General features: G+C 69.3%; 48 protein-coding genes and 1 pseudogene (2 of these 49 cut by a window edge). 20 read left to right on the top strand and 29 right to left on the bottom strand.

Annotated features, from left to right (window positions below):
- Positions 1-472, top strand: partial view of a dihydrolipoamide acetyltransferase family protein gene (locus tag AB0J95_RS10575; RefSeq protein WP_364755346.1) — the 3' end only. 722 nt of this gene lie to the left of the window's left edge; 472 of the gene's 1,194 nt are visible here — the last part of the coding sequence; its start codon lies off the left edge, out of view; it ends in the stop codon at positions 470-472.
- Here the strand turns inward: AB0J95_RS10575 and AB0J95_RS10570 are convergent.
- Genes AB0J95_RS10570 through modA form a run of 3 tightly spaced genes read right to left on the bottom strand, consistent with a single transcriptional unit; the run spans position 469 to position 3,108 of the window.
- Positions 469-1,521 carry an ABC transporter ATP-binding protein gene (locus AB0J95_RS10570; protein WP_364755344.1) on the bottom strand — a complete coding sequence of 351 codons (1,053 nt, stop codon included), beginning with the start codon at positions 1,519-1,521 and terminating at the stop codon, positions 469-471. The genes AB0J95_RS10575 and AB0J95_RS10570 overlap by 4 nt on opposite strands.
- Positions 1,518-2,318 (bottom strand): molybdate ABC transporter permease subunit, encoded by an 801-nt coding sequence (gene modB, locus AB0J95_RS10565; protein ID WP_364755341.1) that lies wholly within the window; start codon positions 2,316-2,318, stop codon positions 1,518-1,520. Before modB ends, AB0J95_RS10570 begins: the two co-directional genes overlap by 4 nt.
- Before the next feature lie 10 nt (positions 2,319-2,328).
- Positions 2,329-3,108 (bottom strand): molybdate ABC transporter substrate-binding protein, encoded by a 780-nt coding sequence (gene modA, locus AB0J95_RS10560; RefSeq protein WP_364755338.1) that lies wholly within the window; start codon positions 3,106-3,108, stop codon positions 2,329-2,331.
- Positions 3,109-3,291: 183 nt separating this feature from the next.
- Here modA and AB0J95_RS10555 point away from each other — a divergent pair, with 183 nt between their 5' ends.
- The gene (locus AB0J95_RS10555) at positions 3,292-4,839 is read left to right on the top strand and encodes an ABC-F family ATP-binding cassette domain-containing protein (protein ID WP_364755335.1); all 1,548 of its coding nucleotides are present in this window, start codon (positions 3,292-3,294) and stop codon (positions 4,837-4,839) included.
- A 223-nt stretch (positions 4,840-5,062) separates the two neighbouring features.
- Complete coding sequence (locus AB0J95_RS10550; RefSeq protein WP_364755332.1) at positions 5,063-5,533, top strand: ester cyclase; 471 nt, start codon at positions 5,063-5,065, stop codon at positions 5,531-5,533.
- Here AB0J95_RS10550 and AB0J95_RS10545 read toward each other — a convergent pair.
- Together AB0J95_RS10545 and AB0J95_RS10540 are read right to left on the bottom strand one after the other, a co-directional pair.
- Positions 5,530-8,607 carry an AAA family ATPase gene (locus AB0J95_RS10545; protein WP_364755329.1) on the bottom strand — a complete coding sequence of 1,026 codons (3,078 nt, stop codon included), beginning with the start codon at positions 8,605-8,607 and terminating at the stop codon, positions 5,530-5,532. The genes AB0J95_RS10550 and AB0J95_RS10545 overlap by 4 nt on opposite strands.
- A gap of 7 nt (positions 8,608-8,614) precedes the next feature.
- Positions 8,615-11,248, bottom strand: coding sequence for an AAA family ATPase (locus AB0J95_RS10540; RefSeq protein ID WP_364755326.1), 2,634 nt, complete (start codon positions 11,246-11,248; stop codon positions 8,615-8,617).
- A gap of 154 nt (positions 11,249-11,402) precedes the next feature.
- Between AB0J95_RS10540 and AB0J95_RS10535 the strand changes: the two genes are divergently transcribed.
- Genes AB0J95_RS10535 through AB0J95_RS10525 form a run of 3 tightly spaced genes read left to right on the top strand, consistent with a single transcriptional unit; the run spans position 11,403 to position 15,936 of the window.
- On the top strand, positions 11,403-12,569 hold the full coding sequence (locus tag AB0J95_RS10535) for an acyl-CoA dehydrogenase family protein (RefSeq protein ID WP_364755323.1): 1,167 nt from the start codon (positions 11,403-11,405) through the stop codon (positions 12,567-12,569).
- Positions 12,566-14,434 (top strand): acetate--CoA ligase family protein, encoded by a 1,869-nt coding sequence (locus AB0J95_RS10530; RefSeq protein ID WP_364755320.1) that lies wholly within the window; start codon positions 12,566-12,568, stop codon positions 14,432-14,434. The genes AB0J95_RS10535 and AB0J95_RS10530 overlap by 4 nt, the downstream gene beginning before the upstream one ends.
- The gene (locus AB0J95_RS10525; RefSeq protein ID WP_364755317.1) at positions 14,431-15,936 is read left to right on the top strand and encodes a thiamine pyrophosphate-dependent enzyme; all 1,506 of its coding nucleotides are present in this window, start codon (positions 14,431-14,433) and stop codon (positions 15,934-15,936) included. Before AB0J95_RS10530 ends, AB0J95_RS10525 begins: the two co-directional genes overlap by 4 nt.
- Here AB0J95_RS10525 and AB0J95_RS10520 read toward each other — a convergent pair.
- Together AB0J95_RS10520 and AB0J95_RS10515 are read right to left on the bottom strand one after the other, a co-directional pair.
- Positions 15,933-16,523, bottom strand: a complete 591-nt coding sequence (locus AB0J95_RS10520; protein WP_364755314.1) for a TetR/AcrR family transcriptional regulator — start codon at positions 16,521-16,523, stop codon at positions 15,933-15,935. The two genes, AB0J95_RS10525 and AB0J95_RS10520, sit on opposite strands and share 4 nt — an antisense overlap.
- A gap of 2 nt (positions 16,524-16,525) precedes the next feature.
- A complete protein-coding gene (locus AB0J95_RS10515) occupies positions 16,526-17,698 on the bottom strand; it encodes a Glu/Leu/Phe/Val dehydrogenase dimerization domain-containing protein (protein ID WP_364755311.1) in 1,173 nt (390 codons plus the stop codon).
- Between the two features lie 102 nt (positions 17,699-17,800).
- On the opposite strand from AB0J95_RS10515, the gene AB0J95_RS10510 reads away from it, so the two are divergent.
- The gene (locus AB0J95_RS10510; RefSeq protein WP_364755308.1) at positions 17,801-19,324 is read left to right on the top strand and encodes an APC family permease; all 1,524 of its coding nucleotides are present in this window, start codon (positions 17,801-17,803) and stop codon (positions 19,322-19,324) included.
- Positions 19,299-20,051: a metallophosphoesterase gene (locus AB0J95_RS10505; RefSeq protein WP_364755305.1), complete on the top strand. Its 753-nt coding sequence runs from the start codon at positions 19,299-19,301 to the stop codon at positions 20,049-20,051. Before AB0J95_RS10510 ends, AB0J95_RS10505 begins: the two co-directional genes overlap by 26 nt.
- 4 nt (positions 20,052-20,055) lie before the next feature.
- Here AB0J95_RS10505 and AB0J95_RS10500 read toward each other — a convergent pair whose 3' ends face one another.
- Positions 20,056-21,900: a histidine kinase gene (locus tag AB0J95_RS10500; RefSeq protein WP_364755302.1), complete on the bottom strand. Its 1,845-nt coding sequence runs from the start codon at positions 21,898-21,900 to the stop codon at positions 20,056-20,058.
- A 157-nt stretch (positions 21,901-22,057) separates the two neighbouring features.
- Here AB0J95_RS10500 and AB0J95_RS10495 point away from each other — a divergent pair, with 157 nt between their 5' ends.
- Complete coding sequence (locus AB0J95_RS10495; protein WP_364755300.1) at positions 22,058-22,798, top strand: hypothetical protein; 741 nt, start codon at positions 22,058-22,060, stop codon at positions 22,796-22,798.
- 99 nt (positions 22,799-22,897) lie between these two features.
- On the opposite strand, the gene AB0J95_RS10490 is transcribed toward AB0J95_RS10495, so the two are convergent.
- From AB0J95_RS10490 to AB0J95_RS10455, 8 genes are all read right to left on the bottom strand, one after another.
- Entirely contained in the window at positions 22,898-23,548 is a 651-nt protein-coding gene (locus AB0J95_RS10490) for a response regulator transcription factor (protein WP_364755297.1), read from the bottom strand.
- A gap of 189 nt (positions 23,549-23,737) precedes the next feature.
- Positions 23,738-26,365 (bottom strand): AAA family ATPase, encoded by a 2,628-nt coding sequence (locus tag AB0J95_RS10485; RefSeq protein WP_364755294.1) that lies wholly within the window; start codon positions 26,363-26,365, stop codon positions 23,738-23,740.
- Between the two features lie 2 nt (positions 26,366-26,367).
- Positions 26,368-27,303, bottom strand: a complete 936-nt coding sequence (locus AB0J95_RS10480) for a methyltransferase (RefSeq protein WP_364755291.1) — start codon at positions 27,301-27,303, stop codon at positions 26,368-26,370.
- Entirely contained in the window at positions 27,300-28,946 is a 1,647-nt protein-coding gene (locus AB0J95_RS10475; RefSeq protein WP_364755288.1) for a PEP-utilizing enzyme, read from the bottom strand. Before AB0J95_RS10475 ends, AB0J95_RS10480 begins: the two co-directional genes overlap by 4 nt.
- 44 nt (positions 28,947-28,990) lie before the next feature.
- On the bottom strand, positions 28,991-31,681 hold the full coding sequence (locus tag AB0J95_RS10470) for an AAA family ATPase (protein ID WP_364755285.1): 2,691 nt from the start codon (positions 31,679-31,681) through the stop codon (positions 28,991-28,993).
- 74 nt (positions 31,682-31,755) lie between these two features.
- On the bottom strand, positions 31,756-32,214 hold the full coding sequence (locus AB0J95_RS10465) for an ester cyclase (protein WP_364755282.1): 459 nt from the start codon (positions 32,212-32,214) through the stop codon (positions 31,756-31,758).
- A gap of 74 nt (positions 32,215-32,288) precedes the next feature.
- Entirely contained in the window at positions 32,289-32,621 is a 333-nt protein-coding gene (locus AB0J95_RS10460) for a DUF4406 domain-containing protein (RefSeq protein WP_364755279.1), read from the bottom strand.
- A 10-nt stretch (positions 32,622-32,631) separates the two neighbouring features.
- Positions 32,632-33,393: a DeoR/GlpR family DNA-binding transcription regulator gene (locus tag AB0J95_RS10455; RefSeq protein ID WP_364755276.1), complete on the bottom strand. Its 762-nt coding sequence runs from the start codon at positions 33,391-33,393 to the stop codon at positions 32,632-32,634.
- A gap of 138 nt (positions 33,394-33,531) precedes the next feature.
- On the opposite strand from AB0J95_RS10455, the gene AB0J95_RS10450 reads away from it, so the two are divergent.
- Complete coding sequence (locus AB0J95_RS10450) at positions 33,532-34,440, top strand: helix-turn-helix transcriptional regulator (protein ID WP_364755273.1); 909 nt, start codon at positions 33,532-33,534, stop codon at positions 34,438-34,440.
- Here the strand turns inward: AB0J95_RS10450 and AB0J95_RS10445 are convergent.
- Genes AB0J95_RS10445 through AB0J95_RS10435 form a run of 3 tightly spaced genes read right to left on the bottom strand, consistent with a single transcriptional unit; the run spans position 34,423 to position 39,221 of the window.
- A complete protein-coding gene (locus AB0J95_RS10445; RefSeq protein ID WP_364755270.1) occupies positions 34,423-37,887 on the bottom strand; it encodes a 5-oxoprolinase/urea amidolyase family protein in 3,465 nt (1,154 codons plus the stop codon). The genes AB0J95_RS10450 and AB0J95_RS10445 overlap by 18 nt on opposite strands.
- Positions 37,888-37,890: 3 nt before the next feature.
- Positions 37,891-38,493: an urea amidolyase associated protein UAAP2 gene (locus tag AB0J95_RS10440; protein WP_364755267.1), complete on the bottom strand. Its 603-nt coding sequence runs from the start codon at positions 38,491-38,493 to the stop codon at positions 37,891-37,893.
- A complete protein-coding gene (locus AB0J95_RS10435) occupies positions 38,490-39,221 on the bottom strand; it encodes a DUF1989 domain-containing protein (RefSeq protein WP_364755264.1) in 732 nt (243 codons plus the stop codon). The genes AB0J95_RS10440 and AB0J95_RS10435 overlap by 4 nt, the downstream gene beginning before the upstream one ends.
- A 146-nt stretch (positions 39,222-39,367) precedes the next feature.
- On the opposite strand from AB0J95_RS10435, the gene AB0J95_RS10430 reads away from it, so the two are divergent.
- From AB0J95_RS10430 to AB0J95_RS10405, 6 genes are all read left to right on the top strand, one after another.
- Positions 39,368-39,994 carry a helix-turn-helix domain-containing protein gene (locus AB0J95_RS10430; RefSeq protein WP_364755262.1) on the top strand — a complete coding sequence of 209 codons (627 nt, stop codon included), beginning with the start codon at positions 39,368-39,370 and terminating at the stop codon, positions 39,992-39,994.
- A complete protein-coding gene (locus AB0J95_RS10425) occupies positions 39,991-41,118 on the top strand; it encodes an ATP-binding protein (RefSeq protein ID WP_364755259.1) in 1,128 nt (375 codons plus the stop codon). Before AB0J95_RS10430 ends, AB0J95_RS10425 begins: the two co-directional genes overlap by 4 nt.
- The gene (locus AB0J95_RS10420) at positions 41,115-42,230 is read left to right on the top strand and encodes a hypothetical protein (protein WP_364755256.1); all 1,116 of its coding nucleotides are present in this window, start codon (positions 41,115-41,117) and stop codon (positions 42,228-42,230) included. The genes AB0J95_RS10425 and AB0J95_RS10420 overlap by 4 nt, the downstream gene beginning before the upstream one ends.
- Positions 42,227-42,868, top strand: a complete 642-nt coding sequence (locus AB0J95_RS10415; protein ID WP_364755253.1) for a response regulator transcription factor — start codon at positions 42,227-42,229, stop codon at positions 42,866-42,868. The genes AB0J95_RS10420 and AB0J95_RS10415 overlap by 4 nt, the downstream gene beginning before the upstream one ends.
- A gap of 81 nt (positions 42,869-42,949) precedes the next feature.
- Entirely contained in the window at positions 42,950-43,594 is a 645-nt protein-coding gene (locus AB0J95_RS10410) for a response regulator transcription factor (protein WP_364755251.1), read from the top strand.
- Positions 43,594-44,217, top strand: a complete 624-nt coding sequence (locus tag AB0J95_RS10405; RefSeq protein ID WP_364755248.1) for an ATP-binding protein — start codon at positions 43,594-43,596, stop codon at positions 44,215-44,217. The genes AB0J95_RS10410 and AB0J95_RS10405 overlap by 1 nt, the downstream gene beginning before the upstream one ends.
- Positions 44,218-44,374: 157 nt before the next feature.
- Here AB0J95_RS10405 and AB0J95_RS10400 read toward each other — a convergent pair whose 3' ends face one another.
- The gene (locus AB0J95_RS10400; protein ID WP_364755245.1) at positions 44,375-45,247 is read right to left on the bottom strand and encodes an RDD family protein; all 873 of its coding nucleotides are present in this window, start codon (positions 45,245-45,247) and stop codon (positions 44,375-44,377) included.
- A gap of 40 nt (positions 45,248-45,287) precedes the next feature.
- On the opposite strand from AB0J95_RS10400, the gene AB0J95_RS10395 reads away from it, so the two are divergent.
- On the top strand, positions 45,288-46,295 hold the full coding sequence (locus tag AB0J95_RS10395) for a stage II sporulation protein M (RefSeq protein ID WP_364755242.1): 1,008 nt from the start codon (positions 45,288-45,290) through the stop codon (positions 46,293-46,295).
- Here the strand turns inward: AB0J95_RS10395 and AB0J95_RS10390 are convergent.
- The 6 genes from AB0J95_RS10390 to AB0J95_RS10365 are packed head-to-tail and all read right to left on the bottom strand — an operon-like array spanning position 46,292 to position 51,758.
- Positions 46,292-47,584, bottom strand: coding sequence for a DUF58 domain-containing protein (locus AB0J95_RS10390; RefSeq protein ID WP_364755240.1), 1,293 nt, complete (start codon positions 47,582-47,584; stop codon positions 46,292-46,294). The two genes, AB0J95_RS10395 and AB0J95_RS10390, sit on opposite strands and share 4 nt — an antisense overlap.
- A 4-nt stretch (positions 47,585-47,588) precedes the next feature.
- The gene (locus AB0J95_RS10385; RefSeq protein WP_364755237.1) at positions 47,589-48,536 is read right to left on the bottom strand and encodes a MoxR family ATPase; all 948 of its coding nucleotides are present in this window, start codon (positions 48,534-48,536) and stop codon (positions 47,589-47,591) included.
- A complete protein-coding gene (locus tag AB0J95_RS10380) occupies positions 48,533-49,621 on the bottom strand; it encodes a DUF4350 domain-containing protein (protein WP_364755234.1) in 1,089 nt (362 codons plus the stop codon). Before AB0J95_RS10380 ends, AB0J95_RS10385 begins: the two co-directional genes overlap by 4 nt.
- Positions 49,618-50,220, bottom strand: coding sequence for a DUF4129 domain-containing protein (locus tag AB0J95_RS10375; protein ID WP_364755231.1), 603 nt, complete (start codon positions 50,218-50,220; stop codon positions 49,618-49,620). The genes AB0J95_RS10380 and AB0J95_RS10375 overlap by 4 nt, the downstream gene beginning before the upstream one ends.
- Positions 50,217-51,167: a hypothetical protein gene (locus AB0J95_RS10370; RefSeq protein WP_364755228.1), complete on the bottom strand. Its 951-nt coding sequence runs from the start codon at positions 51,165-51,167 to the stop codon at positions 50,217-50,219. The genes AB0J95_RS10375 and AB0J95_RS10370 overlap by 4 nt, the downstream gene beginning before the upstream one ends.
- Positions 51,168-51,191: 24 nt before the next feature.
- Positions 51,192-51,758: an HdeD family acid-resistance protein gene (locus AB0J95_RS10365; protein ID WP_364755225.1), complete on the bottom strand. Its 567-nt coding sequence runs from the start codon at positions 51,756-51,758 to the stop codon at positions 51,192-51,194.
- A 155-nt stretch (positions 51,759-51,913) separates the two neighbouring features.
- On the opposite strand from AB0J95_RS10365, the gene AB0J95_RS10360 reads away from it, so the two are divergent.
- The gene (locus AB0J95_RS10360; protein ID WP_364755222.1) at positions 51,914-52,297 is read left to right on the top strand and encodes a nuclear transport factor 2 family protein; all 384 of its coding nucleotides are present in this window, start codon (positions 51,914-51,916) and stop codon (positions 52,295-52,297) included.
- Positions 52,298-52,700: 403 nt separating this feature from the next.
- Positions 52,701-53,366: pseudogene (locus AB0J95_RS10355) on the top strand (DUF222 domain-containing protein); the annotation flags it as partial.
- 167 nt (positions 53,367-53,533) lie between these two features.
- Here AB0J95_RS10355 and AB0J95_RS10350 read toward each other — a convergent pair.
- The 3 genes from AB0J95_RS10350 to AB0J95_RS10340 are packed head-to-tail and all read right to left on the bottom strand — an operon-like array spanning position 53,534 to position 55,653.
- On the bottom strand, positions 53,534-53,938 hold the full coding sequence (locus tag AB0J95_RS10350; RefSeq protein ID WP_364755219.1) for a DUF5313 family protein: 405 nt from the start codon (positions 53,936-53,938) through the stop codon (positions 53,534-53,536).
- Positions 53,939-53,957: 19 nt separating this feature from the next.
- On the bottom strand, positions 53,958-55,103 hold the full coding sequence (locus tag AB0J95_RS10345) for an FAD-binding protein (protein ID WP_364755216.1): 1,146 nt from the start codon (positions 55,101-55,103) through the stop codon (positions 53,958-53,960).
- 7 nt (positions 55,104-55,110) lie between these two features.
- The gene (locus tag AB0J95_RS10340) at positions 55,111-55,653 is read right to left on the bottom strand and encodes a DinB family protein (protein WP_364755213.1); all 543 of its coding nucleotides are present in this window, start codon (positions 55,651-55,653) and stop codon (positions 55,111-55,113) included.
- A gap of 302 nt (positions 55,654-55,955) precedes the next feature.
- Between AB0J95_RS10340 and AB0J95_RS10335 the strand changes: the two genes are divergently transcribed.
- Positions 55,956-56,940, top strand: the 5' portion of a protein-coding gene (locus tag AB0J95_RS10335) for an MFS transporter (protein WP_364755210.1). It continues 335 nt past the right edge of the window; 985 of the gene's 1,320 nt are visible here — the first part of the coding sequence; it begins with the start codon at positions 55,956-55,958; the stop codon falls past the right edge of the window.

Here is a 56,940-nt window from a genome sequence, read left to right as displayed (position 1 = left end):
CCCGTTGCTGAACTCCACTGTGGACAACAACGAGATCGTGCTGTCCGAGGCGGTCAACCTCGGCTTCGCCGCCCAGACCCCGCGTGGCCTGGTCGTCCCGGTGATCAAGGACGCGCAGACCCTGAGCACCCGCGAGCTGTCCGCGAAGCTGGCCGAACTCACCGACTTGGCCCGCGACGGCAAGGTGGCGCCGGCGCAGCTGACCGGCGGCACGTTCACGGTGAACAACTACGGTGTGTTCGGTGTGGACGGTTCGGCCGCGATCATCAACCACCCGGAGGCCGCGATCGTCGGCCTTGGCCGGATCATCGACAAGCCGTGGGTGGTCGACGGCCAGCTGGCCGTCCGCAAGGTCACCCAGCTGACGCTCGCGTTCGACCACCGGGTCTGCGATGGCGAGGTGTCCGGCGGGTTCCTGCGGTTCATCGCCGACTGCGTCGAGCACCCGGCCGCTCTGCTCGGCGATCTCTAAACCGGGTAGGTGTGGGTCTCGGTGGCTTTCACCGAGACCCACACCTGGCGCCCCTGCACCAGTTCCAGTTCGGCCACGGCGGCCGTGGTGATGTCGGCGAGGAGATCCGGCGACCCGTCGAGCCGGACCCGCACGGTGTCGGCGTGTTGTTCGATCCCGGAAACCGTTGCCTGCCAAGTGTTTCGAGGGCTGCCGTCCGGGCGGGTGCGGTGCAGGCTCACGGCGGTGGGCCGGAAGGTGAAGAAAACCTCGCCCTCCGCGGGATGTGCGGTGGTGAGAACGCTGCCGTCGGTGAGTTTCACTGACGTGCCATCGGCTTTCCCGCGGTAGAGGTTCAACCCGACCAGCGTGGCGATGTAGTCCGTGCGCGGCTGGCGGGCCACCTCGGCCGGGGTGCCTTCCTGCACAACGAATCCGTTCTCCAGCACCAGCAACCTGTCGGCGAGGATCATCGCGTCCAGCGGGTCGTGTGTGACCAGGACGGTCGCCCCCGCGTACGCGTCGAGGTGTTGCCTGAGTTGCGAACGGATCTGTACGCGGGTCGCGGCATCCAGCGCCGCAAGGGGTTCGTCGAGCAGCAACAGGTCCGGATCGATCGCCAAAGCGCGCGCCAACGCGACCCGCTGCGCCTGTCCGCCGGACAGTTCCCGGGGCTTCTGACGCGCCTGGTCGCGCAACCCGACCTGGTCCAGCCAGCGCAACGCGGCCTCGTTCGACTCGCGCTTGCGGTGTCCCCTTGCCCGGAGGCCAAAAGCAACGTTGTCCATTGCGGACAGATGTCCGAACAGCAGGTAGTCCTGGAAGACCACGCCCACCGCGCGTCGTTCGGGCGGCAGGAACGTGCCCCGTTCGGGATCGTCGAGCGTCCGGTGACCGAGTTCGATCAGCCCGTCGGTCAACGGCTGCAACCCGGCGAGCGCCCGCAGAGCCGTGGTCTTCCCGGCACCGTTGGGCCCCAGCAGGGCCAGCGTGGTCCCGGGTTCGACGCTGAAGGACGCGTTCAGCTTGAACGCGGCGATGTGCACCGAGAGGTTCGCGTGCAGGCTCATGCGCTCGGTCCGATCCACTTTTCCCGTAGGCTCACCAGGATCGCCACGGACACCGCGAGCAGCACCAGGCTGAGCACGGTCGCGCTGTCCGGATCCTGTTCCAGGGCGAGGTAGACCGCCAGCGGCATGGTCTGGGTGGTGCCTGGGAAGTTCCCGGCGAAGGTGATCGTCGCGCCGAACTCACCCAACGCCCGCGCCCAGCAAAGCACGGCGCCAGCGGCGATTCCGGGCGCGACCGTCGGCAAGGTGACCCGCCGGAACGCGGTCCACCGGGACGCACCGAGGGTCGCCGCCGCCTCCTCGAACCGGGGATCCGCGCCGCGCAAAGCGCCCTCGACGGCGATGATCAGGAACGGCATCGCCACAAACGCCTCGGCCACAACGACTCCGGCGGTGGTGAACGGCAACGTGATCCCGAACCACGAGTCCAGGTACTGGCCGATCACCCCACGCCGGCCGAACACCAGCAGCAACGCCACCCCGCCGACCACCGGCGGCAGCACCAGGGGCACCGTCACCAGCGCACGGGCGAACCGCCGCCCGGGGATCGTGGTCCGCGCCAGCACCCACGCCAGCGGAACCCCGAGCACCAGGCAGATCGCCGTCGCCGTGGTGGCGCAGATCAGGGAAAGCCGCAGCGCCTCACCCACCTCGGCGCTCGCCAGCCGCGAGACCAAAGTGGACCAAGGCGCCCGGATGACCATCCCGGTCAGCGGCAGGACCAGGAACAACAGTCCCACCACGGCCGGCACGACCAGGACACCGGGAGCTGTCCTGGTCCGCCGCGCTACTCGCATACCCACAGTGTCACGGAGAGTCGAAGCCCGCGGCGCTCAGCACCGCCTTGCCCTTGCCGGACAACACGTAGTCGACGAACGCCTTGGCGCCCGCCGCGTTGGTGGCCTTGGGCAACGCGATGATCGGGTAGTCGTTGATGGCCTTGTCGGCCTCGGGGAAGGTGACGCCGTCGACGTCGCCCTTGGTCGAGGACACGTCCGTCTGGTAGACCAGCGCGGCGTCCACCTCACCCAGCTTGACCTTGGTCAACGTGGCCTTCACGTCCTGCTCCAGGGTGACCGGCTTGGGCGTCAGGTTGGCCGCCTGGAACGCCTTCTTCGAGGCCGCGCCGCAGGGCACCTGCTCGGCGCACAGCGCCAGCTTGACGTCCGGCTTGGCCAGGTCGGCCAGCGAGGTGATCTTCTTCGGGTTGCCCTTGGCCACCGCGATCTGCAGCTTGTTGCGCACGAACACGGTGGAGCCGCTCTGCGCGACCTGCTGCATGTTGGCCGGGGCGGCCGAGGCGAACACGTCCGCGGGGGCACCCTGGTTGATCTGCCGCGCCAGCGCGGAGCTGCCGGCGAAGTTTAACTTCACGTGCGAGCCCGGGTGGGCCGCCTCGAAGTCCTTGCCGATCTGGGTGAACGTCTCGGTCAGCGACGCCGCCGCGAACACCGTGACATCACCGACGGGGGTCGCTGCACTGGTGGACGTGCCGGTCGGGGTGCTGCCACCCGACGCGGGCTGGTCCGTGCCGCCGCAGCCGGTCAGCACCAGAGCCGCTGCCAGCGCGATCGCGAGTTTCCTCACCGCGAAACCTCCGTATCTGCGGAAACATGAGCAATCTACGTCAGCAGATGCGGGGGTCCAATATTCGGTTGTGGTTCTTGCTAGCCTTGTAACCATCATGGAGAGCTGACATCACTGCCTGCCCGCGCCCGAGGCCGTACTGCCCGGCGGGCTCCCAGCGTTATGCCGAGCGGTGATGAATCCATGTATCTGAGCGCCCGTGACGTGACCAAGCTCTACGGCGACCGGCGAGTTCTCGACAGCGTGTCGTTGACGACATCCCCTGGCCAGCGCCTCGGGCTGGTCGGTGAGAACGGGGTCGGCAAGTCGACCCTGTTGCGGCTGCTCGCCGGCACCGAGGAGCCGGACGGCGGCGAGATCACCCGCCCGCCGGACTTCGGCTACCTGGCCCAGGAACTGCCGTTCGACGCCGGTCAGACCGTCGGCGACGTGCTCGACGACGCCCTCGCCGAGATCCGCGACGCGGAACGCCGCCTGGACGAGCTGGCCGGACAACCCGATCGGATGAACGAGTACGGCGAAGTGCTGGAGTGGGCCCAGGAGCACGACCTCTGGGACGCCGACCGGCGCGCCGAGCTGGTGCTGGCCGGTCTCGGGCTCGATCCGACCGGGCGGGACCGGCGGCTGGACGAGATGTCCGGCGGGCAACGGTCCCGGCTGGGCCTGGCCGCGCTGCTGATCCGCCAGCCCCGCGCGCTGCTGCTCGACGAGCCGACCAACCACCTGGACGACGACGCCATGACGTTCCTGGAGCGTCAGCTGGCCAAGCTGCCCGGCGTGGTCGTGCTCGCGTCACACGACCGGGTGTTCCTGGACGCGGTGTGCACGGACATCGTCGACCTCGACCCGGCCAGGGGCGGGGTGACCCGGTACGGCGGCGCCTACACGGACTACCTGGGGGCCAAGAAGGCCGACCGGGCCCGGTGGGAGCAGCAGTACCAGTCCGAACAGGACGAACTGCGCGAGCTGCGGGACGCGGTGGCGACCAAGGCCCGTTCGGTCGCGCACAACCGTCCCGCCCGCGACAGCGACGGCTTCGTCTACGCCTTCCGCGGTGCCCGCGTGCAGAAGTCGATCTCCCGCCGGGTGCGCAACGCGCAACACCGGCTGGACGAGCTGACCCGTACGCAGGTCCGCAAACCGCCGGAGCCGTTGCGGTTCGCGGCCACGCTGACCGCGGATGTGCCGGACAAGCTGGCGTTGTCGGTGCGGGATGTGCGGGTCGACGGCCGGTTGTGCGTCGACCGGCTGGACGTGAACACGTCCGCGCGGCTGATGATCACCGGGTTGAACGGGGCCGGGAAGTCGACCTTGCTCAACGTCCTGGCCGGGCGGCTGGCCCCGGACCATGGCGAGGTGCGCCGGGCGAGTGGTGTCCGAGTCGGACTGTTGGAACAGGACGTCGTGTTCGCACACCCGGAATCCTCCGCACGGCAGCTCTACACCGGTCCGGACGTCGGCCTGGTCTCCCCGAGGGACATGGACCGCCCGGTGGGTCTGTTGTCCGTGGGGCAACGCCGGCGGCTGGCGCTGGCGATGGTGATCGCCGACCCGCCGGACGTGCTGCTGCTCGACGAACCCACCAACCACCTGTCGCTCAGCCTGGTCGAGGAGCTGGAAGAGGCGCTGCGCCAGGCGCCGGGCGCGATCGTGGTCGCGTCGCACGACCGGTGGCTGCGCCGCGGCTGGACCGGTTCCGAACTTGTCCTCCGTAACGGCAAGGTCGCCTGATCGGACTAGTGAGAGCGACGAACCACCGGGCCGCACGGGCGTCCTTGTCTGTGCGGACCGGCTTCCCCAAAGGGCGGGCGGATCGTCACCCAGAGGCACCAGAGGATCAACCTACGTAGTGCGGACACAGGATGTGCGTAATTACCACGAAGCGCAGGCGCTCGGCGAAGGCCACTATTGTCCGGGGCAAGGGGACCTCCTGGGGAGAGGGTCGAGGAGTTCAATGACGGGGACCGCTCACTACAAGCGCCTGGTGCTGGAGCTGTGCCGGGCGTTCAACGAGGGAAAGATCGCCAGGATCGACGACTACCTGACGCCGGACTTCGCCGACCTCGGGGTGTCGGCCGGGCCGGACTGGTTCAAGAGCTCACTGCTGTCGCTGCGCCGTTCGTTCAGTGACGCCCGGTGGGAGGTGCTCGGTCTCGTGGCGGAGGGAACCACGACGGTCGTGCGCCTGCGGTTCTCGGGTGTCCACATCGGCGAGTACCTGGGCGTGGCACCGACGCGGTGCCCGGTCAGCGTCGAGCAGGTGCACATCTACGAGGGGCGCGACGGCCGACTCGCCACGCACCTCTGCGTGCGCGATGACCTGGAGCTGCTGGCCCAGATCGGCGTGCACCCGGACACCACGTCGGTGGGTGACACCAAGCCGATGCGGAAGAAGAAGCTGCGGATGGTGGCGGCCGCGTCCTAGCCCGCGCGGATCACGCGGGCCGCGAGCGCGGCCCGCGAGGCCACGTCCAGTTTCAGCCTGATGTTGGTGATGTGGGTTTCCACCGTGCGCCGGGACAGCTGCAGGCGCTGCATGATCTCGCGGTTGGTCAGGCCCTCGGCCACCAGCCGGGCGACCTCGTCCTCACGCGCGGTGAGTTCGGGCAACGTGCCGCGCGCCTCGGCGCTCCGGGGCGCGATCACGTTGTGCCCCAGCGCTCGTAGCTTCCGGTAGACACCGTCGCGGCGCCCGGGCAGGCCGAACGCCGAGTACTGCTTGGCGGTCTCGGTCAGCTCGGCGATCGCGGTCTCGGGATGCCCGGCCGCGGCCAGTGCGCTACCGAGCACCTCGCGGCTTTCCGCCTCCTGCAACGTGTGGTCGATCCCGCCGAACGCCCGCACGGCCGTGGTCGCGTGCTCGACGGCCTGGTTCGCCTCGCCGGCAACGAGTTCGAGCCGCGCGCGGCACAACGCTATGTGCCCGGTGCGGTTCGGGAGGCTCTCGCCGCCGTTGCTTTCCTCGACAGCCTGTTCCATCATCGCGATCCACGCCCTGGCGTTGTCGATCCGGCCGCGGGACAGCTCGGCGACCACGAGTGGTTCGCCGAACACCGGACGGTGCAAGGGGTCCAGCAGCGGCAGGTCCGGTCCACCGGCGAGCCGGACGAGATCCGCGAGGCAGCCCTCGGCATCACCGTTGATCAACCGTGCCGATCCCAGCGCACATCCGGCCACTGCTGCCCACCAGTCCGGGTTCTCCGCGCTTGCCCGCGCGGCACGTTGGCCCGCTTTCAAGGCCAGGTCCCGTTCCCGCCGGGAGGTCGCGACCATGGCCTGGATCGTGTACGCGGCCGCCTTGAGCTTCTCGCTCGCGGACAGCTCGGCCGCCTCCACCGCCTCGGCCGCGGTCGCTCCCGCCTCGATCAGGTCGCCCATCAGGTGCTGCGCCATGGCTTTGCCGGTGAGCAGGTAGATCAACTGATGGCTGTGCCCGGTGCGCGCGGACAACGCCAGCCCACGGTCGAGGTGCATCAACCCTTGCCTCGGTTGCGCCAGATACAACTCCGCCCACCCCAGCGTCGCGGTGACATCCACGCGCCAAGCGAGTTCGTCATCGGTCAGCTCATCGAGCAGGGCTGCGCCTTTCCGTTGCCACTCCAGAGCCGTTGCGACATCTGCGACCCCGTACGCCGCCAGCGCCAGAACCGCATAGGCGCCTGCCTCCAGGGCACGGTCGTTGAGGTCTTTCGCGATGGCCAGGGCGTCGGCAATCCAGGTCGTGTCGATCTGGAAGTCGCAGCTGATCAGCCCCACCGAGCCGAGTTCCAGCTCCAGGAACGCACGTTCGCGGCGCTGGTTCTCCGGCATTCTCTTGAGTTCCGCGAGCAGCAGGCCGCGTGCTTCGGGGTGCCTGCCCAGCAGTTGCTCTACTCGGGCGCAGAGGACCACCGCCCCGCTGCGGTAGGCGTCGGCTGGCAGCTGGTGCAGCACGTTCTGCAGGACCTCCCGGCTTTCGTGCAGGGATCCGCTCAGCGCCAACGCGTTTCCCAGTTCCGCCAGGAGTTGGAGTCTCCTTGTTGTTGCGGTGTCGGGAATGAGGTCCGCGGCGGCTCTCAGCCACTGGGCCGCGGTTGCCGGGCCGTGGGTGATGGTCTCCGCTGCCGCTTTCGCCAGCAGCTCAACCGCTTGCTCGTCGCCTACTTGGGCCACGCGCATCACGTGCGGGGCTTGTTTGGTTGCGGGCGCTTCTCTCAGCGCTTTCGCTGCCCGGGCGTGGGCGCCGTGCAGCCAGCCTCGGCTTGCCGCGTTGTAGGCGGCTCTGCGGACCAGGGGGTGGCGGAAGCGCCATTTGCCGCCGTCTGGGCGGATGAAGTCTCGTTCCTGGAGTTCTGCCAGCGCTTTTCTGGTGTCTGCTGTGGACAGTTCGCTGACTTCGGCGGTTCGTTCCTGGTCGAAGGGGTCGTCCAGGACCGCTGCCGCGTGGGCGACTCGCCTGGCCGGGCCCCGCAACCGATCCAGCTCGGCCGTGAGCACCGCGTCGAACGAGGAGGCAGTGCCCACTTTGGACAGTGCGTCCAGGTAGAGCGGGTTGCCGCCGCTGAGCTCGTACAACCGGTTCAGCCGGTGCTGCGAGACATCCGGGCCGAGCAGCTCGGCGGTCTGGTCGCGGGACAACGGCTCCAGCTCGATGACCTCGCTGTGCGTGCCGGCGAGCGCGGCGGCGAGGTGCCTCGGCTGCTGGCGGGGGCGGTACGCGAGCACGATGAGCAGCGGCGCGTCGGGCGGCCGGCGGATCAGGTGGCCGAGCAACTCGGACGTGGCCTCGTCGGCCCAGTGCATGTCGTCGAGCGTCAGCACCAACCCATCCGGCGTGGCCAGCCACTCGAGCACCTCCCCGAGCGCCTGGTGCACCCAGAACCGCGCCCCTGTGGACAACTGCCCCTCGCCGCCCCAGTTCTGTCGCCCCTCTGCCGTAACGTGAAATTCGGGGATCCCCCCGGAGGGGACCCCGGGCGGGACGCCGAAATTCCCGGCGCCTGTGGACAACTCCGAGGCGCGGCTCGGGGTTTGTCGGTGCTCTCGACTAGCGTGAAATTCGGGGATCCCCCGGGAGGGGACCTCAGTCGCGGCGTGGGCGGAAAGCGGGGGCGCGTCGAGGGTGGGGGAGCGCAACGGATCCGAGGGGGTGGGGGAGGCGTCGCCGTGGGCGGGGGTGGTGGGGGAGGGAGGGGTATTCGCGGGGGAGGGGCGCGGGGGTGTGAGGGCGGGGAGGATGTCGGTGAGGAGGGTTTGGGTTTGGGGGGTCAGGGGTGGTTGGGACTTTGTGAGGGTGTCGTCGAGGGCGTCCACGAGGACCGAGTAGGGGATGCTGCCGGCGAGTTCGCCTGCCTGGCCCGCGAGGGCGCGGCGCGGTCCGGCGGCCGCCCGGATCTCGGCGAGCAGGCGGGTCTTGCCGATGCCGGGCTCGCCGACGATCTCGGCGATCCGCAGGCCTGGCCGGGCCAGCAGCTCCGCGATGACCGCGAGCTCGTCCGCTCGTCCGACCAGGTGCGCCATGCCCTGCCTATCCCTTTTCGTCACGCAGATGTTGCGCCGCGAGCGCCGCGCGTGACGAGATTCCCAGTTTGGCGTAGATCCTGGACAGGTGGGTGGTGACGGTGCGTTCGCTGATCACCAGGGTCGCGGCGATCGAGCGGTTGCTGTGCCCGGCGGCCACCAAAGAGGCGATCTCCAGCTCACGCGCGGTGAGGGTCTCGGTTCCCGCGGCGCGCCGGCCGAGCTGGCGCAGGTCGCGAGCGACTTGCGCGGCCAGCGAAGGCGCATCGCAGGCGGTGAACAGCGCGGCGGCGCGTTCGAGGTGCCGGATGGCGGCGGCCGACGAACCCTGCAGGGCCGCGGCTCGTCCGGCGGTGAACAACGCGCGCGCCAGTTCGAACTGGTTGAGCGAGAACTTGGCCGCGGCCTGCGAAGCGCGGGCCAGCGCCAAGGGGTACGAGCCTTGGGCCAGCAGCACATTCGCCCACGCCAGATCCGCCAGACCGGCGCGGCCCGGCAGCAACGGATCGGCGGCGTCCGACGCACGCCGGGCCCAGTCGGCGGCGCGCGGGACATTCCCGATGGCGAGGTCCGCGCACACCAGTTCCTCGAAGTGGATCGGCCTGCTGAACCGTTCGACCATCGGGATGTCCGGGCCACCGATGAGTTCGAGCACCTCGTCCATCCGGTCGACGTGGTCGGCTTCGGACTCGGCCAGCGCGAGGGTCTTGCGGGCGTTGCGCGTCCACCAGTCCGGCTCGGACCCCTCGGTCGCCACCGCCAACCGCCCGACCCGCACGGCCTCCAACACGTTCCCGGCGACCAGCGTAAGCCGGCTCCAGTAGTGCAAGGACACACCTCGCCGGGCCTCGCTGCCCAGTCGCGCGGCGACGTCGACGCCTTCCTTGGCGGCTTGCAACGCGTCGCCGAGATGGCCTTGCCACCGCAAGATGTTGCACCGTTGGGAAAGCAGCATCGTCAGGATGTAGTTCCGGCCGGTGGCACGGGCCAGCGCGATGCCCCGGTCGACGTGCCGGAGGCCGTCGTCGAGCCGGTCGAGGTACCGCTCGGCCAGGCTCAGCCAGTACGCGGGCTCGATCCACGCACTGAGCTCACCGTCGGACAAACCGTCCAAGATGGACTTCGCGCTGTCGCAGCTCTGCATGGCGGTCTGCAGGTCGCCGGCCGTGTACGCGGCCCACGAGTGCAACGCCAGCGCGGCGGCCTCCAGGGCGCGGTCGTGCTCGCGGCGGGCGTAGTCGGCGACATCGTCGATCAGGCCCGCATCCTCGCCGAACCGCGCGCGGATGACCGAGATCAACGCGAGTTCCAGCTTGAGCCGGGCGACCTCGGGCGAGTCCGTCTTGCCCGGGTGTGCGGCCAGCTCGGTGACCACGATCGACCGCGCCTCCTCGTGGAACCCGAGCAGCCGGCTGATCCGGGCCAGCTGGGCGACCACCGCCGGGCGGTTGTCCACTTCAGACCGGAGTGCTGTCGTCAGCAGATCTCGTGCCTCTGACAGATCTCCTGTCAGTGCTAGCGCCTGGCCCGCCAACGTCAGCACGCGCTGCCGCTCGGGCCCATCGTCGAGCAGCTCCGCCGCCACCTGCAACCAGGTCGCCGACGCCGCCGGATCCGTCGACATCTTCACCATCGAGCCACGGACCAACGTGTCCACATCGTCCAGTTTGGCCAGGGCGACGTGGTGCGCGCGCACGGTGACCAGCGCGTCTCGCCGTGCCAGTTCCGAGGCGGCCCGGCGGTGCGCCAGCGTCCGCCACGAAGCACCGTCCACATAGGCCACTTCGCGGACGGTCGAGTGCCGGAACCGGAACCGCCGCTCGTCGGTGTCCACCCGCACCAGGTCGAGCGCCAAAAGCTCGTCCAGCCCGGACAAAACGGCGCCGGTCGGCACATCCGCGATCGCGGCGACCAGGCCGGGCTCGAACGGATCACCGGCGACGGCGGCCGCCTGGCTGATCAGCCTCGCCTCCGGCGACAGACCGGCGAACTCCAGCCGCGGGGCATTCGCCGCATGTCCGGTCAACAACCGTAAGTAGAGCGGATTCCCCTCAGCGGCCTGATGCAGCTGCATCACCCGTGCCTGGCTCACATCCGGTCCAAGCAGCCCGGCGAAGTCGGTGACGGTCAACGGTCGCAGCTCGATCCGCTCCACCTGGGCCGCCGCCAGCGCGGCCGCGATGGTCGCGGGAAGCTGGCGACCGCGGTATGCCAGCACCAGCAGCACCGGTCCGGTCGGTGGGTGCCGCAGCAGGTGCGCGATGGCTCCCAACGTGCCCGCGTCCGCCCACTGCAGGTCGTCGATCACCACGACGGCCCCGCGCCCCGCGAGCCCCTCCAGCAACGCCCGGACCGCCCGGAAAGCGCGATAGCGCCCCACTTCCGAGGTGACCGGCCCGGGTAACCCGGCCCCGGCACCGGCCAGGACGTCCTGGAGGACCCCGAAGTCGGCGTCCGGGCGCCCGCGTCCGGTCAGCACCAGCAGCTCGGCCGCCCTGGCCCGCTCGACCAGCTCGTCGAGCAGCCGGGTCTTGCCGATGCCGGGCTCTCCGACGACCTCGACGACCCACGGCTGCCCGCCGATCCGGGCGAGCGCGGCCGTGAGCGCGGCCACCTCGCGGCCCCTCCCCGCCAAGGTCATGCCGCGAAGTATCACAGCCCGCCAAGATCCATAACAGTGTGCGCCCTGCCGACCGGTCCGGCACTGGCCAGGTGTAACGGCAGGCTTGACACCCGGCCGGCCGGCACCCAAGGTATATAACTGACGGACCAGTCAATTTTCCTCGGGAGCTCCCATGGCACGACCTGTCCGCGACGGCATGGCGGTGACGGACGAGCAGCGGCAGTTCGTCTCGCTCGCGTCGGACTTCGCGCTGCGGGAGATCCGGCCCGCCGCCCGCGCGGTGGACGACGCGCAGACCGAGTCGCCGCTCGACGTGTGGCGCGCGGCGGCGAAGGTTGGGCTGACCGCGTTCATGCTGCCCGCCGAACATGGCGGCGGCGGGGTGTCCGAGCTGGTCACGCAGGCGCGGATCCAGGAGGAGCTCTGCTACGGCGACATCGGGATTGGCAACTTCGTCACGTCGAACGGGTTCTACGCGGCGCCGATCCTGGAGCTGGGCACACCCGAGCAGCGCAGCCGGTGGCTCGACCCGCTGTGCACGGATGACCCGCCGGTCACGGCCCTGGCGGTGACCGAGCCGGATGTCGGCTCGGACGCGGCTTCCTTGAAGACCACTGCGACGATTCGCGGCGACCACTATGTCCTCGATGGACAGAAGGCGTGGATCTCGAACGCGCCCTACGCGCAGTCGTTCGTCATCTTCGCGACGGTCGCGCCCGGCACACGCAGCAAGGGGGTTACCGCCTTCGTGGTGGACCGCGACACCGAGGGGCTCACGGTCGGCAAGCCGATCAAGAAGCTCGGCCAGCGGGCGATCGTCAACGCGGAAGTGTTCCTGGACAACGTCAAGGTGCCGGTGGACAACCGCCTCGGCGAAGAGGGGCAGGGCTTCTACGGGCTGATGCGGACGTTCGACGCGTCCCGGATCCTGATCGGTTCGGCCACAACGGGTCTGGCGCGAGCGGCGCTGGATCTGGCGACGGAGTACGCGAAGCAGCGCGTCCAGTTCGGCGTGCCGATCATCGACCACCAGGCGGTCGCGTTCCGGCTGGCCGACATGGCGACCAAGGTGGACATCTCCCGGCTGATGACCATGCGCGCTGCCAGGCTGTTCGACGCGCACGAGGACGTCACCGCGGAGGCGGCGATGGCCAAGCTCACCGGGTCGGAGAACGCCGTGTGGTGCACCTGGGCGGCCATCCAGACGCTCGGCGGCTGGGGCTACTCGCAGGAGTTCCTGGCCGAGAAGTGGTGGCGGGACGCCAAGCTGGAGGAGATCGAGGAGGGCACCTCGGACATCCAGCGCCTGGTGATCTCGCGGCGGCTGGCCAAGGCATGAAGGTCTTCCGGGACCCGCGATCCGTCGCGGTCGTCGGCGCCAGCGACAACCCAGCGAAGTGGGGACACTGGCTGGCCAAGGGTGCGCTGACCGGTAGTGACAGACGAAGTCTGTATTTTGTCAACGCGAATGCCACTTCTGTTCTCGGTCAGCCCGCCTATGCCTCGTTGAGCGACCTGCCTGAGGTGCCAGAGCTCGTGGTGCTCACCGTTCCGGCGAAAGCGGCTGCCGGGGTGGCCGCGGAAGCGGCCGAACTGGGGGTGCAGGGGCTGATCGGGATCACCGCGGGAGTCCGGTTCGACCGCGGGCAGATGCGGGTGCTCGGTCCCAACTGTCTCGGGCTGTACGACTCGGAGACGGCGTTGAGCCTGGCGTGGGGAACTTTCACGCCCGGGCCGCTCGGGATCGTCTCGCAGAGCGGGCAGGTAGGCCTGGAGATCGCCGGACTTGCAGATGCACAAGGTATCGGCGTGTCGAGGTTCGTCTCGGTCGGCGACCAGCTGGACGTCACGCACGACGAGGTTCTCGACGATCTCATCACGCATGAGTCGACGCGCCTGGTTGTGTTGTACGCCGAGGGTTTCGGTGCTGGGCGTGCGCTGATCCGGACCGTCGCGAGGCTGACCGCCGCAGGCAAGCGGACGATCGTCCTTGCCGTTGGTGGCAGTGAGACCAGCCGCGAGGCGGCTCGATCGCACACCGGCGCCCTGACGTCCGCGATGGATGTCGTCGACGCGGCCTGCCGTGCCGCAGGGGCGATCCGGGTGACCACGCCCGCGGAGGCTGTCAATCTCGCGCAACTGCTACTCCATATGGAGCCGACCGGTGACCGAATCGCGATCCTGACCGACAGTGGCGGTCAGGGTGCGATCGCTGCGGACATCGCCACCGCGTACGGACTTCAGCCCGCGGCGCCGATTGATCTTGCCGGCGCGGGCGAGCAGGACCTCGGAATTTACAGTCAGGTCGTCGCGCAGCTGCAGGACTTCGACACGATCCTGATCACCGGTTACTTCGGCTGCTACGGCAACGAAACGCCTTCGTTGGCGGCGCGGGAGATCGAGGTGATCGAGGCGCTGCAAGGAAACGTCATCGTGCACACCATGGCTTCCGGTGGCGCGGCGGTCGATGCCATGCGGCGCAAGGGCATCCCGGTGTACCGGGAGATCGAGTCGGCGCTGGCCGCGGTGAGTGCCGGTCTGCGGTCGGCGCGGGCACGAAACATTCCGGTGGCCTCGGAAGTGAAAGGCCTACCTGGCTCCGGCTATCTGGCCGCGCGGTCCTTTCTGTGCATGGAGGGGATTCCGTTCCCCCGGTGTGTCGAAGGCGTTGACGTGCAAGACCTGCAGGCGCCGTACGTGCTGAAAACCGACTGGATCCCGCACAAGAGTGAGCATGGCGCCGTCGTGCTCGGGCTTTCCTCCCAGGACGAGGTGAATGACGCACACGCCGAGCTGGTGGAACGGCTGGGGCATGGGCGTTATGTGGTCGAGGAAATGGATGTCCGGCCGCAGGCGGTCGAGATGATCGTTGGTGCGCGGCGGGATCCGGCGTTCGGCCCGGTCGTCGTGGTCGGCGCCGGCGGAGTGCTCGCCGAGTTGCTCCAGGACACGACTGCCGAGCTTGCGCCGGTCTCGCACTCGCTGGCGTTGGCTATGCTGGGCCGCCTGAAATGCCTGCCGTTGCTGAAGGGCTGGCGTGGGCAGTCCGCTGTGGACATTGAAGGTCTCGCGGATCTGATCGTGAAGGTCTCCTGGGTTGTCGCGTCCCGGCCGGACATCCATGAGCTGGAGCTGAACCCCGTCCGGGTCACCGCGGACGGCCCGCTGGCGGTCGACACCCTGATCACCGGAGCGCCGGAATGAGGCTCACCGGTGGCGCGGTCCTGGTGGAATCCCTTGCGGCGCACGGAGTCGAGGTGGTGTTCGGCATTCCGGGCACGCACAACCTCGGCATCTACGCGAGCCTGGGCATCCGGCATGTCTCGCCGCGGCACGAGCAGGGCGCCGGGTTCGCCGCCGATGGGTACGCTCGCGCATCGGGCAAGCCCGGAGTGTGCCTGACGACAAGCGGTCCAGGCGTGCTCAATGCCGCGACTGCCGCCGCGCAGGCATATTCGGACTCCGTGCCGATGTTGATCGTCTCGCCCGGACCGCCGACCGACCATCCCGGGCACTGGACCGGGATGCTGCACGAGGTCCGGTCGCAACAGGGTGCCATGGCGGCCGTCACCGCTGGGAGCCATCGTGTTCGCAGCGTCGGCGAGATCTCTTCCGCGGTGGCGCAAGCGTTTGCCGCGATGGCGGCGCGCCCGCATCCCCGGCACATCGAGATCCCTTATGACCTGCTCGATTCCCCGGCCGACGTGCGGATCGTCGACCCGGTCAAGATCGCCCGGCCGGTTCCCGGCGTCACGATGGCCGCCGGCGTTCTCGCTTCGGCTTCCCGGCCCGGGATCATCGCCGGCGGCGGCGCGCGGGGCGCGGATCTGGGGCGGCTCAACATCCCCGTCGTGACCACGACCAACGGCAAGGGTGTGTTGCCGGAGGATCACCCGTACTCGTTGGGCGCGGGACTGCACCACGACGCGGTGGCCTCGTTCATCGCTGACTGCGATGTCGTGCTGGCCATCGGAACCGAGCTGGCGCCCGCTGACCTGTGGAACGGACCGCTGCGGTTCGGTGGCCCGTTGATCACCGTCAACCTCGACCCGGCTCAAGCGCTCGACGCCGACATCGCACTCGTCGGCGACGCCGCCGCGACAGTCGCTTTGCTTGCCGCTGCGGCCGGAGATCCCGCGAGGGCGGCTTTGTGGCGGTCCAGGATCGCTGAGGAGGCCGCCGCGCTCGGCGCGCCTTGGGAACCGCTGACGTCGGCGTTGGCGGCGACCTTGGGGCGAGACGGGATTCTCGCCGGCGACAGCACAATGGCTTGCTACTACGGAACAATCTCGACGTTGCCGCGGTATCGGCCCGGTACTTTCCTGTATCCCACCGGACTCGGCACCCTCGGCTACGGCCTGCCCGCGGCCATCGGTGCCAAGATCGCCCGCCCCGATGTCCGGGTCGCCGCGCTGCACGGCGATGGCGGCTTCATGTTCACCGCACCCGAACTGGCCGCCGCCGCGGCGCTCGGCCTCCCGCTCGCGGTGATCGTCGTGGACAACGGCGGCTACGGCGAGATCAAGCAGAAAATGCTGGCCCGCAACGACACCCTCAAAGCCGTCGACCTGCCCGCCCCCGACTTCGCCGCCCTGGCCGAGGCCCTGGGCTGTCACGGTGTCACCGATCCGCCCGATCTGGCCGGCACGCTCGAAAAAGCCTTCACCGCGACGCGCCCGACGGTCATGCACCTACACGGCAACTAGCCGCGCAACGAGTCGATGTAGGCGAGGCAGGTCGTCTTCATCCGGTTCACCGTCATGTTCTGCGAGGCCAGCAACACCTGGAAGGCCATCCCGTCGATCATGGCGATCAGGGTGTTGGCGTACAGCACGTCGTCGCCGGGGCGGAGCTGGCCGGTGGCCTGCCCGTCGCGGATGATGCCCGCGACGAGGCGGCGCCATTCGCCGTACATGCGCTCGTTGAGGTCCTGCAGCTGCGGCTCGCGGATGCCTTCGGCCCACAAGGCCGCCCAGACCTTCCACGCCTCAATGGTCTCCGCGTCCTGCGGCAGGTAGGACTCCACCACGTACCTCAGGCGCGTCACGGGATCGTCGGGGGAGTCGAGGATCCAGCGGCGGCGTTCGAGGGACCGGCTGAAGTTGTACTCGAACGCCGCGTGGACGAGCTCCTTCTTGCTGTCGAAGTAGTAGTGCACCGTCCCGCCGCTCACGCCGGCCACCTGCGCCACATCGGACACGCGCAGGTTCACGTAACCCTGGGCGGCGATCACCAGGCAGGTCGCGCGGAGGATCTGGTCCTTGCGTTCGGCTTCGACGCTGGGGCGGGGCATGGTCACACCGTAGCCGGGCCGAACCGCGCCGCGATGACCTCGGTGGCCTCGGCGGCGAGTTCGGCGGCGGCGGCGCGGGGGCTGACCGTGCCGGCCCGGTCGAGGACGCGGGCGACCAGCGTCCGCATGCTGGATCGCACCTTGGCGAAGGCCTCGTCGGCGGAGGCCGAGACGTCCCCGAACAGCGTCCACCACCACCAGGAGTTCGTGGCGGAGTTGGCGACCACATCAGGAATGATCAACACGCCCCGGTCGACCAACGCGGGCTCCGCAGCGGCGGTCACGGGCATGTTGGCGGCCTCGACGATCAACTGAGCCTGTACCAAGGAAGCGTCGTCGATCGCGTACGACACCGCCGCGGGGATGAGCACGGAAGCCGGTACCGACAGCCAGGAGGACAGCGGCAGCTCGACATCCGACGGACGCAGCTCGGACCGGTCGATCATCCCGAACGCATCCCGCGTCAGCAAAAGCCGTTCCACATCAAGCCCGGCGGGGTTCGCCACAACGCCTGCGGCGTCCGCGATCCCGACCACGGGAACCCCGGCCTGCGCCAGGAACCGGGCCGTGGCGCCGCCCATCGAACCGAACCCCTGGACGAAAGCTGTCGGCTCGGTCAGGCCAAGCCGTTCGATACCAACCAAAGCCGCCTCGGCGACCCCGCACCCGCCGACCAGCGAGTCCAGCCCGACACCGTCCACTGTGACCGCGAACGCGTCCGCAAGCCGTTGCCGCGCCTTGACCTCGTCGTCCAGCAACGGATACACGGCCTGGATGGACGACTCCATGCCCAGCGCGGACAACACGGAGTCGATCGTCTCCTGGCGCAGCCCGAGATCCTCGCCCATGGTCCAGAACCGCTCGATGTACGGGCGCATCGCGATCAGGTACCGCCGCAACACATCGACCGCGTCGGGGGAGCGTGGGTCGCACGAGATCCCGCCCTTGGCGCCGCCGAGCGGGATGTACCGGCTGGCGGGGTCGTAGTTGAGCGCCTCCTTGGCGGTCATCCCGGCGGCGAGCCCGGCGACCTCCGTCAGCGTGCAGCCGTCGCGCATGCGCAGACCGCCGCTGGAGACGCCGCGCACCAGCCGGTCGATGACCAGGTACCCAGGCCGCCCGGTCACCGGGTCGTGCCAGATGACCTGCAGATACGGGCTAAATTGATTGGTCACTCAATCAGTATCCGTCCATGTCAAGTGCTGAAGGTGCTTGACACATGCGGTGATGGGCGTCACCTTCTAATAACTGACTGACGGACCAGTTATGGAGGCGGGATGGACGCCCTGGGATCCGGGTGGGACACGCAACGGTCGCGGTTACGGCGGTCGCTGCGCCGCGTCGACGTCGTGTTCTTCCTGCTGTGCACGCTGGTGGGCCTGGACACGATCGGCAGCGTCGCGGCCAAGGGCCCGGAAGGCCTGACGTGGATGATCGTCCTGGCGGTCGTGTTCTTCCTGCCCTACGGCATGCTCGTGGCCGAACTCGGCACCACGTTCCCGGTCGAGGGCGGCCCGTACGTGTGGACCAAGCTGGCGTTCGGCCGCGCGGTCGCCGGGGTCAACCAGGTGCTGTACTGGCTGACCAACCCGGTCTGGGTCGGCGGCAGCCTCACGATCATCGCGGTGACCACGTTCAAGACGTTCTTCGTCGACCTCGGCCAAACCGGCACCTACATCGCCGGGCTCGTGTTCATCTGGGCCGGCGTGCTCGCGGTCGCGACCTCGTTGCGGGTGGGCAAGTGGATCCCGACCGCGGGCGCGCTCGCGCGGGTCGTGCTGCTCGGGTTCTTCGCCATCTCGGTGATCATCTACGGGTTCCAGCACGGCGTGCAGCCGTTCGGCGACATGTCACCGACCTACACCGGGTTCATCGCGCTGGTGCCGTTCGTGATCTTCAACTACGTCGGCTTCGAGCTGCCGACCGCGGCCACCGAGGAGATGGCCGACCCGCAGAAGACCGTGCCGTTCGCGATCCTGCGCTCCGGCGTCGCGTCCGTCCTGCTCTACGGCGGCCCGATCCTGGGCATCCTGCTGGTCGTGCCGGCCGGCAGGCTCAGCGGCCTGTCCGGGTTCATCGACGCCTGCAAGACCGTGCTGACCGTGTACGGCGGCGAGATCAGCGCCGACGGCACGGTGACGCTGACCGGCTCGGGGCAGCTGTTCGGCACGATCTGCGCGGCCGGGCTGATCGTCGGCCTGCTCACCAGCGGGGTCAGCTGGGCGATCGGCGCACACCGGGCCCAGGCGGTGGCCTGCGCCGACGGCGCCGGACCGCGCTGGCTCGGCGAGATCTCGGCCAAGCGCGGCACACCGGTCCGGGTGAACGTGCTGTCCGGGATCCTCGCGTCGATCACGATGATCCTCGCGCTCAACCTCACCGGCGGGTCCGCGGAGAAGTACTTCGCCGCCGGGCTCGGCCTGACCATCTCGATGACGTTCGTGACCTATGTGGTCACGTTCCCGTCGTTGCTGGTGCTGCGCAAGAAGATGCCGGACGTCGAACGGCCGTTCCGCGTACCCGGCGGCTGGGGCACGGCCACGGTGGTGACCCTGCTGCCGACGATCCTCGTCGCGTTCACGGTTGCCACGCTGATCTGGCCCGGCCTCGGCGTCGGCTGGTTCGGCACCGGCGGCGACCCGGACGACTCGCTGCCGGCCTCGTTCGCCGGTGACCGCCTCTCGTACACGCTCAGCCAGCTGGTTCCCCTGGCCGGGGCGATCCTGATAGGCATGGTGTTCATCAGCCTGGGACGAGAGAAGAGCGAGCTCCGCGATGATCGTGTTGGCGCACCTCAGTGACATCCACATCGACGACGAACGGAGCATCGAGCGCGCCTCGCGCGTGCTGCGCTACCTCGCGGACCTGGAAGGCGAGATCGACGCGATCCTGGTGACCGGCGACCTCGCCGACCACGGCCTGGCCGAGGAGTACGAACAGGTCGCCAAGCTGCTGGTGAGCACGCGCCCGGTGCTGCACTGCCCAGGCAACCACGACATCCGGCGCCCGTACCGCGAGGTCCTGCTCGGCGAGACCGGCGGCGACGAGCCGATCAACCAGGTGCACCACGTGGCCGGCGCGGTGTTCGCGATGTGCGACTCCAGCATCCCCGGCCAGAACGAGGGCTACCTCGCCGACGAGACCCTGGCCTGGCTGGAGCAGGTCCTCACCGACGCGGGTGACGCCCCGGCGTTCGTGTGCTTCCACCACCCGCCGGTGATGCTGCACATGCCGTTCATCGACCGCATCAAGCAGAACGGGGAAGAACGCCTCGCGGCACTGCTGTCGAGGTTCCCCAACGTGGTAGCAGTGCTGTGCGGACACGCGCACACCGGCGCCGCTACAACGTTCGCGGGACTGCCGTTGCGCGTCGCACCTGGCGTGGTCTCCACACTCGTGCTGCCCTGGGAGACCACCGACAAGGTCGTCTACCTCGAGCAGCCGCCCGCGCTCGCGTTCCACATCCTCGACGACAACCACGGCCTCACCACCCACTACCGCGCCATTCCCGCAGCTCACCTATCGTGACGGGCTACCAGGGCTTGAGGGGGAGGACTGCTTCGACGTTGCCGCCGTCGGGGCCGGGGCGGGCTTCGCAGCGGCCACCGACTTCGGCGGCACGTTCGGACATCGACGCCAGGCCCACTCCGGCAGACCAGCCGTCGGCGGCGGTGGCGCCGTCGTCCTGGACCTGGATGTGCAGTTCGTCGCCGACGGTGATGCGGACGCGGACGTTCTCGGCGCCGGAGTGCTTGGCCGCGTTGTTCAACGCCTCGGCGCTGATCCGGTAGGCGGCGACCTCGACCGCGGCGGGCAGCTCGGGCATGTCCGGCGGGGCGTCCACGCTGACCGTCAACGGCCGGCCACCCTCCTGATAGGACAGCCGCTCGGCCTCCCGGTGCAACGCGCCGACGAGGCCGAGCTCGTCCAACGCGGGTGGCCGAAGGCCCTCGACCAGCCGCCGGATCTCCACGATCGCGTCGCTGATGTCCCCGCGCAGACGCACCAGCAGGTCCACGGCGGTGTCCGGATCGGACTTGGCCAGGTTGCGGGCCGCGTCGGTGGCGTAGGCGACGCCGCTCAACGTGGGGCCGAGGCCGTCGTGCAGGTCCCGCCGGAGCCGCCGCCGTTCCTCCTCACGCGCGGCCACGATCCGTTCGCGCGACTGCTGCAGTTCCTCGGACAACATGGTCGCCCGCAACGCCACCCCGAGCGGGATCGCGAGCACGGTGAGCACGTGCGTGTCCTGCGTGCCGAGCCGGGTCTGACCCGGGCGAACGCCGATGACCAGCTCACCGCTGGCCGAGCCGGACGCCGCCAGCGGGATCACCTCGAGCACGCCCGCGGCCGACCCGGACGCCGCGACTTCGCGCCCCTGCAGCCGGAACGCCGCATAGGGCAGCTGCAGTGAGTCCCGGACGGCGGTCAGCAGATCGTCGAGCGACCCCATCTCGGCGTCCAGCCGAGCACTGAGGTGGCTCAACGCCCGCACCGGATCCCGTCGCATCCCGTACAGCGCACGGTCCAGAACTCGTTGCAGCCACACGCGTACCGGGTTGAACACCAACGCCACGCCGATCGCCAGCACACAAGCCGCGCCGAGGTTCGCCGACAGGCTCAGCGTCCCACCGAGCGCCAAGGCCAGCCCGGAGTACAACGCGATCACGCCGACGATCAGCAGGAAGTACAGCAACGCCCGGGACACCACGAGCCGGATGTCCAGCAACCGGTACCGCAGCAGCGCCACGGTCATCGCCGCGGGCACCAGCGCGGGCATGACCATCATCAGCTCGGGCCCGAGCCGCAGCACCAACGGCAGGTACGCGATCGCGTTGCCGATCAACGCCAGCACGAGCCACAGCAGCTGCCGCCGCAACACCTCGTCGCCCCGCCGGTACCGGACGACCAACGACGCCACCACGCCCAGCGCGGGCACCCCCCAGGCGAACCGCGCCTCGGGCCAGCCGATCACGAACGGCGGTGCCGCCACCACCAGCGCCCACCCCACGGCCTGCCACCACGGTCCCGGCAACCGCCCGGTCGGGAACAGCAACAGCGTCAACGGGAACACCAGCGACACCGACAGCAGCCACGCGTGCTGGCCGGTGGCGTTGCCAGCGGGCAGGGACACCGCGCTGATCGAGTGCAGCAGCGACGCGGCCAGGAACAACCAGCCGATCGGGTTGCGCGGCCGTGCCTTCGCCAGCAGGAACCCACAGATCCCCAGGCCGAGGCCCAGCACCGCGTGCGCGATGACGAACCGCGGGTCGCCGCCCAGCACCGTCACGAGCGCCAGCGCGGCGGTCGCCGCCACGGCGGTGAGCGCGAAGCAGCCACTGGCAACCCAGGTCACCGGCCGGTGAGCGATCTGCGGCACCCGCTCATCCTCCGTCCCGCCGGCGGTTTTGTCCTGGGATCGGCGTCCCGATCTCACCCGGACAGTTTCCCGCCCTGTCCCGGCCCGGACCCCTGCCATTTGGGTGTCCGGGAGCGCAAGGGTTGTGCATCGGTCCAGCGGGGAAGGGAATAAGGCGATGCGTTGCACTCTGGTGGCTGCCGTGCTGGGCGCCGCGCTCGTGCTGGCGGGCTGCGCGAACCAGACCGCCGGCGTCCCGCAGGCCAGCGGTGACGGCGCCAAGTCCTCGGCCTCGACGGCGGGCAAACCCGCCGGGAAGCCGGCCGCCGACCCGAAGGCGTTGATCTCGAACGCCGCCAAGTCCACACGGGACGCGAGCACGGCGAAGTTCGAGTACACGATGGATGGCGCGAAAGAGGCCGACCTCGGCATGAAGTTCGCCAGCAAGGGCGAGATGGACTTCAAGGCCAACCGGGCGAAGATCGAGTCCGTCGTCGAGACCGACGGCCAGAAGGTGACGATGTCGATCGTCACCGATGGCGACACGCTGTACATGCGCACCACCACCGACGGCGCCGAGGACGGCCCGTGGACCAAGACCGACGCGGCCGCGCTGGCCGGTCAGCTCGGCGGCGGGAAGACCTCGCCGGGCAGCGACCCGATGTCGTTCATCGACCAGATCAAGGACCTGGCCACGGTCACCCCGGACGGCACGGAGGCGGTCCGCGGGGTGCAGGCGACCCGGTACCGGCTCGTGCCGAACGCGGGCGGCGAGGAACTCGGCGACTCGAAGATCTGGATCGACGGGCAGAACCGGCTCGTCCGCTTCCAGGTCGGCGCCAAGACGTTCGGCAGCATCACGGCCGAGTTCTTCGACTACGGCGCCCCGGTGTCCATCGAGATCCCGAAAGTGGGCTGAGCACAGACCCCGATTGCCGTCCCCCCAGCCGGCGATCGGCAAGGGAATCACCCCGCCCTCGTCCTTAAGGCGGGGTGATTTCCGTTATGGCACAAAGGGTCAGCGGCCGAGACCGGCTTCCCGGGCGCGCACGATCGCGGCGGCCCGGTCGACCACCCGCAGCTTGGCGAAGATCGCGGAGATGTGGTTGCTGACCGTCTTGGGTGCGAGGTGCAGCTGACGGGCGATCACCGCGTTGCCCAGCCCGGCCGCCACCAGGTCGAGGACCTCCCGTTCGCGCGCGGTCAGATCCGGGAACGGCTCCGCGGTCCGTGGTGTGGCCAGCAGGTCCAGCACGCGGTGGGCCACGTTCTGGCCGAAGATCGCCTCCCCGGCGGCCACCCCGCGCACCGCCCGCACGATGTCCTCCTGGCCCGCGCCCTTGAGGATGTAGCCGCGGGCACCCGCGCGCATCGCCGAGACCACCGACTCGTCGTCGTGGAACATGGTCAGCACCAGCACGGCCACCTCGGGAACGTGCTGCAGCACCTCACGCGTGGCGGCGATCCCGTTGAGGTCGGGCATCTGCAGGTCGACCAGCAGCACGTCCGGCTTGTGCTCGATGGTGGCCTCCACCGCCTCGCGGCCGGTGGTCGCCTCGGCGACGACCGTGATCCCGTCGACGGAGGACAGCAGCGCCTGCAGACCGCTGCGGACCACCGGGTGGTCGTCCGCCAGCACCACTGTCAGTTCCTTCTCCGGCAGTGTCATGACTGTTCCGCCTCCCCGGATTTAACCCTGTTGGTCGCGTTGGGCCGGCACGGTCCAGTTCGGTACGTACTGGTGGCCAGGTTGCGTCCCGTTCCCCTCAGGTGCGGTTGGGAGCCGCCCGGCTCATGCACACCTGAGGTTGACACAAGGGGGGTCATGACCTCTCCGTCAGGTTGGGTGGGCCGGGGGTCATTGCCGGCCGCCGTTGTCCGCTGCCCAGCGCGCCAGCGCGACCCGTGAGGACAGGTTGAGCTTGGCGTAGCTGTTGCGCAAATGGGTCTCCACGGTTCGCGGCGACAGGAACAGCCGGGCCGCGATGTCCGCGTTGGACAGTCCGTCGCCGAGCAGCCGGACCACCTCCAGCTCCCGGGTGCTCAGCACGCCCGAGATCCGCGAGGACGGCACCCGGATGCCCATCGACCGCGCGTGTTTGCGGGCCCGCGCGGCCCAGGGTGCGGCTTCCTGCCGGTCGAACGCCTCGACCAGTTCCAGGACGCGGGTCCGGTCGCCGGTCAGTTCGGCCCACTCCAGCCGGGTCTGCGCCGCGATCAGGCCCGCGCCCATCCGCGTGAACGCATCGGCGGCCCGCTCCAGCAACTCCGCCGAGGAGTCCCGCAGCCCGGTGAGCCGGTCGGCGATGGTCGCGAAGAACGGCGCACCGCGGAACCGTTCCAGGTGGGCGATGGTCGACCCGAGCGCGTCGAAGTCCCGGCGGGCCACCAGGATCAGGCCGGCGAACAGCGGCTCGACACAGCTGAGCGGCTCGTTGTAGCTGACCCACTCGGGCGTGGCGGCGACCTGACCGGTACGTCCACTGTGGATGGAGGTGGCCATGTCGGCCAGCGCGGTCAAGGTGGACACGCTGATGTCCTGCGCGACCGAGATGCCCTCCGCCTCCGTCCGGCACTCGTCCGCCTCGCCCAGCCTGCCCTGCTCGGCGAGCACGATCGACCGGCCGAGCAGCATCCGCGTCAGCGACCGGAACAGCTGCCCGCCGCGGGCGATCCGGATGCCTTCGTCCGAGGCCCGCAGCGCGGTGCGCAGATCGCCCCGCACGTAGTTCGCGGTGACATAGCTGAACTGCACCGAGGCGGACGCCGAGGGCACGTCCAGCTGCGCGAGCTCCGTGCGCACGCGAGTGGCGTGTTCGAGCGCCGCCGGGATGTCCCCGGCCGCGATGCACAGCCACAGCAGCAACCGGCGGGCGGCCTGCATCTGCATCGGCGAGTCGCTCCGCCCGCACATCTGCGCCAGTCCCAGCACGCGGGTGGCGGCCGCCAGCGCCCGGCTGATGTCGTATTCCGAGACCGCCTGCAACGCATCGCCATACGCGCCCACGGCCTGCCCGGCCGTCGTGGGATCCGTGGCGAACGACCGCAGCTCGTCGATCATGGCCTGGGTCGAGGAGACCTGCGTCCGGCGCAACGTGAAGATCATCTTGAGCATGGCGCCGTTCGGGTCGCCCGCCGCGAACTCCACGTCCGGGGCGGGGTTTCCGTTCTCGGAGGCCAGCAAAGCGAGTCGGTAGTGCAAATTGGACAGCAACGTCCCGCTCGCCAACGCGCTCGCCTTCGTCCACACGGCTTCGGCGTTCGACAGCTGCCCGGCCGCCTGGTACGCAAGGCCCAAACCCTCCAGCAGCACCGGATCCTCGGGCGAGTTGGCCACCGCTGCGGTCATGTACGTGATGGCCTCGGCGACATCGTGCACGGCCATCGCGCGCCAGCCCGCCTCAGCGGTGACCTTCGCCGCGCGTGCCGCGTCAACGAGATCCCCGGCCTCGCGGTAGTGCGGAGCCAACGCGAGAACGTCGCCGGGTGTCTGGGCGTCGATTGTCCGCGCGATCGCCGCGTGCAGGGTTCTTCGTTCCCCCAACGTCAATTCGGCGTACGCGACCTCGGCGTAGAGCGGGTGCGCGATCCGGTACGACGTGCCCTGTTCGACGATCAGCCGCGCCGCGATGAGTTTGCGCAGGGTCGCGTCGAGCGGGCCGTCCCACAACGCTGCCAGCAAAGCGTTCGAGGCGACATCGGCGACCGACACGATCTCCAGCAGCCGCCGCTCGTCCTCGTTCAGCTGCAGCAACCGGCTGAGCACGACATCCCGCACGATCACCGGCAACGTGTCCGGCCGCAGCGAAGAGGCCCCGTCATGCACCAAAGCCGTGACGAACAACGGGATTCCCTTGGCCCGCGCGGTCACCCCCTGCAGCATCCGCTCCGGAGGGACCTCGCCGAGGAGATCCTGCACAAGGGTGGCGACATCGTTGTCCGCCAACGGCGTCAGCCGGATCTCGTTGTCCTCGCGGCGGGCCCCGGCGGACAGCTCGGCGAGGACGTCGCTGGGCCGGTACGCGGCCAGGACCAGCACCTGGCCGACGTGCCCGATGTAGTGCACCAGCTCGATCGTGCCGCGGTCGGCCCAGTGCAGGTCGTCGACGAACAACACGGCCGGGGCCAGCTCGCCGACCAGCCGCGCGACCTCCTCGAACATCCGGGTGCGTTCCAGTTCCGGGTCGGTCACCGGCAACGTCCGCGCACCGGTCATCAACGGCCCGAGGTCGGCACCCCCGGACAGGTGCGGCCGCAACGCCTCCACGATCGGCGCGTACGCCAGCCCGCTGTGCAACGGATGCGCCTGTCCACTCAGGACAGCGCAGCCCTTCGACCGTGCGTACTGCAGTGCCTCGGCGGCCAGCCGGGACTTGCCGATCCCCGCCTCCCCGCTGAGCAGCACCATCCCACCCCGCCCGCCGAGCGTCCGGTCGACCGCCTCGGTGAGCCTGGCCAGCTCCGAACCCCGCCCCCTGATGTCCATCGTTACTCAGTGTATCGGCGTTTGCGCCCGCTGATCACGGCCATGGCCAGCGATGATGTCAGCTCGGTGGTGCTGGTCTCGGTCAGGCCGGCGCCGGCCAGCCACCCTTCGTAGGCGGCCGGCGAGTGCACACAGCCGCTGCGGGTCCGCAGGTACAGCGAAAGATCGTGGATCGCCGACCCCGGCCCCCCGGCCATGGTCTCGACGATCGCGAGCACGCCGTTCTCCGCGAGCGACCCGGCCAGCCGGTCGAGCAGCGCGGCGCAGGTGGCCGGCGGGAACAGGTGACAGACCTGGCCGAGCACGATCAGGTCGTAGGCGCACGGCTCGAACGGCGTGCTGAACACGTCGCCCTCGAGGTACTCGTACCGGTCCTTGAGCCCGGCCCGTTGGACCGCCCGGCGGGTCGCGGGCAACACCTGCGGCAGGTCCATCGCGGTGACCCGGCAGCCGGGATTCCTGATGCTGTACGCGATCGTCCACGGCGCCGCGCCCGCGCCCACATCCAGCACGCGTTTGGCTTGGGGCAACACGTCCGCGGCTTGTTCGACGGCGTCACCCCACAGCCCGGCAAGGAAGTTCACCGTCGGCGGGTAGACCTCGCTCGCCGTTTCGGACATCGACGCCTCGTACACCGGAGCGCCCGTGCGGACCGCGTCAGGAAGGTGGTCCCACAACGGGATCAGCGGGTGCAGCGCGGCCAGCCCGGTGAGCACCGGCCGGTATCGCCCGTCCGCCAGCCGTTCCACGAACCCGCGATCGGCCAGGGTGGACAGCACGACGCGGACCCCGCGCTCGGACGCGCCACAGGTGCGGGCCAGCTCGGCGGGTTCCGCGGGCTCACGGTCGATCCGGTCCAGCAGACCCAGCCGGACCGCCGTGGAGAACGCGGCGACCGTCCCGGCCGCCTCGGTCAACGTCAGGAACGGAGTGCTCACGACTCCACCTCCACGATCCCGCGATCGCCGTGCACGGTCACGATCTGCCCGTCCCGCAAGCAACTCGTCGCCGATCCGGTGGCCACCACGGCGGGGATCCGGTACTCGCGGGCGATGATCGCGGGATGCGACAACGCGCCGCCCGCGTCCGTCACGATCGCGCCCACGGCCGGGAACAGCACCGACCATGACGGCCGGGTGGACCGGCAGACCAGCACATCGCCCGCCGCGAACCGGTCGAAGTCCCGCTCGGAGGTGATCATCCGCACCGGTCCGCGATACCTGCCCGGCGCCCCAGGCACTCCGGTCAGCTTCTTCGAGGTGACCGGCTGGGTGCGGTTGCTCTGGTCCATCGCGAGCACGTGGTCGGCGACCAGCAGCATCGACTCCATGGTGACCCGCAGGTCCTCGCGCAGCCAACGGGTCGACGGCGGCTGAGCCTCCCGGCCGTAGGCGCGCGGGCCCGGGTTGGCCAGCGCCCACTCGTGCCTGCCCCGGTTCGCGGTGACCACCGCGCGCCGGTCCTCGCCGTCCCGCAGCGCGGCGAGCACTTCCTCGACGCGCAGGAAGAACACGTCCTCGGTGGCGTCGATCTGGCCGCGGCCGGCGAGCCGTTCCCCGGCTTCCAGGGCGGCGTAGCGGCACAACGCGTTCGGCGCGTCCAACGTGAAGAACACGTTGTCCTCACGGATCGGGTAGGCCCGGGTCATCCGGTCCAGTGCGGCGTCGAAGCTCGCGAGATCCTTGTCCCGCAACTCCGCGCGCGCTTCGGCCGCGGCCTCTTCACGCTGTCGCTGGAGCTCGATCGAGTCCTCCTCCGGGTGATAGCCCTTGGCCTGCCGGTCCCGCAGCAGGCTCCAGAGCAGGCCCGGGACCTCGCCCAGGGTCGGATCCGCCAGTTCCATCGTCATCGAACGGCAGCCATAGACGTGCGCGAACTCGTTGAACTCGAGGGAGTTCTCCGTCGTGCCGGCCAGTGCGCGCAGTTTGCGGGCGGGTTCGGTGGACCGGAACGACAGGCCCGCGAACAGCCGTTGGATCTGCGGCTGACCCCAGCCGAGCAGGCCCCGGCAGAGCGCGGACAGCTCGCCGAGCGCGAGCAAATGCGCCACGTTGGTCCGGAAGTGCGTGTGCCAGCCGTCAGAGGTCAGCTGCCGCACGGCCTCGAGGTGCCGGGCGAGATCCTCGATGTCCAAAGTGGTCAGATCGGTGTCCCGGAGGGCGCTGATCCGGCGCTCGTAACCCGGAAGTGTCTCGACGTGCCACTCGGTCACGACCTGCTCGGCGAACCCGGTCCGGGCGACCTCCCGCGACCGGCGCATCCGCTTGCGCCCCTCACCCGACAGCCGCAGCAGCCACGGCAACAGCCAGCCCGGCGGCGTGCGGGCGTCCGGCGGGGCACCGACCGGCTGCATCGAGGTGTACCACCAGCCGCCGATCTCGGTGATCCGCGGCACGACGAGCAGGCCGAACTCGGCGCACGCGGCGCCGAAGCCGGCGTCGCTGTCCATCACCGAGGCGCTCAACGGGGTCAGCGGCAGCGGGAGGTGCGTGTCGTCCCGCCGCCAGTACCCGGGCGGCACCCGCACCTCGATCGGCACCAGCTCGACCGCCGCGTCGACCGACCCCCAAGAGTTGTCCATTGCCGAATGGTCGCCGGACTCACCCGTACGCACCATCCGTGGCACTACGTAATCTGGTCCGCTGCCCACCTCGCGAGGGCGACGCGGGAGTGCAGGCCGAGCTTGGCGTAGCTGTTGCGCAGGTGCGACTCGACGGTCCGTTCGCTGACGAACAACCGGGCCGCGATGTCCGCGTTCGACAGTCCCTCGCCGAGCAGCCCGACCACCTCCAGCTCGCGTTTGCTCAGGCCAGGAGCCCTGCGGGCGGTCGGCAGCCGGACCCCGAGCCCCTTGGCCAGCTTGCGGGTCCGCTCCAGCCACAGCGACATGCCGGCCCCCTCGAACACCTCGGCGCACTGCTTCAACGGGTCCGGGTCGCCGGTCCGCTCGACGTGCTCGACCCAGGCCTGCGCGGCCATGGCCTTCGCACCCATCGAGTCCAACCTGGACGCTGCCTTGCCCGACATGCCCGGCTCGCCCATGAACCCGGCGAGGCGGTCGGCCAGGGCGTCGGTGAACGGCTTGTCCCGCCCTTCGCGGCGCAGCTGGGCCAGGATCTCCGTAGCGTCCTGACCGGCGGCGACCGCGGCCTGGCCCGCGTACATCAACCGGAACCCGGCCGAGATCGGGTCGTGCAACGTGCCCGGGAACTCCGGCAGCCCGGGGGCCAGCTCCGGCTGTCCCTTCTGGATGGCCAGGCTGGTCCGGGCGGACGCGTAGATCATGTGCAGCCCGGCCTCCTCCTCGATGCCCGGCCCGTAGAGCGCCGCGGACTCGTCCAGGTCGGCCTCGCCCTCGGCGAGCCGGCCCAGTTCGACGTTCATCCAGCCGCGGATCATCAGCATCCAGGCGTGCATCCGGTGCCGCGTCGAGCGCCGTTCCAGCTCCAGGCCGCGTTCGATCTCGGTGCGCGCGCCCTTGAGGTCGCCGTGCAGGTGCTTGGCCAGGCTGACGTAGTAGTGGCCGGACGCGCGGAACATCGAGTACTCGAACAATAGCGGCGAGTCCCGGTTGTGCTCGGCGATCCGGACCGCCTCGGCCATGTCCCCGGTGAGGATGCTGATCAGCAGCAGCTGGTTGCCCGCGATGGTGCGCAGCATGGTGGACAGCCGGCCGGGGGAGCGTTCGGCGGCCGCCACCATCGCGTCGACCTCGCTGCGGGCGGTCGCCCAGTCGTTCGCCAGGATCGCCAAGGTCGCCTTGGCCAGGTGCGCGGCGGCCCCACCGACCTGCAGCAGCTCCTGCGCCCCGTGCTGCAGCACGATCCGGTCGTTGGCCCGGATCGCGAAGTTCATCGCCAGTACCGAGTACTCGACCGCGCGGGCCTGGTCCGCGGGCTTTCCGGCCGCCATGGCCACGCCGATCGCCTGCACGCTGGCGTCGAAGTCGCCGCGCTCGGCCTCCAGCAGCGCCAGCCAGAACGCCAGCGGGCCAAGGTGTTCGGTGTGGCCCGCGGCGCGGCCGGCGTCGATGGCCTGGTTCCACGCCTCGGCGGCCTGGTCCAGCCGGCCCGCGCCCTGGTGCAGCCGGCCGATCCCGTCGAGCACCTTGACCTTCAGCTCCGCGTCCTTGGCCTCGGCGACGGCGGCTTTCAGGTAGCGCAGTGCCTCGTCCTCGGCGTGGATCTCCAGGGCGCGCAGGCCCGCGCCGGCCAGGACGGTCGCGGTGCGTTCCGGGTCGGCCAGCGCGCCCGCGCCCAGGTAGTGCGGGGCGAGGGCGAGGACGTCGTCGGAACGTTCGCGGTCGATCGCCTCGGCGACCGCGGCGTGGGCGCGCCTTCGTTCGTGCGCGGTGAGTTCTGCGTAGGCGACCTCGGCGTAGAGCGGGTGCGCGATCCGGTAGAGCACGGTCCGTCCGGCGAGGTGCTCGGTGACCAGTCCACCTTGGACCAGGCCGCGCAGGATGCCGTCGAAGTCGTTGTCGCAGTAGATCTCGCGGAGCAGTTCGGCGGTGCCGGACTCGCCCGCGACGGCGACGATCTCGATCAGTCGCCGGGCCGGTTCGCTGATCGCGTGCAACCGGCCGAGCACGACGTCCCGCACGATCGTGGGCAGGGTCGTCTGGGTGATCGGCGCGCTGGTCAGGGCGGTGACGAAGAGCGGGTTGCCTTGGGCGCGCTCGGTCAGGTCGTGGATGAGCTCGCTCGGCGGGGCCTGGCCGAGGATCTCCGTGGCGAGTTCGGTCACCGCCGGGTCGGTCAACGGCTGCAGGGCGATCTCGTCGCGCGGATCCGCGCGGCGGACCGCCATGGCGAGATCCCTCAGCGGGCCAACCGGTTCGCGGCAGGTGGTCAGCACGAGCACGCCCGGCGCGTTGCGGCTGACGTAGTGCGCGAGTTCGATCGTGCCGAGGTCGGCCCAGTGCAGGTCGTCCAGGAACAGCAAGGCGGGCGCCAGCTTGGCGAGCTGCGCGGTGACGGCCTCGAACATCCGGGCCTTCGCCAGCGTTGGCTCACCGGGCGAACTGCGCGGCGCGGCCAACAAGAGGTCCAGCGCGGTGGTGTCCGCACTGGACGGTCGCAGCGCCTCCACGAACGGCGCGTACGCCAGGCCCGCGTGCAACGGATGCGCGCGACCCTCCAACGTCGCGAACCCCTGCGCCGCCGCTGCCGCGACGACCTCCTGCGCCAACCGGGACTTCCCGATCCCCGCCTCGCCGGACACCAGCACGATCCGGCCCGAGCCGTTCCGCGTCCGGTCCAGCGTGGCGAGCAACGCCCCCAGTTCGGCCCCACGCCCGATCAGCCGAATCCCCACGCCCCCATTCTGTCCCAAGTGCTGCGGCCGGGTGGGGTGCCGGCCCTCGACGGCCCAGCTTCCCGGCCGCAGCACTAACCCGCGTACCGCGTGAGCGTGGCGATCTTGGCCTGGGGGATGGCGGCGAGCTTCGGCCGGATGCCGAGCTGACCGAGCAGGGCCAGGTCGTCGCGGATGAAGTGGTGCGCGGCCAGCCGGCCGTCGCGTCCCTCGTAGAAGTGGATCTGCTCGACGTCGACCTGCCGCCGGGTGGGTGCGACGCCGACGATCTCGCCGACGTGCACCCCGGTCAGCCGGACCCGCAGGACCACGGTCGACCCCTCGGCGACCAGGCCCAGCACCTCGGAGCGGGGCTCGTCCAGCGCCTCCCGCAGCAACCGGACCGCCGTCTTGTAGCTGTCCGGGCCAGGTGGCATGCCACGCTCGGCGAAGTCCGGCGTCAGCATTCCGTCCACACCCGACAGGTCCCCGCTGTTGAACGCGTGGTTCAACGCCAGGACGAGGTTCTTGTAGCGCGCAGACCGGTCGCTCATGACTGCTGATCCTGCTCCGGATGGGCCGTTCGGGGTATCCGTGGCACTACGGAATCGGCTACGTAGTCCGCGGGCTACTGAATCTCGGTGACGCTGTGGAAGACGTGTTTGCCCTCATCACGGGCCTGCGCGACCATCTCGTCGGCGCCTGCGGAGGGGCCGCCGATCCGCAGTACCGCGTCGCACCGGCTGAGCAGCCTGCGGGCGATGGGGTGGAAGATCTCGTCGAACGCCTCGTCGCCCGCGTGCTCGATCAGCGGCAGGGCAAGGGCTTCCCCGGTGACCGGGAGGTGCCCGGCCCGGAACACCTCGAGCGCTGTGCGGTTCATGGCGTCGACGTTGGCCCGCATCTTGGCGGGGTCGCCGTTCGTCCCGGATCTGTACGGTCCGGCCACCAGGATCATCATTCCGGTCTCCTCACGCGAGAAGGGTGGTCACGCCCGCGCGGCGGATCGCGGCGAGCGTGTCCTTGTCATCGGGTTTGTCGGTGACGAGCGTGCCGACCTCGCCGAGCGCGGCGACCTTGGCGAACGCCCGTACCCCGAACTTCGTCGAATCGGCGACCACGACGGTCTGCTCGGCGCGGGTCAGCGCGTGCTGTTTGACGGCCGCGTCCGCGATGTCGAACTCGGACCAGCCCAGCTCCCTGTGCACGGCGCCGATCGACATCACGAAGGTGTCGAACCACATCTCGTCGAGCATCTTCGCGGTGAGCGGCCCGACCAGGCTGCGTTCACCCGGACGGGACTCCCCGCCGAGCACGATGAGCCGGATCCCCCTGCGGTCGGCGAGGTGCGCGGCGGCCTGCAGGCTGAGCACCGCCACGGTCAGCGGAGCCCTCGAGACCAACGACTTCGCGACCGCCGCCGTCGTGGTTCCGGCGTCGAGCAGGATCGTCTGGCCGGGTTCGACCAGCTTGGCGGCCCGCGCCGCGATCCTTTTCTTGGTCGCCGCCTGCCAGGCCTCCCGCCGTTCGAACCCCGCCTCCTCCCGCGGCGCGCTCAACGCGACGGCCCCGCCCCGCACCCGCTCGACCAGTCCCTGCGCCTGCAGCTCGTCCAGATCCCGCCGGACCGTCATCTCGGACACCCCGAGCCGCTCGGCCAGCTCGGCAAGCGAGATCCGCTGCGACTCCCGCACAAATCTCAACGTGAGGTCCAGGCGATCCACAAGAGGCACACCCCATTTCTACCATCAACTTGTGAGATTTGGTAGATCATCTGTGATACTTGCCCCGGTGGCAAGCCATGACCCCATTGAGCGACAACAGATGCGACCACCCCGGGATTGTCGGTAGCTGCCCCTACATTCGAGGGCATGCGAGACCGAGAGTCGACAGTGCGCAGCCGTGAACTGGGCGACGCCCTTCGAACCGCCATGGCCCGGTCCGGCCTGACCGCCGCCGAGGTGGCGAGAAAACTGGCCTGGTCCCAAAGCCGCGTGTCCCGCCTGCTCAGCGGCAAACGCGGCACCGGCGAGACCAGCCTCGCCGCCGTCATGGCGATCATCGGCATCACCGGCCCCGAGTTCGACCGCCTGCTGAGGGTCTGCCGCGAGGCGAACAGCCGTGGCTGGTTGCAGCATTTCGGTGCGGGGCGGCCAAAGCAGGTCCGCACGCTGGCCGCCCACGAGGACTCGGCCGTCGCGATCACCGACTTCCAGCAGGTCCATGTCCCGGCGCTGCTGCAGACCCCGCTCTACGCGCGCAAGATGATGACCAGGCTCGGCAGCGTTCCGGCGGCGGAGATCGACGAACGGGTCGAGACCCTGCGTGAGCGGCAGCGCCTGCTGAGCCGGGCGCCGCAGATCCGGTTCACCTTCTATCTGCACGAGTTCGTACTCCGGCTGCCGGTCGGCGGCCCGGCCACGATGTCCGGGCAACTGCACCACCTGCTCCGGCTGTCCGTGCGCCCCAGCATCAGCCTCCGCGTCATCCCGGCGGCGGCCGGTGAGCACGCGGCGATGTCCGGCGCGTTCACCTTGATGGAGTTCGCCGATGTCCGGCCGGTCGTCTACGTGGAGCGGGAGACCTGCGGCCTGTTCCTGGAGGAGCGGCCGGAGATCGCCGCGTACGCCGCCATCCTGGCCGACCTCGCCGCGGCGGCCCTGTCCGAGGACGCGTCCAGGGAACTGATCGGGGACATCGCGACCGAGCTGTACCCGGCCGGAGAGGATCCGGCCGCCGGGAAGGCGGCCGTCCCCTCTCGGTTAGGCGACCACCACTAGCGGAGTGCCGGGGGCGACCTGCTCGCCCGGTTTCACCAGGACCTCGATCACCTCACCGGCGATCGGCGCGGTGAGGACGGTCTCGGTCTTCATCGCCTCCAGCGCGACCGCCGGTGTGCCCGCCGTGATCCGCTGGCCTTTGCTGACGTCGACTCGCCAGATCGTGGCCACGAAAGGGGCCTCGATGACGGTGGCGCCGGGTGGGGCGGTGTAGGTCGTGGAAGGGGGTTGGGTGGGGGTGGGGTCGGGTTTGGGGTCGAATTCGCCGGCGGCGGCCCAGGCGTGGCGTTCGGCGGTGAAGGCGGCGGACTGGCGCGCGCGGAAATCGGCGATGGAGGTGGCGTTGGTGGTGAGGAAGTCCTGGTACTTGGACAGGGCGAACTCGCCCGGCTCGATGTCGAGGGTGAGGCGGCCCGCGGCGGCGTCCGCGCGCAGGTCCAGCAGCTCCTCGGCGGAGACGGGGTACCAGTTGATCCGGTCGAAGAACCGCAGCAGCCAAGGGTTTTCGCCGTGATGCCAGCTGTTCCACACCTGCACGGTCCGGCCCACCAGCTGGTAGCCGCCGGGGCCCTCCATGCCGTAGACACACAGGTAGGCGCCGCCGATGCCGACGCTGTTCTCGGCGGTCCACGTCCGCGCGGGGTTGTACTTCGTGGTCACCAGGCGGTGCCGCGGGTCGAGGGGAGTGGCGACGGGCGCGCCCAGGTAGACATCGCCCAGGCCCAGCACGAGGTACTCCGCGTCGAACACCGTGCGGTACACGTCGTCCACAGTGGACAGACCGTTGATCCGGCGGATGAACTCGATGTTCCACGGACACCAAGGGGCGTCATCGCGAACCCCGGCGGTGTACCGGGCAATCGCCTCGCGCGTGGCGGGATCGTCCCACGACAACGGCAGGCTCAGCCGACGGCTCGGCACAACGAGTTCCTCGGTCGCGGGCAGCGAAGCCTCGATCTCCCGCACCAACCCCAGCAACCGGTCCACCGGAAGCTCGGCGGGGTCAACGTGGATCTGCAACGACCGGATCCCGGGAGTCAGGTCAACGACCCCGCGGAGGTTCGAGGCCGCGAGCTGAGACGCCAGCGCGTGCACCCGCATCCGCAACGCGAAATCCAGCTGCATCGGCCCGTACTCGATCAGCAGGTTGTCATCGCCATTGCGCCGATACGTCACGCCCGGCCCCTCAGCCCCGCGCGCGAGCACCCCGCCGTCGACAAGCGGCTGCACCGGAACGAACCGAACCGTGTCCCCCGGCCGCAACTGCCCGAGCTTCCACCGCTCACTGGTGACAACCGTTGCGGGGCAGACAAACCCGCCCAGGCTCGGCCCGTCCGGACCGAGCAGGATCGGCAGATCCCCGGTGAAGTCCACCGCCCCAACGGAATAAGGCGTGTCGTGGATGTTCGACGGATGCAGACCCGCCTCGCCGCCATCCGGACGCGCCCACTTCGGCCGCGGACCCACCAGCCGCACGCCGGTCCGCGCGGAGTTGTGGTGCACCTGCCACTCCGTGGCGTAGAAAGTGTCCATATCGGACTCAAGGAAGAACTCCGGCGCCGCGTGCGGCCCCTCGGCGACCATGATCCGCCACGAGTTGGTGAACTCCGGCCGCGAAACCACCGGCCCAGCCGTCACTCCCGAAGCGTCGCGAGGACGGAGGACATCGCCGGTCCGCAGAGCCCTGCCGCCGTGACCGCCGAACCCGCCCAGGGTGAACGTCGAAGCACTGCCCAGGAACGAAGGCACGTCGAACCCGCCGGCAATGAGCAGATACGCCCGCATCCCCGTCGAGCGCATCTGCCCAATGTCCACAGTGGCCCCAGCGGGCACCGGAACCGGCTCCCACTGCGGCGCGGCAACACCGTCGACAAGCACATCACAAGGCGCTCCGGTCACGCAAATGACCGCGGCGGAGGAAAACCGCAGCGAAGGACCGTCCATAGTGAACTCAAGTCCAGGCGCGCCCTCGGCGTTGCCCAACGCCAAGTTGCCCAGCCGGAACGACAGGTCGTCCATCGGCCCGCAAGGCGGAACCCCGACATGCCAGTACCCGACCCGCCCGGGCCAGTCCTGCACCGTCGTCATCGTCCCGCCGCGCAGCACCTCGATCCGCGGCGACACATCCGCGATCGACGCCAGCGTCCGGGTCGTATGCGTCCCAGCGAGAACGGGAGCGGAAACGGTCGCCGCCCGCAGCAGGCCGAGGTTCGTCTCGATCCCGTCCACCCGGCTCGCGGCCAGCGCCGAAGAAAGCGCGGCCCACGCCGAAGCGCGGTCCGGGCCGGTCGCGATCACCTTGGCCAGCAAGGGATCGTAGTGTGCGGTGACCGAAGTCCCCGCCTCGATCCAGCTGTCCACCCGCGCCGAAGAAGGAAAGGACACATTCGTCACCAGACCGGCGCTGGGCCGGTGCTCATGCGCGGGATCCTCTGCGTAGACCCGCGCCTCCACGGCATGCCCGGAAGGCGAACCAAGAGGCGGAATCGTCAACCCACTGGCCTGACGCAACATCCACTCGACCAGGTCCACCCCGTACACCGCCTCGGTAACGGGATGCTCGACCTGAAGCCGCGTGTTCACCTCGAGGAAAGCGACTTCTTCCCGAGCCGCGTCATAGACGAACTCAACAGTCCCGGCGCTCCGGTACCGCACCGAAGAACACAACCGCACCGCGGCGGAGTGCAACAGCGAACGGACCGAAGTGGACAGTCCGGGGGCCGGGCACTCCTCCAGCACCTTCTGGTTCCGCCGCTGCAAAGTGCAGTCCCGGTCACCCAAAGCGACAACGCCCCCGGCCCCGTCCCCGAACACCTGCACCTCGATGTGCCGTGCGGAAGTGACCAACCGCTCCAGATACACGCCGGCACTGGAAAAGGACGCCGAAGCGACCCGCTGGACCCGATCCCAAGCGGCCGAGAGGTCCGAAGGGGACTGGCAGGGCTCCATGCCGATCCCGCCACCCCCACCGGTCGCCTTCAGCATGACGGGATAGCCAAGAGAAGCGGCCGCCGAGAGAGCGGCGTCAAGCGAAGGCAGCAACGGAGTACCCGCCAGCAAAGGAACACCGGCGGCCGAAGCGGCCTCACGAGCGGTGTGCTTGCTACCAAAGAGAGACAGCTGCTCAGGAGTGGGCCCGACGAAGATCAGGCCCGCGTCCTCGACCGCCTGAGCGAACGAGGCATCCTCGGACAGGAACCCGTACCCGGGGTGGATCGCCGTGGCCCCAGTGGAAAGAGCCGCCTCCAGCAGCAACGGAACCTGGAGGTAGCTTTCCCGCGCCGGAGCGGGACCCAGCCGGACCGCGGTGTCGGCGAGACGCACGTGCGGGGCGGACCGGTCCGCGTCGGAGTACACCGCCACGGTCGAGATCCCCAGCCGCCGGGCGGTCCGCAGGATCCGGACCGCGATCTCTCCCCGGTTGGCGACGAGCAGCCTCTCCAGCATCCGCTACCTTCCGTCCCGGATTTCCCGGATGTCCACGCCGATCGGCGTCGGGTTGAACCCGTTGCACGGGTTGTTGATCTGCGGGCAGTTGGAGATCAGCACGAGCGCGTCCACCTCGGCCCGCAGCGAGACCCGCAGCCCGGGCGCGGAGATCCCGTCCACGATGCCGAGCATCCCGTCCTGTTCGACCGGCACGTTCATGTACCAGTTGACGTTGCTGACCAGATCCCGCTTGCCCAGTCCCCACTTCGCGCCCTCGGCGAGGAAGTTCTCCACGCAGGCGTGCTGGTGACGGGTGTGGTGACCATAGCGAAGGGTGTTGGACTCCTTGCTGCACGCTCCGCCGATGGTGTCGTGCCGGCCGCAGGTGTCGTCCACCACGGTCATCAGCGGCTTGTCCTCGTTGGACCGCAGCACGCTACCGGTGGTGAGGAAGATGTTGCGCTGCGCGGTGATCGTGTTCGCCGCGCTGTAACGGTGTGCCGTATCGGCGGCGTCGTAGACGAGGAAGTCGACGGCCTGGTTTCCCTCGAGGTCCACGATGTCCAGGACCTTGCCCCGCGGGACCACGGCCGACCATGGCGAGCGTGCCGCAACGGTGATCATGACTGTCCCTTCGCGTCCAGGTAGGCGAACGTGTTCTCGAAGGCGCGGCGGCCTTCCGGCGTGGACGACCACAGCGGATCGGCCGGCCGGGTCGCCTGGCCCTGCCAGGCGGCGACCTCCAGCGGGCCGGTCGAAGCGTCCGGCGTCAACGGATGCGGCACGTTCGCCAGCAGCACGATCACCGGCAGTTCCATCCGCAATGTGACCGATGCCCCCGGCCGCGCGGAATCAACGACCGTCAGGTCGCCGTTCGGTTCAACGTGGACACCCTGGAAGAACGACAGGCTCGGCGGCAGGTCTCGCGGGGTCAGCCCGTTCTTCGCCGCCGCCAACGTGAACAGCGAGCGCCCAGCAGCCGACGTCCCGCACAACGTGTCGTGCTGGGCGTCGAAGGACGCGATCGACGCCAGCGCGCGGCCCTGGTCGCTGAGCAGCAACCCGCCTTCGCCGAGGTACGCGTTCCACTGAACCTTCACCGTGTCGGCCACGTTCAGCCGTTCCCACGGCTGGTCCGCGTTGTACAGCAACACGTGCGCACAGGCGTCGCCGCTCAGGTCGGTCAGCCGGAGCATGCTCCCGCGCGCGAGGACCTTGTGCGTGTACCCGCCGCCTGGCACGACATCGGCCCACGTCAGGTGGTCGACGCCGTCCGGCGGGGCGATCGGGGTCTCGGTGACCTCCTGGGCGCGGGCGTGATCGCGGGCGCCAGATGTGGTCGAAGTGCTCATGGCGGGCCCTTCCTGGTGAGGGCGATCATGACCTGCCGAGCCTACGACGGGATTTCCTGTCGAGCGATAGAAAAATAAACCGCACGCGGCGGTATTTTTCACGTTGCGCACGGGGCACCTTGTGTGCAGTTCACTAGGATGGGCGGGTGGCAGTGGCGAGCAGGGGGCGGCCGAGGGCTACGGGGGAGGCTCCCGGCGAGCGTGATTCGCGGCAGGACGTGCTGGGCGCGGCCGCCGAGCTGTTCGTCTCGCACGGCTACAGCGCGACCTCGACCAGGTCCATCGCCGAGAAGGCCGGCCTGCGCCAAGCATCGCTGTACCACTACTTCGCCGGCAAGGAGGACATCCTCGCGGAGCTGCTGGCCGGGACCGTCCGGCCCTCTTTGGACTATGCCGCGCGACTGTCCGAAAAGGCTGCTGAGGACTGGGCCAAGCTCTGGGCGCTGGCCCGGTTCGACATCGGCCTGCTCTGCTCCGGCCCGGTCAACCTGGGCGCGCTGTACCTGCTGCCGGAGATCGGCGCGGACCGGTTCGCCGCGTTCCGCCGGGAACGGGCCGAACTCAAAGCGATCTACCGCGGCCTGGCCGGGGCCGGGGAGATCACCGGCGACCTGCTGTTCGGCCTGGTCGAGAGCGTGATCATCGTCCGCCGGGAGAAGCCGCCCGCCGAGGGGTTCGCGGCGGCCGGGGCGGACGCGGCGCTGCGGGTCGCCGGGTGCCCGGAGACGAGGCTGGCCGAGATGCGGTCGGCCGGACTGGCCCTGTGCCCATGAGCGGACCGGCGGAACGGGAGCTCGACCGGATCGGCCTGGTGTACGCCGTCGTGATCCGGCTGCTGGTCGTCGCCGTCCCCGCCCTGGTCTCGCTGTTCACCACCACGCCCAAGGCCCCGGTCCCGGCTGCGTTCGTGATCGTCGGGTTCGTCGCCTGGAACGCGGCCTTCGCGCTGCTCATGCTCCGCCGGCCGCGGATCTGGCTGATGGCCGTCGACCTGGTCGTGGTGGCCGCGGTCTGCCTCGCTCAGGTGTGGACGGCCATTCCGGACATGAAGGCCGACCGGATCAGCTGGGTGCTCGTGGCCGCGTCGATCATCGTGGTGGCCTACCAGTTCCACTCGCCGACCCTGTTCGGGATCGGCGCCGCGCTTGTCATCCTCGTCGCGTACCTCACCGGCGCGGTCCTGGCCGACCTGCAGGACTGGACGTTCGCGGTGCCGATCGGCTCGTGGATCGCCGTCGAGGCCGCCCTCGGCCGCGGGCTCTACCTGCTGATCCGGCGCGGTGGCCGGATGGCCGACCGGGAGTTCGCGCGCGGCGAGCAGGTCCGCCGCGAGGCCGCCGTCGCCGACGCGCAGCGCGCTGACGAGCGCGAATACCTGGCCTCACTGCACGACACCGCCTCGGCGACGCTGCTGATGGTCGGGTCCGGGGTGGCGGCCAAACCGGAGCGGTGGCTGTCCGCGCAGGCGCTGCGGGACCTCGAGGTGATCAGCGGCCAGGCCGATCCGGTCGACGGAGATGTGAATTTGGCCCCCATGCTGCGTCATGTCGTGGAGCACGTGCCGTTACACATTCGCTGGCGCCTGCCCGAAGGCGCCGTGACCGTGCCGGCGGTGGTGGCAGTGGCTTTGTGTCGTGGCGCACGAGAGGCGTTGACGAACGTCGTGCGGCACGCGGGTGTGGACAGCGCGGAGGTCGGGGTCAGCCAGACCTCCGACGATGTCGTGGTCTGGGTGCGGGACGAGGGCGCGGGCTTTGATCCGGCCCTGATCGCCGACGGACATGGTTACGGCGTGACCCGATCTCTCGTCGAACGGATGGACCGGATGGGCGGCCAGGCCGTGGTCACGAGCGCGCCCGGAGCGGGCACCGAGATCCGGTTGGAGTGGTCACCGTGACGACAGTGACCACCGACCACGTGCGCTACGGCGAGATCGTCGAGGCGCGGTTCCAGCGGGAGATGCGACGAGGCGCGGCCCTGATCGCGGTCGTCGTGCTGTACGGCCTGGAACTGCCCAAGCTGCTCGGAAACTGGACAACTTCGTATCAGTCGCAAGCGGTTCAGCTCGCCGCGGTGGCCGTGTTGACGTTCGTGCCCGCGATCGCTTGGCAGGACACTGTGGTCAAGCGGTGGCGGTGGCCGCTGATCGCGCTGGTCCTCGCCGCCTCGATCGCCGCGACGATCACGGTCGTGCCGGCGGACCGGCTCGGCACACCGCACTGGTCGGACGAGGCCGTGGGCTGGTCGCTGATCCTGCTGGCGATGGACCGGACCCTGCCGCTGTTCCTCGGTTTGCTTGCCGCGCACTATGTTCCGGCGTTCGCGCTGGCGTTGTTCGACGGCCCGGTGAAGGTGACGTTCGCCGGTGTCGTGAACTCGACCGCGATCACGGCGTCGTTCCAGGTCGCGGTCGTGTTGTTCGCCAACGCTTTGCGCCGGGTCGGCACGTCGGTCGCGCGGATGGGTCGCGAGGAGGAACGGACCCGCACGCTCGCGGCCGTGTCCTCGCAGCTGCACGAGGACCGCAAGAACCGCTACGCCGCTCTCGCCGGCACCACCGCGCCTTTGCTGGCGGGCTTGGGTTCCGGCGAGCTGAACCCGGGGGACGAGTCGGTCCGCCGGTCCTGCGCCATCGAGGCCGCGCGGATGCGCCGGCTGTTCGGTGACGCGGGGGAGCGGCCGGATCCGTTGGTGGACGAGCTGACCGCGTGTGTCGGGCTGGCGGAACGCAATGGCGTGTCGGTCCGGTTCTCCGCGCAGGGCGAGTCCAGGGCCATTCCGACGGAGGTGCGCCGGATGCTCACCGAACCCGCCGTCGCGGTGCTCGCCACCGCGCGCGGAAAAGTCCGGCTGACCGTGGTCGGGGCGCCCGACCAGGTGACGGTCAGCGTGGTCGCCGCCGCCGGCGAGTACGACGTGCCCGAAGTCGAGCACGAGGAGATCACCACATCCACCATCCGGACCGACGGCCGGCTGTGGATCGAGGCGACCTGGAAGGGCCAGTCATGACGAGCGTCGTGGTGGTGGACGACCATCCCGCGGTCATCGCCGGAGTGCGCGCCTGGTGTTCGGCGGCCGAGCCGCCGATCGAGGTGGTGGACTCCGGCTCGAACGTGGGCGTGGCCTGGCTGGACCCGGGCGACCGCGCCGATGTGGTCGTGTTCGACCTGCAGCTGGACCTGTCCGGCCCGGCCTACGGCGACCTCAAGCGCCTGGTCGACGCGGGCCGCCAGGTGGTCGTCTACACCATGCGTGAGGACAAGGAGACCGCGCTGACCTGCCTGGACATCGGTGCGTTCACCTACCTGACGAAGGCCGAGGGCGAGGACCACATGGTCGCCGCCATCCAGGCGGCCGCCAGCAACACTCCGTACACGCCGCCCGCCCTTTCGGGTGCGCTGGGCACGGACACCCGCGCGAACCGGCCGAACCTGACCCAGCGCCAGGTCGACGTGCTGCTGGAGTGGTTCCACTGCGAGTCCAAGGAGATGGTCGCGCAGAAGCTGAACCTCACGGTCAGCACGGTGAACGGCTACCTCGACCGCGTGCGCGTCAAGTACGCGAATGTCGGCCGGGAAGCGCCGACCAAGGCCGCTTTGGTGGCCAGGGCCATCCAGGACGGCATCATTAGTGTCGACGAGCTGTGACTGACAGTCATCTGCGCAGGTCGAGGATGAGGGCCGAATAACTGTCATACTCGGATGCGACCATTGCATAGCGTGGTCGGCATGATCCCAGTAGGCGTGATCGAGGACCACCCGCTGTATCGCGAAGCGGTGGCCAAGCTGCTCGCCGACGCCCCCGGCATCCAGCTGGACGCCGTCGCGGGGTCGATCGCGCAGTTCGCCGCCCGCCGCCGTACCACCTCCGGCGTTGTCGTGCTCGACCTCAGGCTGCCCGGCCTGCAGGGTGCGGCCGCCGTGATGGAAGTCGTCGCGATGGGGTACCGCGTGCTCGTGCTGTCCGCGCACTCCGAGCAGAACGAGGTGCTCGGCGCGATGGCCGCGGGTGCGAGCGGATACCTGTCCAAGGACTCCGAGGCCGACGAGATCGTGCACGCCGTGCGCGTGATCGCCGAGGGCAACAGCTACGTGAGCCCGATGCTGGCCTCGCATGTGCTCGACGCGTTCGCCGGCCGGCACACCGGTCCGGCGATCGAGCTGTCCACCCGGGAGCGGCAGGTGCTGTCGCTGGTGGCTGCGGGCGAACGCGATCAGGACATCGCCGAGACCCTGGAGATCTCGATCCGGACCGTGCGTTCCTACCTGGACCGCATCCGGGACAAGACCGGCCAGCGGCGCCGGCCGGAGCTGACCCGGTACGCCATCGAGATGGGCGTGACGTACGGCCGCGTGGAATCGATGCCCGCCTGATGGAGATCTTCCTCGCCGGAGTCGCCGTGCTTCTCGGCGTGGCCGGGTACTACCTGGGTGTCCGGCGGGGCCGGGCGGCCGAACGGCTGGTGTTCCACCGGTTCATCCACGACACGGTGCTGCAGGCGCTGGAGGCCATGGCGCTGCGGCGGTCGTCGGACTCGCCCGAGCTGACCGAGATCCGCAACGCCGCCCGCGCCCAGGCCGCGGTTCTGCGGCGGGGGCTGAGCGAGCCCTCGGGCGGCCGGTTGATCGAGGACCTCTCCGTGCTGGCCACCGACATGTCCCGCGAAGGCTTGCGCGCCCAGCTCGTCTCCGCGGACATCGACGACACCCTCCCGGACGCGCGCCGCAAGGCCGTCCGGGACGCGACCCGCGAGGCGTTGCGGAACACGTTGAAACACGGTGGCACCAAGCGGGTAACCGTGCGCGTCGAGGAACGTGACGGCGGGATCGCGGTCACCACAAGGGATCACGGCGTCGGCTTCGACATGACCGTGCAGCCGCGCGGGTTCGGCATCAAGGAGTCGATCATCGCCCGCGTCGGCGAAGTCGGCGGCTACGCGGACATCGTCTCCAAGCCCGGAAACGGAACCCGCGTCACCGTCTGGGTCCCCCGCTAATCCCCCGCGTGTCCCACACTCACCGCCCCCGTGTCCCACATTCGCAGGGGGCGTGTCCCACGTTCGCGCACCCCGTGTTCCCCGTTCGTCCCCGGCGAAAGGGGATTTCGGGGGCCGTGAGTGTGGGACACGGGGGCGACGAATGTGGGACACGCGGTTAGGTTGGGGGTGCGAAGGGGCCGTCGTCGAGTGGGTCGTCGAGTGGGTCGTGGGGCGGCTGCTGTGGTGAGGGTGAGGGTTGGGGTTGGGGTTGGGGTTGGGGGTGGGGATGTTGGGGTTGGTAGAGGCGGGCTTCTTCGCGTCTTCTGCGTTCGGCCAGGACCGTGCCCAGATACGTCTCCAGCGGCATGCCCGGGGGGATCGGCGAGCCCAGGTGGCCGCTGACCTCGGTGGCCAGGCCCCAGCCCAGCTGGCCGGCGGCGCTCGGGCTCAGCTCGCGGATCCGGCCCAGGTACTGGCGGATCGCGAGGGCGAGGTCGTTGGGGATGGCGCCCACCGGCAGCTCGGCGGCCCACGGGGCCAGCTGCGGCGGTAGGTACGTGTAGACCTGGCGTTGCTGGGGGATGCGTTCGCGGATGACCAGCGTGCCTGCCAGCATGTCGCCGACGCGTTGGGCGTTCTTCGAGCTCATCGACACGATCACGGCCACCGCGCCGAACACGCCGAGCACCCAGAAGTCCACGAACGCCCCGGCCAGCGCGCGCACCAGGGCGTGCCGGAACCGGATCGGGCCGCCGTCCACGCGCACCACCCGCAGGCCCGCGGCGATCTTGCCGACCGTCTGGCCCCTGGTGAGCGTCTCCATGGTCGCGGGGTAGCCGATCAGCACGATGACCAGCGTGAGGATGGTGACCGCGCCGGCCAGCGCGTCGTCGAACCCGAACGCCCCGCCCGTGGACAGCAGCAGGAACACGATCAGCAGAGTGGCCGCCTGGATCACGACATCCAGGGCCATGGCGAGGCCGCGGCTGGCCAGCCGTGCCACCCGCAGTTCGAGCAGTACGGCCTCACCGCTGACGAGATCGGACATTCCCGCGTGCACCCCCTGGTCATGCGGGATAGTACGAGATGTGGATGTCGACGTGTTCGTCGCCGCGCACAGTGCGGAGTGGAACCGGCTGGCCGCGCTCACCAGGAGCGCCCGGTCGTTGCGTGGTGCCGAAGCGGACGAACTGGTCCGGCTCTACCAACGCGTGGCCACGCACCTGTCGGTCATCCGCACCGAGGCGCCCGATCCCGCCCTGGTCGGCCGTCTGTCCACGCTGGTCGCGCAGGCCCGCTCGGCCATCACCGGCACGCACACCCCGGCGTGGCGCGAGGTCGGGGTGTTCTTCAAACGCCGCCTGCCCGCCGCCCTGTACCTGGGCTGGCGCTGGTGGGTGAGCGTGGCGGTCGTGTTCCTGATCGTCAGCGGGATCATCGCCGCCTGGATCGCCACACACCCGGACGTCCAGGCCGCGATCGCCGCGCCGGACGAGATCCGCGAGATGACCAGGCCAGGTGGCGCGTACGAGGCCTACTACTCCAGCAACCCGGCAGCTTCGTTCGCCACGGGGGTGTGGACGAACAACGCCTGGGTGGCGGCGGGAGCGTTGCTGCTGGGCGTGTTGCTGGGGATCCCGACCGTGTACATGTTGTGGCTCAACGCTTTGAACCTCGCCGTAGGGGTGGGCCTGATGGTGTCCGCGGGCCGGGGTGCGTTGTTCTTCGGGTTGCTTGTGCCGCATGGGTTGCTGGAGCTGACCGCGGTGTTCGTGGCGGCTGGGATCGGCATGCGGCTGGGGTGGACCGTGATCGATCCGCGGGGCCGGACGCGGGCCCGGGCGTTGGCCGAGGAAGGCCGGTCGGTGGTCGTCGTGGTGCTCGGGCTGGCTTGCGTGCTGGCGATTTCCGGTGCCATCGAGGGGTTCGTGACGCCATCGGGCTGGCCGACCTGGCTGCGGATCGGTATCGGTGTCCTGGTCGAGCTGCTTTTCCTGGCATATGTGTTCATTCTCGGCCGCCGGGCCGCGAAAGCCGGTGAGACGGGCGACATCGACTCGCGTTACGCCGAGGACACCCTGCCCGCCGCGACCTAGAGCCGGCCCGCTGCCTTGAGCGCCAGGTACTTGTCCGCCAGGGCGGGGGCGAGGTCGTTCGGGGTTGCGTCGACGACTTCGACGCCTCGGCGTTGGAGCAGGGCGGCGATGTGCTCGCGTTCCTGGAGGGTTCGGGCGGCTGCGGCAGCGTCGTAGACGGCCTCGGCGTCGCCTCGGGCCTGGGCCATTTCGGCGACTCGTGGATCGGTGACACTGGCCACGAGCACGAGGTGGCGGGATGTCAGGGCGCTGAGAACGGGCATCAGACTCTGCTGCACGGGATCCGGGTCGAGGCCGGTCAACAGCACGACGAGCGAACGGCGGCGGCTGCGGCGCAGGACTTCGGCGACGATCCCGCGGGCGTCCGACTCGACGAGCTCCGGTTCGAGCGGTGCCATGCTGTTCACCAAGGAAGGCAACAGGTCCGCGGCCGACGAGCCCTGGACGCCGGCCCGGACCTTGCGGTCGTAGGCGATGAAGTCGACGCGGTCACCGGCACGGGCGGCGAGGGCGGCCAGCAGGAGAGCGGCGTCCATTGTGGCGTCGAGACGCGGAATGTCGCCGACCCGGCCCGCGGAGGTCCGGCCGGTGTCCAGGACGATCATCAGGTGCCGGTCGCGTTCCGGCCGCCAGGTGCGGATCATCACGTCGGACGCGCGAGCCGTTGCCCGCCAATCGATCGAGCGGACATCGTCACCGACCACGTAGGTCCGCAACGAGTCGAACTCGGTGCCCTGGCCGCGCGCCAGTGTCGCCAGCCGGCCGTCGAGTTCGCGGAGCCTGGCCAGCCGTGAAGGAAGGTGTCTGCGGCTGTGGAACGGTGGCAGCACGCGAAGTGTCCACGGCACCTCGTGCGATCCCTGCCGTGCAGCCAGTCCCAGCGGGCCGTAGGCGCGAACCGTGACGCGGTCGGCTTTGCGGTCACCGCGGCGGGTCGGAGTGAGCCCGGTGGTGACCGTTTGCCTGCCGTGGCCGGGAATGTCGATCGTGTGCCGGTCGACAGCGCCCGCGCTCGGCGGCCAGGCGTCCCGCAGTACACCACGAACCCTTGCCCGGCCGGGGTTTTCGATGATCAGGCCGACCTCGGCGGTGTCACCGAGACGCGCGGACCGGGCGCCGGCCCGGGTGAACCGCAGCGCCCGAACGGATCCGGCCAACGCTAGGTCGGCTAGCACTGCTATTACGATCACAGCCGTCACGAGCACAACGCCGGACGTCGAGGGCACGGCAAACCCAACGACGACAGCGCCTAGCAGTGCTAGCAGGCCGACCCGGCCGGTGATTGCCATGGCGTCAGCGAGGAACCGGCACGGCGGCGAGCACGCCGTCCAGCACCCCGTCGGCGGTGGCGCCCTCCAGCTCAGCCTCCGGCCGCAGCTCCAGCCGGTGCCGCAAAGCCGGGCGCGCCAACGCCTTGATGTCATCAGGGGTCACGTAGTCGCGGCCGGACAGCCACGCCCACGCCCGGCCCGCGGCCAGCAGCGCGGTCGCGCCACGCGGTGACACACCGAGCCGGACGGCGGGGGAGTTGCGGGTGGCGCGGCAGATGTCCACGACGTAGCCGATCACCTGCTCGTGCACGGTCAGCGACCGGACCGCGGCCCGCCCGGCGTCCAGATCGGACTTGCCCGCGATCACACCGATGTGGCTGAGATCGCGGGGATCGAAGCCGGTCGCGTGCCGGGTGAGGATGGTCACCTCGTCCGCGCGCGACGGTGTCGGCATGGTCAGCTTGAGCAGGAACCGGTCCAGCTGCGCCTCCGGCAGCGGGTAGGTTCCCTCGTACTCGACCGGGTTCTGGGTGGCGATCACGATGAACGGGTCGGGCAACGGCCTTGGCGTGCCGTCGATCGAGACCTGGCGTTCCTCCATCGCCTCCAGCAGCGCCGACTGGGTCTTCGGCGGGGTCCGGTTGATCTCGTCCGCGATCAGCAGGCTGGTGAACACCGGGCCCTCGCGGAACGTGAAGTCCGCCTTGTTCGGGTCGTACACAATGGACCCGGTGACGTCGCCCGGCATCAGGTCCGAGGTGAACTGCACGCGCGTGCACCTCAGGTCCAGGGCCGCCGCCAATGCCCGCACCAGCAACGTCTTCGCCACGCCCGGGACGCCCTCGATGAGCACGTGCCCCCGGCACAGCAGGGCGATGATCAGGCCGGTGACCGCGCCGTCGTTGCCGACCACCGCCTTGCCGACCTCGGCGCGCAACGCCACCAGCGCCGCGCGGGAACTCTCCGTCATGTCGTTCGGACCTCGTTGATCAGGGCGTCCAGGGCATCCGCCAGGTGGACAAGGGCTTGCTCGGTCGCTGGTGCCGGACCGTACAGGATCGCGTGGACCTCCGCGCCGGGCCGCCCGGTGCGCTCGGCGATCCGATCCACCACCGCGGCCTCGGAAGTGAGGCCCAGCATGGGGATCAACCGGTTCAACGCGGCCCGGCGCAGCGCGTCCGCCGCGTGGTCCGTGGCTTTGGCGCGACGGTAGAGGCGTGCGCGGCCTTCGGTCGTTTCCGCGGCGCGCACGACGACCGGCAGCGGCTCGGTGACGACCGGGCCGAGTCTCCGGGCGCGCCACAGCATGAACAGCAGCACCGCGATGACGACCTCGATCACGGCGTAACCCCAGCCGGGCGGGATCAGGTCGTAGATCGACCGCTGGCCACCGGACGCGGTGGCGTCGGCCAGGCTGGGCAGGTACCAGACGAGCTTCTGGTGCTGGCCCAGCAGTCTCAACGCGAGGGCCGCGTTGCCGTCCTCGTCAAGGACCTCATTGGACAGTGGGGTCGCGTCGCCGAGCACGGTGACGCCGTCGAGTGGGACCAGAGTTCCCTCGTAGCAGGAGTTTCGTGCTTGGTAGGCGACGGTGCCGATGCGAGCTCGACCGGCGGCCTTCGCGGGGCCGAAATCGCAGTCCGGGTTGCGTGCGTCCGCTTTGGCTTGGCCCTGAACGGACACCGTCGGGGCGATCGCGTCGAGCGTGGCTTCGGTGGGGGTGATCAGGATGGTGTCCTTGCCACGCAAGGTTTTCCACTCGTCGGCGCCGACCCAGTCGGGACGGGTGACCAGGAGTGTGGTGTCGCCCGCGACCGCGTTCTTGGCGGCCTGGAGGGTCTCGACCTTCACGATCTGCACGCCATAACCCTGAAGCAGGCGGGCGACCGCGCGGCTTCCGTTCGGTGCCACCGAGTCCGGGTCGGCGGCATCGGTGTTTCCCTTGCTGGTCAGCAAAGTGATCACGATGGCGGCCACGAGGACGACGGCGCCGACGGTGACCGGGCCGCGGGCGGTGCGCCACAACTGTTTCGTGTCAGGGGAAACGGACGTCATCGGCGGGCGCCGTCCAGGGCCAGGTCGAGGTCTGCGAGCCGCTGGTACGACTGTGCGGTGGCGGTCCGGCCGCCGTACCAGATCTCGTCGAAGATCCGCGCCGCTGTTCGCAAGGCGGTGGCGTGGCCGGGGAGGCGTGCTCCGGCTTCACGGGCGAGTTCGTCGACCGTGCGGCCGGAGCGTTCGTCGAGGACACCGCGTTCTTCCAGGCCACGGGCGATCGCACGGAACCGTTCGCGGACGGCCTCGGCGAAGTCGCCTCGCTGCGCGGCTTGCTCGGCGGCCCGGCGGTGGTCCGCCGCGGTGAGGCGCTTGCCGGTGAAGACGGCCGCGCTTGCGTTGCGCGCCAACGGTCCTACGCGCAGGCGGATCACGATGACGACTGCGATGATCAGTACGAGCAGGATGAACAGGCCGGCGAACCCACCGGGGAAGCCGACGGCGATCCTGCCGAACAGCTCGCCGATCTGGGTGATCAGCCAGCGAATGGCACGATCCAGCCACGACGGCTCGGCGGCGGCGTACGCGGGGTCGGACAGTTCCCGGGCGGCCGCGTCGCGCGCGGCGTCCGGGGTGACCTCGACCGGGATCTGGCTCATCCCGCCGCTTGCCGTGCCAACTGGATGTCCAAGCCCTCCCGGCGGATCCGTCGGTCGATGTAGACCAGTGTGGTCACGCCGGACACGAAGGGCTGCACGATGGTGTCGGCGATGATCTGGCCGATGGTGACGATGAGGATGGTCGCGCCCAGGCTCATCGTCGGCGTGCCGAGGCCGCCGGTGATCAGGGTGAACGGGATGTTCACGATGTAGGCCAGGATCCCGGTGATCAGCGAGGCCAGCAGCAGGATCCCGAACGTGCGCCACCAGGCCTGGTTCACCAGCTCACGCGACCGGCCGAAGGCGCGGCCCACCTTGGCGCCCTCCAGCATCAGCGCGTTGCTGGTCAGGCTGAACAGCACGTAGAGCCAGACGGCCGGGATGATCAGCGCGACCGTGCCGCCGATGATCATCAGTGTGTAGAGCAGGCTGGCGCCGAGCAGCGGCCAGAACCGGGGGACCACCTGCCGCCACGCCTCGCGGGCGGTGATCGGCTGGCCCAGGATGGCCTTGCCGACCACGATGGTCAGCATGCCGGCCAGCACCACCTGGGTGAGCAGGTTGATCACCACGGTCGGGATGGTGGCCAGCAGGGCGATCCGCAGGTTGTCCGAGGCGATGTCCAGGTCGTTGGCGTTCAGCGGCAGGTCCGAGGCGAGATAGCTCGTCTGGGTGCGCAGCAACGTCAGCGTGCCGACACTGAGCACGTTGGACACCACGGCCACCAACGCCGAGAGCCCCAGCATCTGTTTGGGGTAACGGCGGATGGTCGCGATGGCGCCGTCCAGGATCTCGCCGACCCCCAACGGGCGCAACGGGATCACGCCCGGCTTCGGCGGCGCCTGGTAGTACGGCTGCTGCGGCGGCATCGGGCCGGGCGTCGGCGGTGGTACTGGATCCTGCGGTCTGCCCTCGTCGGGCGCGGACCAACCCCCTGTGTCGTTCACGCCTGACACCTTAGGGGTTCGCGGTCAGCGCCGGGACAGACTGCGCAGCCGGACACCCAGGAAGATCAGCACGACGCCGTAGATGAGCGCGAAGATGCCCAGGATCGACGCGATCGTGACGAGCCCCAGCGCGGGCCACAACAACACGAGCAGACCGAAGATCGCCGACAGCAGCCCGGCCAGCCCCAGCATCAGCTCGCCCTCGATCTGCTTGCGCAGCCGGATGGCGGCCACGATCTCGGCGATACCGGTGACCAACGCCCACGCGCCGATCAGGATGCCGATCGCCGTGATGGTCAGCCCGGGCCACACGATCGCCACGATGCCGATCAGGATGCCCAGCACGCCGCCGAGGATCCGCATGCCCCGGTTGGACTTGTCCGTCGAGCGGAAGCCGTCCATCACCAGCCCGATGCCGTCCGCGAGCGCGTAGATCCCGAACAGCAGCGCGATGGCGAGCACCGTGATCCCCGGCCACGCCAACGCGAACAGGCCGAACAGCAGCGCCATCACACCGCGCAGCACGACCAGCCCCCAAGCCCGCTTGGGATCCAGGATCTGGACCGGAGTACCGGTTGTGGACTCACTCATGGTGACACCTCCGACACGAAGGGCTGGTCGCGCTCATTCTGTCCTTGCCGGTGCTGGTGGACAACCGGAATGGGAGTTCCGTATAGTTGGGCTATCCGGAATGATGGTTCACCTTAGGAGGGTGTCCGATGGCTGGGGTTGCTCCGCGTGAGGTTGTGTCCGCGCTGCTGGAGGGGATCGCTGGTCGGTCGTGGACGTCGCTGGCCGAGTTGTACGCGGAGGATGCGGTGGTTGAGCATCCTTTCAACGTTCCCGAGCCGTCCACTGTGAACGGTCGGGCTGAGTTGCGGGAGCGGTTCGCTTCTGCTCCGATGCGGCCGTTTACGTTGGAGTTGCTCAATCCCGTGGTTCGGGAGACTGATGATCCTGAGGTGGTTGTCGCTGAGTACGACTACAAGGTGACTGTGCCTGGGAGTGGGCGGTCTTTTGTGGTGGCCAATGTTTTGGTGGTTCGGGTTCGGGGTGGGTTGATCGTTCACTCTCGGGACTATCACAACCATGCCGCTCTTCATGCCGCTGCTTCGGAGGCTGCTGCTTAGGGTTTTGCTTCTGGGTGACGCTTTTGTCCTCGCCGGACGGGCAGCGCCACCCAGAGGGGATGAGGGGCCGTGAACCGCTCCCCGGAAGTTGGACTGGGAATCCGGTTCGTCTTTCGGGGAGTGGTGTTGCGCTTGCGCTTTGCCCGTGGGACAAGGGGGTCACCAATTCCGGTGAACCCCCACCACATCCCGGGACCTTCCAGCTCCGCGCGGGTAGTGTTGATGCCATGCAAGGCAGTGGAAACCATTGGAATAAAACAAAAGAAGAGATAGTCGCTGCCCTGCAGGACGTCGAGGCGCAGGGGCAGCGGATCGAGTACACCGGGCTGGAGTTGGTGGCCCACCTGAACAACCAGGGCCTCGCCAACGCCCTCGGCTACTCCAACCGCGCCGCGCTGCTTGTGCACGCGTTGCGGATCTCGCCCAAGGAGCCTTGGCCCGCTTCGGCACCCGGGTGCGCAACATCGTGGACCCCGATGGCCCACCGCCACCCGACCCGGAACCCAAGCAGCCCGACCGGATGCTGCACGCCCGCATCCGCCGCAACGGCGGCCTCGACTTCCGCGGCCACCTGCCCGCCGAAGACGCCCACCTGCTGCACCCGGTGATCAAGAAAGGTGAACAGCGGCCCGCTGACCGTGCCGACGACCGGTGCCAGGCCGAACGCACCGCCGACGCGTTCGTAGAAACCCTGCGGATGGCAGCTCAGTGCCCTGCCAAGCCCACCAAGAACGGGCTGCGCACTCCGGTCGCCATCACCATCTCCTATGACGATCTGCTCAACGACCTCGACGACCGCATCCTCGTCGGACCCGACACCTACCTCACCGCCCGCGAGGCCCGCCGCATCATCCACTGGCGCAACCACGGCCCGACCAAAGTGGACAATCTCGTACTTCTCTGCCCCCACCATCATCGGTTGGTTCGCCGCAGTGACTGGACCATCCAGATGGTCGATTGCACCCCGCAGTTCATCCCGCCTGCGTACATCGACCCGCACCGTCGCCCCAGAACCAACTCCGCCCGAAGACCACCACAACCACGAACACCGCTGCCCACCGCCGCCTGACCCCAGGGACCCCGCTTTCCCTGCGGCTCAAGGGGTGCCCGTAGCAGGCACTGAGCGCGGTTCGGTTTTACATGGGTGGCGGCGGCCTTAAACTTGCCAGTGCGCCGCGAAGCGGAGCCGCGCCCCCGACCCTGGGTCGACTCGTTTGGTCCACAAGAGACAGACACTCAGCTTTCGCGCCAGCGGTTGTGGTAGCGGTTCTGTTTTGTCTCGTGTTCGGCTTGTTTCATGGCTTTGCGGACTTGGCTGGCGTACTCGTCCGGGTAGCCGTGGCGGGTCACGCGGCTGTCGACGCTGTGGGTACTGAAAATGAGGGAGTAGTACACGCCTGCGTAGATGCCTAGGCCGAGGGCGAGGAGGACGATTGTGGTGTCAAAACCGAGCATTACCGCCAGGAACAGGTACAGCAACGCGAGGATGGGGGCCATGAAGACGAGGCGGCGGATGACGTGGCGCAGCAGCCAGCTCGGCACGGTGGCGTCGTGCAGCACCCACTCGCGGTAGGTGTCCGGGAGTTTGCCGCCGAACGCATACCACAGCCACAACAAGGGGTTCGGACGCTTCACAGCCATCGGGTACCACCTCCGCGCACTACCGACACCAGTCTTGGTAGACCGAGCCGCCGGCGGCAAGGGTTTGTGACCGCAATCGGTCATTCAGTTCGAGCATGTGTGCGAGAGCACTCGCGTCCTGGGCGGTGCGGAGCAGGGCCACCAGAAACGCTGCGGGTGTTGCAGGGACGCGGGGTTGTGGGGCTCGGATCAGTGTGGTGTCGAACGGGTAGATCAGGAACACGCCGAACTCGCCCAGATCCTCGACCGTCATACCGGCCATCAGATCGCCCAGGAAAGCGTCGGCGGCATCGTCGGGGAGCATCAGGTCGGCCCAAGGGTGGGGACGCGCCCAGTCGCCGATCTGACGCAGCAACCGCTCACCCTCGGCGACCCGGTTGAGGAAGTCGAAATAACCCAGATCCTCGACCGTCGCCGGCGGCAGACCGGGCGGCAACTCCGCCGGCGCGGCCGGAGGGGTGTAGAAGGACACCGCCTCGATTTCGTAGCTCCACCCCGGCTTGGCCTGACCCTCCAGGTACGAGAACCGGCGGGACGCCATCAGCGCGCGTTGGTCGGCCAGGAATTGCGGCAAATCCGGGTACGGGATCACGTAGCGCCGCGCGTGGGTGGGCGCCGGGATCAACGGCAGCCGCGCGCTGAGGATGATGCCGTGCTCGCCCCGGCCGCCGCGGACGAGATCGAACAGTTCGTCGCCAGGGCCGCACGTGCAGATGCACCCGTCATTGGTAAGGACTTCCATTTCCAGGACGTTGTCCACCTGAAGCCCGTGCTGGTGCGCCGCCCCGCCAATTCCCCCGGCCGACAAAGTTCCACCGGCCGAAAGCTCCAGGTAATCCGTTAAAACCGGCGGTGTCAATCCCTCGGGAAGAGTTGTCGCCAAAATGGAACTCCAGCGGGCACCGGCACCCACGGTGACGGTATCCCCGTGGACCGGTCCAATGGCGTTCAAGCCCCGCATATCCACCACAACGCCGCCCGGCACCTGCGCCTGCCCGGCGGTCGAGTGACCCTCCCCACGAGGCCGCAGCCGGTGCCCCGCCGCCAACGCGGCCTGGATGTCCGCGGCCGACGACGGGCGCAGCACACCGGCGGGCCGCAGGTGAACGCGGTGCCCGTAGTCGTCGGAGGCCCAGGCCAGCGCGTCCGCGTCGGTGATGATCACCCGCCCATTATTCGCCCCGCTGCCCGTCGGCGAACTCCCGGAGCACGTCCAGGTGCCCGACGTGCCGGGCGGTCTCCTGGATCACGTGCGTCAATATCCAGCGGATGGTGCGGTCCTCACCCCGGAAGGACAGTTTCGTCTTGTCATCGGGGCTCATTCCGCAGATTGCGTCGCCGGACGCCGCCCATTCCGCACGATATGCGGCGACCACGGACGCGGGCGTCGCCTCCGGCGGGATCTTGAAATCGGTGTCCGGCTCGTCGTCATCCCAGTACAACGTCGGCACATCCAGGCCGCCGCCGACTTTTGAGATCCACCACCGTTCCACCGCTGTCAAGTGCTGGATCACGCCAAGAAGGCTCATCATGGGAGAGGTCGGCCACGGCGTGGCAACCGCTTTGGACCGGTCCAATCCGGCGACCTTGTTCACCGCGGTGATGCGCAGGAATGTCAGGAACTCTTCAAGCAGTCGCAGTTCGTCCGTGGCGTGGAGTTCAGGCCAGGAACGTTCGAGCACTTCAACGCTTTCTTTAGAACTGGTGTTCGACATGGACATAGCCTACGACACGCCCAAAAGGGCGATTGACCGGCCCCCAGACAGCAGCGACCCTCTTAATTAGGGCGGTTGTCGCCAGCGCGGTTCGCGGGGAGCCTGCTGTGCGCGCCATGAGGGAGGCTCGCATGAAGAGTCTGCGCTACCCAAGATCGATACCGCCATTGCTTCATCACTTTCACCATCCGGATATGAGCCTTTCAGAGGCGTAGGAAAGCACCCTCTTTTCCTTTCAACCGACCGGGGATCCACAAGATCCCCCGGTCGGCTCACCCCACGGCAAAGAAAGGGGGAGGCGGATGAAACAGCAAGCTCCGGCCACCACCGGCCCGGTCGGCATCGCGATCGTGTTCGTGCTGGCCCTCAACCTCAGGCCCGCTGTCACCAGTCTCGGCGCCGCCCTCGAGGACATCTCGGCCACCCCGGGAATGACCGCCGCCGTCGGCGCGGTACTGGTCGCGATACCGTTGTGGGCCAGCGGTTTGGGCGGCTGGGTGACCCCGTGGCTGCGGTCCAGGCTGGGCATTCACAAGGCGGTCACCTGGGCCCTGCTCATGCTCGGCGCGTCGCTGGTCGTCCGGGTGCAAGGTGGACCCTCGGTCCTGCTTGCCGGAACGGCGTTGGCGTGCCTGGCCATCGCGGTCGTGGGCACCGTCTTACCTGTTCTTGTGCAGTCGGCGTCGTCGAGAACCCGTGCTAGCTATACGTTTGCTCTGGGCAGCGGCAGCACGATCGGCGCGCTGGCCACGCCCACCCTCGTCGGGGCGGTCAACTGGGAGTTCGCGCTCGCCTCGTGGGCGTTGCTGGCGCTCGTCACCGTCTGGCTGTGGCAGGGCGCGGCCCGCTCCAGCATGGTGTTCAAGGCCAGCTCGATGAGCCCGACCAGGCTGTTCCGCTGTGCGGTGTCCTGGAACCTCACCGTCTACTTCGGACTTGTCTCCACCCTGACGTTCCTGGTCATGGGCTGGCTGCCCGGAATCCTGCGGGACGCGGGCGTCTCGGCGAGCACCGCCGGGTTCTGCCTGGCGCTGTGCATGGCGATGGGGCTGCCGATGATGTGGCTGGTGCCGTTCCTGGTGCAGCGCGGGCGAAACCAGTCACTCGTTGTCATCTTGTTAGCGAGCTCTAACGCGATCGGCGTAGTGGGATTGATGGTGGCGCCCGCTTCCGTGCCCTGGCTGTGGTCGGTTGGCCTGGGAATCGGTATGGGTGGCCTCGCCATGGCGCTGTGTTCCATCTCCGAGCGGTCCGGCGGGAGTCCCGACCTGGCCACCGCACTGTCCG

This window comes from Actinocrispum sp. NPDC049592 (assembly GCF_040675465.1).
In the GTDB taxonomy this organism is placed as follows: domain Bacteria; phylum Actinomycetota; class Actinomycetes; order Mycobacteriales; family Pseudonocardiaceae; genus Kibdelosporangium.
Note: the sequence above shows the minus strand (reverse complement) of the source record. Positions and strands in the feature narration are given on the sequence as shown.

Coding starts and splice junctions, on each gene's coding strand:
- AB0J95_RS10570 (WP_364755344.1), bottom strand. CDS start 1,521: ATGAGCCTGCACGCGAACCTCTCGGTGCACATCGCCGCGTTCAAGCTG.
- modB (WP_364755341.1), bottom strand. CDS start 2,318: ATGCGAGTAGCGCGGCGGACCAGGACAGCTCCCGGTGTCCTGGTCGTG.
- AB0J95_RS10555 (WP_364755335.1), top strand. CDS start 3,292: ATGTATCTGAGCGCCCGTGACGTGACCAAGCTCTACGGCGACCGGCGA.
- AB0J95_RS10550 (WP_364755332.1), top strand. CDS start 5,063: ATGACGGGGACCGCTCACTACAAGCGCCTGGTGCTGGAGCTGTGCCGG.
- AB0J95_RS10545 (WP_364755329.1), bottom strand. CDS start 8,607: ATGGCGCACCTGGTCGGACGAGCGGACGAGCTCGCGGTCATCGCGGAG.
- AB0J95_RS10540 (WP_364755326.1), bottom strand. CDS start 11,248: ATGACCTTGGCGGGGAGGGGCCGCGAGGTGGCCGCGCTCACGGCCGCG.
- AB0J95_RS10535 (WP_364755323.1), top strand. CDS start 11,403: ATGGCACGACCTGTCCGCGACGGCATGGCGGTGACGGACGAGCAGCGG.
- AB0J95_RS10530 (WP_364755320.1), top strand. CDS start 12,566: ATGAAGGTCTTCCGGGACCCGCGATCCGTCGCGGTCGTCGGCGCCAGC.
- AB0J95_RS10525 (WP_364755317.1), top strand. CDS start 14,431: ATGAGGCTCACCGGTGGCGCGGTCCTGGTGGAATCCCTTGCGGCGCAC.
- AB0J95_RS10520 (WP_364755314.1), bottom strand. CDS start 16,523: ATGCCCCGCCCCAGCGTCGAAGCCGAACGCAAGGACCAGATCCTCCGC.
- AB0J95_RS10510 (WP_364755308.1), top strand. CDS start 17,801: ATGGACGCCCTGGGATCCGGGTGGGACACGCAACGGTCGCGGTTACGG.
- AB0J95_RS10505 (WP_364755305.1), top strand. CDS start 19,299: ATGATCGTGTTGGCGCACCTCAGTGACATCCACATCGACGACGAACGG.
- AB0J95_RS10495 (WP_364755300.1), top strand. CDS start 22,058: ATGCGTTGCACTCTGGTGGCTGCCGTGCTGGGCGCCGCGCTCGTGCTG.
- AB0J95_RS10490 (WP_364755297.1), bottom strand. CDS start 23,548: ATGACACTGCCGGAGAAGGAACTGACAGTGGTGCTGGCGGACGACCAC.
- AB0J95_RS10485 (WP_364755294.1), bottom strand. CDS start 26,365: ATGGACATCAGGGGGCGGGGTTCGGAGCTGGCCAGGCTCACCGAGGCG.
- AB0J95_RS10475 (WP_364755288.1), bottom strand. CDS start 28,946: ATGGACAACTCTTGGGGGTCGGTCGACGCGGCGGTCGAGCTGGTGCCG.
- AB0J95_RS10465 (WP_364755282.1), bottom strand. CDS start 32,214: ATGAGCGACCGGTCTGCGCGCTACAAGAACCTCGTCCTGGCGTTGAAC.
- AB0J95_RS10460 (WP_364755279.1), bottom strand. CDS start 32,621: ATGATGATCCTGGTGGCCGGACCGTACAGATCCGGGACGAACGGCGAC.
- AB0J95_RS10450 (WP_364755273.1), top strand. CDS start 33,532: ATGCGAGACCGAGAGTCGACAGTGCGCAGCCGTGAACTGGGCGACGCC.
- AB0J95_RS10445 (WP_364755270.1), bottom strand. CDS start 37,887: ATGCTGGAGAGGCTGCTCGTCGCCAACCGGGGAGAGATCGCGGTCCGG.
- AB0J95_RS10440 (WP_364755267.1), bottom strand. CDS start 38,493: ATGATCACCGTTGCGGCACGCTCGCCATGGTCGGCCGTGGTCCCGCGG.
- AB0J95_RS10435 (WP_364755264.1), bottom strand. CDS start 39,221: ATGAGCACTTCGACCACATCTGGCGCCCGCGATCACGCCCGCGCCCAG.
- AB0J95_RS10425 (WP_364755259.1), top strand. CDS start 39,991: ATGAGCGGACCGGCGGAACGGGAGCTCGACCGGATCGGCCTGGTGTAC.
- AB0J95_RS10415 (WP_364755253.1), top strand. CDS start 42,227: ATGACGAGCGTCGTGGTGGTGGACGACCATCCCGCGGTCATCGCCGGA.
- AB0J95_RS10410 (WP_364755251.1), top strand. CDS start 42,950: ATGATCCCAGTAGGCGTGATCGAGGACCACCCGCTGTATCGCGAAGCG.
- AB0J95_RS10405 (WP_364755248.1), top strand. CDS start 43,594: ATGGAGATCTTCCTCGCCGGAGTCGCCGTGCTTCTCGGCGTGGCCGGG.
- AB0J95_RS10400 (WP_364755245.1), bottom strand. CDS start 45,247: ATGTCCGATCTCGTCAGCGGTGAGGCCGTACTGCTCGAACTGCGGGTG.
- AB0J95_RS10390 (WP_364755240.1), bottom strand. CDS start 47,584: ATGGCAATCACCGGCCGGGTCGGCCTGCTAGCACTGCTAGGCGCTGTC.
- AB0J95_RS10385 (WP_364755237.1), bottom strand. CDS start 48,536: ATGACGGAGAGTTCCCGCGCGGCGCTGGTGGCGTTGCGCGCCGAGGTC.
- AB0J95_RS10380 (WP_364755234.1), bottom strand. CDS start 49,621: ATGACGTCCGTTTCCCCTGACACGAAACAGTTGTGGCGCACCGCCCGC.
- AB0J95_RS10375 (WP_364755231.1), bottom strand. CDS start 50,220: ATGAGCCAGATCCCGGTCGAGGTCACCCCGGACGCCGCGCGCGACGCG.
- AB0J95_RS10365 (WP_364755225.1), bottom strand. CDS start 51,758: ATGAGTGAGTCCACAACCGGTACTCCGGTCCAGATCCTGGATCCCAAG.
- AB0J95_RS10350 (WP_364755219.1), bottom strand. CDS start 53,938: ATGGCTGTGAAGCGTCCGAACCCCTTGTTGTGGCTGTGGTATGCGTTC.
- AB0J95_RS10340 (WP_364755213.1), bottom strand. CDS start 55,653: ATGTCGAACACCAGTTCTAAAGAAAGCGTTGAAGTGCTCGAACGTTCC.